General features: G+C 54.6%; 53 protein-coding genes and 1 tRNA gene (1 of these 54 running past the window's edge). 13 read left to right on the top strand and 41 right to left on the bottom strand.

Features of this window, described 5'->3' with window-relative positions; all coding sequences use genetic code 11:
• The 8 genes from fabD to LJE94_06110 all read right to left on the bottom strand — a co-directional run.
• Window positions 1–663, bottom strand: the 5' portion of a protein-coding gene (gene fabD, locus LJE94_06145; GenBank protein MCG6909691.1) for an ACP S-malonyltransferase. The gene continues 276 nt to the left of window position 1, outside the view; the window shows 663 of its 939 coding nt (coding positions 1–663); its start codon is at window positions 661–663; the stop codon falls past the left edge of the window.
• 227 nt (window positions 664–890) lie between these two features.
• The gene (hemA, locus tag LJE94_06140) at window positions 891–2,159 is read right to left on the bottom strand and encodes a glutamyl-tRNA reductase (protein ID MCG6909690.1); all 1,269 of its coding nucleotides are present in this window, start codon (window positions 2,157–2,159) and stop codon (window positions 891–893) included.
• A gap of 109 nt (window positions 2,160–2,268) precedes the next feature.
• Window positions 2,269–3,090, bottom strand: coding sequence for a c-type cytochrome biogenesis protein CcsB (gene ccsB / locus LJE94_06135; protein ID MCG6909689.1), 822 nt, complete (start codon window positions 3,088–3,090; stop codon window positions 2,269–2,271).
• Window positions 3,083–3,751, bottom strand: coding sequence for a bifunctional precorrin-2 dehydrogenase/sirohydrochlorin ferrochelatase (locus LJE94_06130; GenBank protein ID MCG6909688.1), 669 nt, complete (start codon window positions 3,749–3,751; stop codon window positions 3,083–3,085). Before LJE94_06130 ends, ccsB begins: the two co-directional genes overlap by 8 nt.
• The gene (locus tag LJE94_06125; GenBank protein ID MCG6909687.1) at window positions 3,748–4,755 is read right to left on the bottom strand and encodes a DHH family phosphoesterase; all 1,008 of its coding nucleotides are present in this window, start codon (window positions 4,753–4,755) and stop codon (window positions 3,748–3,750) included. The genes LJE94_06130 and LJE94_06125 overlap by 4 nt, the downstream gene beginning before the upstream one ends.
• A gap of 490 nt (window positions 4,756–5,245) precedes the next feature.
• A complete protein-coding gene (gene clpB / locus LJE94_06120; GenBank protein MCG6909686.1) occupies window positions 5,246–7,840 on the bottom strand; it encodes an ATP-dependent chaperone ClpB in 2,595 nt (864 codons plus the stop codon).
• Window positions 7,841–8,059: 219 nt separating this feature from the next.
• A complete protein-coding gene (locus tag LJE94_06115; protein MCG6909685.1) occupies window positions 8,060–8,590 on the bottom strand; it encodes a tRNA (cytidine(34)-2'-O)-methyltransferase in 531 nt (176 codons plus the stop codon).
• Window positions 8,591–8,664: 74 nt separating this feature from the next.
• Window positions 8,665–9,213, bottom strand: coding sequence for a hypothetical protein (locus LJE94_06110; GenBank protein MCG6909684.1), 549 nt, complete (start codon window positions 9,211–9,213; stop codon window positions 8,665–8,667).
• A 284-nt stretch (window positions 9,214–9,497) separates the two neighbouring features.
• Here LJE94_06110 and LJE94_06105 point away from each other — a divergent pair, with 284 nt between their 5' ends.
• A complete protein-coding gene (locus LJE94_06105; GenBank protein ID MCG6909683.1) occupies window positions 9,498–10,352 on the top strand; it encodes an amidohydrolase family protein in 855 nt (284 codons plus the stop codon).
• Between the two features lies 1 nt (window position 10,353).
• Here the strand turns inward: LJE94_06105 and LJE94_06100 are convergent, their stop codons facing one another.
• A complete protein-coding gene (locus LJE94_06100) occupies window positions 10,354–11,055 on the bottom strand; it encodes a YkgJ family cysteine cluster protein (protein ID MCG6909682.1) in 702 nt (233 codons plus the stop codon).
• Window positions 11,056–11,254: 199 nt separating this feature from the next.
• Between LJE94_06100 and LJE94_06095 the strand changes: the two genes are divergently transcribed.
• On the top strand, window positions 11,255–12,364 hold the full coding sequence (locus LJE94_06095) for a DUF362 domain-containing protein (GenBank protein MCG6909681.1): 1,110 nt from the start codon (window positions 11,255–11,257) through the stop codon (window positions 12,362–12,364).
• Window positions 12,365–12,774: 410 nt separating this feature from the next.
• Here the strand turns inward: LJE94_06095 and trxB are convergent, their stop codons facing one another.
• The 21 genes from trxB to infC form a co-directional block, all read right to left on the bottom strand.
• Complete coding sequence (gene trxB, locus LJE94_06090; protein ID MCG6909680.1) at window positions 12,775–13,725, bottom strand: thioredoxin-disulfide reductase; 951 nt, start codon at window positions 13,723–13,725, stop codon at window positions 12,775–12,777.
• A gap of 16 nt (window positions 13,726–13,741) precedes the next feature.
• Window positions 13,742–15,181, bottom strand: coding sequence for a 30S ribosomal protein S1 (locus LJE94_06085; GenBank protein MCG6909679.1), 1,440 nt, complete (start codon window positions 15,179–15,181; stop codon window positions 13,742–13,744).
• Between the two features lie 36 nt (window positions 15,182–15,217).
• Window positions 15,218–16,006, bottom strand: coding sequence for an MBL fold metallo-hydrolase (locus LJE94_06080; protein MCG6909678.1), 789 nt, complete (start codon window positions 16,004–16,006; stop codon window positions 15,218–15,220).
• Window positions 16,007–16,119: 113 nt separating this feature from the next.
• Complete coding sequence (gene dut / locus LJE94_06075; GenBank protein ID MCG6909677.1) at window positions 16,120–16,578, bottom strand: dUTP diphosphatase; 459 nt, start codon at window positions 16,576–16,578, stop codon at window positions 16,120–16,122.
• Window positions 16,575–17,858: an insulinase family protein gene (locus LJE94_06070; GenBank protein ID MCG6909676.1), complete on the bottom strand. Its 1,284-nt coding sequence runs from the start codon at window positions 17,856–17,858 to the stop codon at window positions 16,575–16,577. Before LJE94_06070 ends, dut begins: the two co-directional genes overlap by 4 nt.
• On the bottom strand, window positions 17,848–19,932 hold the full coding sequence (gene pnp, locus LJE94_06065) for a polyribonucleotide nucleotidyltransferase (GenBank protein ID MCG6909675.1): 2,085 nt from the start codon (window positions 19,930–19,932) through the stop codon (window positions 17,848–17,850). Before pnp ends, LJE94_06070 begins: the two co-directional genes overlap by 11 nt.
• Window positions 19,933–20,148: 216 nt before the next feature.
• The gene (rpsO, locus tag LJE94_06060) at window positions 20,149–20,418 is read right to left on the bottom strand and encodes a 30S ribosomal protein S15 (protein ID MCG6909674.1); all 270 of its coding nucleotides are present in this window, start codon (window positions 20,416–20,418) and stop codon (window positions 20,149–20,151) included.
• A gap of 81 nt (window positions 20,419–20,499) precedes the next feature.
• Window positions 20,500–21,423 carry a tRNA pseudouridine(55) synthase TruB gene (gene truB, locus LJE94_06055; protein ID MCG6909673.1) on the bottom strand — a complete coding sequence of 308 codons (924 nt, stop codon included), beginning with the start codon at window positions 21,421–21,423 and terminating at the stop codon, window positions 20,500–20,502.
• 94 nt (window positions 21,424–21,517) lie between these two features.
• Entirely contained in the window at window positions 21,518–22,489 is a 972-nt protein-coding gene (locus LJE94_06050) for a bifunctional oligoribonuclease/PAP phosphatase NrnA (protein MCG6909672.1), read from the bottom strand.
• A gap of 1 nt (window position 22,490) precedes the next feature.
• A complete protein-coding gene (gene rbfA / locus LJE94_06045; GenBank protein MCG6909671.1) occupies window positions 22,491–22,847 on the bottom strand; it encodes a 30S ribosome-binding factor RbfA in 357 nt (118 codons plus the stop codon).
• Window positions 22,844–23,131 carry a DUF503 domain-containing protein gene (locus tag LJE94_06040; protein ID MCG6909670.1) on the bottom strand — a complete coding sequence of 96 codons (288 nt, stop codon included), beginning with the start codon at window positions 23,129–23,131 and terminating at the stop codon, window positions 22,844–22,846. The genes rbfA and LJE94_06040 overlap by 4 nt, the downstream gene beginning before the upstream one ends.
• Window positions 23,131–25,821 (bottom strand): translation initiation factor IF-2, encoded by a 2,691-nt coding sequence (gene infB, locus LJE94_06035; protein MCG6909669.1) that lies wholly within the window; start codon window positions 25,819–25,821, stop codon window positions 23,131–23,133. Before infB ends, LJE94_06040 begins: the two co-directional genes overlap by 1 nt.
• Window positions 25,822–25,858: 37 nt before the next feature.
• A complete protein-coding gene (nusA, locus tag LJE94_06030) occupies window positions 25,859–27,259 on the bottom strand; it encodes a transcription termination factor NusA (GenBank protein MCG6909668.1) in 1,401 nt (466 codons plus the stop codon).
• On the bottom strand, window positions 27,259–27,780 hold the full coding sequence (locus LJE94_06025) for a ribosome maturation factor RimP (protein ID MCG6909667.1): 522 nt from the start codon (window positions 27,778–27,780) through the stop codon (window positions 27,259–27,261). The genes nusA and LJE94_06025 overlap by 1 nt, the downstream gene beginning before the upstream one ends.
• A 210-nt stretch (window positions 27,781–27,990) precedes the next feature.
• Window positions 27,991–28,066, bottom strand: a tRNA-Gly gene (locus LJE94_06020).
• An 88-nt stretch (window positions 28,067–28,154) separates the two neighbouring features.
• On the bottom strand, window positions 28,155–28,487 hold the full coding sequence (locus LJE94_06015; protein MCG6909666.1) for a MerR family transcriptional regulator: 333 nt from the start codon (window positions 28,485–28,487) through the stop codon (window positions 28,155–28,157).
• Window positions 28,488–28,703: 216 nt separating this feature from the next.
• Window positions 28,704–31,118, bottom strand: coding sequence for a phenylalanine--tRNA ligase subunit beta (gene pheT, locus LJE94_06010; protein ID MCG6909665.1), 2,415 nt, complete (start codon window positions 31,116–31,118; stop codon window positions 28,704–28,706).
• Window positions 31,119–31,190: 72 nt separating this feature from the next.
• A complete protein-coding gene (gene pheS, locus LJE94_06005) occupies window positions 31,191–32,195 on the bottom strand; it encodes a phenylalanine--tRNA ligase subunit alpha (GenBank protein ID MCG6909664.1) in 1,005 nt (334 codons plus the stop codon).
• 13 nt (window positions 32,196–32,208) lie between these two features.
• A complete protein-coding gene (rplT, locus tag LJE94_06000; protein ID MCG6909663.1) occupies window positions 32,209–32,562 on the bottom strand; it encodes a 50S ribosomal protein L20 in 354 nt (117 codons plus the stop codon).
• Between the two features lie 40 nt (window positions 32,563–32,602).
• Window positions 32,603–32,797, bottom strand: coding sequence for a 50S ribosomal protein L35 (rpmI, locus tag LJE94_05995; protein ID MCG6909662.1), 195 nt, complete (start codon window positions 32,795–32,797; stop codon window positions 32,603–32,605).
• 177 nt (window positions 32,798–32,974) lie between these two features.
• Complete coding sequence (infC, locus tag LJE94_05990) at window positions 32,975–33,451, bottom strand: translation initiation factor IF-3 (GenBank protein MCG6909661.1); 477 nt, start codon at window positions 33,449–33,451, stop codon at window positions 32,975–32,977.
• On the opposite strand from infC, the gene LJE94_05985 reads away from it, so the two are divergent.
• A complete protein-coding gene (locus LJE94_05985; GenBank protein MCG6909660.1) occupies window positions 33,359–33,559 on the top strand; it encodes a hypothetical protein in 201 nt (66 codons plus the stop codon). The genes infC and LJE94_05985 overlap by 93 nt on opposite strands.
• A gap of 116 nt (window positions 33,560–33,675) precedes the next feature.
• Here the strand turns inward: LJE94_05985 and LJE94_05980 are convergent, their stop codons facing one another.
• Together LJE94_05980 and LJE94_05975 are read right to left on the bottom strand one after the other, a co-directional pair.
• Window positions 33,676–34,176, bottom strand: coding sequence for a nucleoside deaminase (locus LJE94_05980; GenBank protein MCG6909659.1), 501 nt, complete (start codon window positions 34,174–34,176; stop codon window positions 33,676–33,678).
• A gap of 165 nt (window positions 34,177–34,341) precedes the next feature.
• The gene (locus LJE94_05975) at window positions 34,342–34,899 is read right to left on the bottom strand and encodes a type I restriction enzyme HsdR N-terminal domain-containing protein (protein MCG6909658.1); all 558 of its coding nucleotides are present in this window, start codon (window positions 34,897–34,899) and stop codon (window positions 34,342–34,344) included.
• 394 nt (window positions 34,900–35,293) lie between these two features.
• On the opposite strand from LJE94_05975, the gene LJE94_05970 reads away from it, so the two are divergent.
• From LJE94_05970 to LJE94_05960, 3 genes are read left to right on the top strand one after another with little or no spacing between them, the layout of a single operon-like run.
• Window positions 35,294–36,349, top strand: a complete 1,056-nt coding sequence (locus tag LJE94_05970; protein ID MCG6909657.1) for a deoxyguanosinetriphosphate triphosphohydrolase — start codon at window positions 35,294–35,296, stop codon at window positions 36,347–36,349.
• Complete coding sequence (locus tag LJE94_05965; protein ID MCG6909656.1) at window positions 36,350–36,949, top strand: hypothetical protein; 600 nt, start codon at window positions 36,350–36,352, stop codon at window positions 36,947–36,949.
• 44 nt (window positions 36,950–36,993) lie between these two features.
• Entirely contained in the window at window positions 36,994–37,776 is a 783-nt protein-coding gene (locus LJE94_05960; protein MCG6909655.1) for a YkgJ family cysteine cluster protein, read from the top strand.
• An 88-nt stretch (window positions 37,777–37,864) separates the two neighbouring features.
• Here the strand turns inward: LJE94_05960 and LJE94_05955 are convergent, their stop codons facing one another.
• Complete coding sequence (locus tag LJE94_05955; GenBank protein ID MCG6909654.1) at window positions 37,865–38,674, bottom strand: SDR family oxidoreductase; 810 nt, start codon at window positions 38,672–38,674, stop codon at window positions 37,865–37,867.
• A gap of 646 nt (window positions 38,675–39,320) precedes the next feature.
• Here LJE94_05955 and aprB point away from each other — a divergent pair.
• From aprB to qmoC, 5 genes are all read left to right on the top strand, one after another.
• A complete protein-coding gene (gene aprB, locus LJE94_05950; GenBank protein MCG6909653.1) occupies window positions 39,321–39,758 on the top strand; it encodes an adenylyl-sulfate reductase subunit beta in 438 nt (145 codons plus the stop codon).
• A gap of 72 nt (window positions 39,759–39,830) precedes the next feature.
• Window positions 39,831–41,810: an adenylyl-sulfate reductase subunit alpha gene (aprA, locus tag LJE94_05945; GenBank protein ID MCG6909652.1), complete on the top strand. Its 1,980-nt coding sequence runs from the start codon at window positions 39,831–39,833 to the stop codon at window positions 41,808–41,810.
• Between the two features lie 237 nt (window positions 41,811–42,047).
• Complete coding sequence (locus LJE94_05940; protein ID MCG6909651.1) at window positions 42,048–43,325, top strand: CoB--CoM heterodisulfide reductase iron-sulfur subunit A family protein; 1,278 nt, start codon at window positions 42,048–42,050, stop codon at window positions 43,323–43,325.
• 10 nt (window positions 43,326–43,335) lie between these two features.
• A complete protein-coding gene (locus LJE94_05935) occupies window positions 43,336–45,669 on the top strand; it encodes an FAD-dependent oxidoreductase (GenBank protein MCG6909650.1) in 2,334 nt (777 codons plus the stop codon).
• An 89-nt stretch (window positions 45,670–45,758) separates the two neighbouring features.
• The gene (gene qmoC, locus LJE94_05930; protein MCG6909649.1) at window positions 45,759–46,892 is read left to right on the top strand and encodes a quinone-interacting membrane-bound oxidoreductase complex subunit QmoC; all 1,134 of its coding nucleotides are present in this window, start codon (window positions 45,759–45,761) and stop codon (window positions 46,890–46,892) included.
• A 473-nt stretch (window positions 46,893–47,365) separates the two neighbouring features.
• On the opposite strand, the gene sat is transcribed toward qmoC, so the two are convergent.
• The 8 genes from sat to LJE94_05890 all read right to left on the bottom strand — a co-directional run bounded on the left by sat (window position 47,366) and on the right by LJE94_05890 (window position 55,163).
• Complete coding sequence (sat, locus tag LJE94_05925) at window positions 47,366–48,640, bottom strand: sulfate adenylyltransferase (GenBank protein ID MCG6909648.1); 1,275 nt, start codon at window positions 48,638–48,640, stop codon at window positions 47,366–47,368.
• Window positions 48,641–48,818: 178 nt separating this feature from the next.
• Window positions 48,819–49,967, bottom strand: coding sequence for an MBL fold metallo-hydrolase (locus LJE94_05920; protein MCG6909647.1), 1,149 nt, complete (start codon window positions 49,965–49,967; stop codon window positions 48,819–48,821).
• Window positions 49,968–50,266: 299 nt separating this feature from the next.
• A complete protein-coding gene (locus LJE94_05915) occupies window positions 50,267–51,523 on the bottom strand; it encodes an outer membrane protein transport protein (protein MCG6909646.1) in 1,257 nt (418 codons plus the stop codon).
• A gap of 18 nt (window positions 51,524–51,541) precedes the next feature.
• A complete protein-coding gene (locus tag LJE94_05910; protein ID MCG6909645.1) occupies window positions 51,542–52,801 on the bottom strand; it encodes a (Fe-S)-binding protein in 1,260 nt (419 codons plus the stop codon).
• 2 nt (window positions 52,802–52,803) lie between these two features.
• Window positions 52,804–53,514, bottom strand: coding sequence for a respiratory nitrate reductase subunit gamma (locus LJE94_05905; GenBank protein MCG6909644.1), 711 nt, complete (start codon window positions 53,512–53,514; stop codon window positions 52,804–52,806).
• Window positions 53,515–53,639: 125 nt separating this feature from the next.
• Entirely contained in the window at window positions 53,640–53,882 is a 243-nt protein-coding gene (locus LJE94_05900) for a sulfurtransferase TusA family protein (protein MCG6909643.1), read from the bottom strand.
• 128 nt (window positions 53,883–54,010) lie between these two features.
• Window positions 54,011–54,556, bottom strand: coding sequence for a DsrE/DsrF/DrsH-like family protein (locus tag LJE94_05895; protein MCG6909642.1), 546 nt, complete (start codon window positions 54,554–54,556; stop codon window positions 54,011–54,013).
• Between the two features lie 139 nt (window positions 54,557–54,695).
• Window positions 54,696–55,163, bottom strand: coding sequence for a MarR family winged helix-turn-helix transcriptional regulator (locus LJE94_05890; protein ID MCG6909641.1), 468 nt, complete (start codon window positions 55,161–55,163; stop codon window positions 54,696–54,698).
• Window positions 55,164–55,292: 129 nt separating this feature from the next.
• Between LJE94_05890 and LJE94_05885 the strand changes: the two genes are divergently transcribed.
• Both LJE94_05885 and LJE94_05880 read left to right on the top strand, forming a co-directional pair.
• Complete coding sequence (locus LJE94_05885; GenBank protein MCG6909640.1) at window positions 55,293–57,263, top strand: aldehyde ferredoxin oxidoreductase family protein; 1,971 nt, start codon at window positions 55,293–55,295, stop codon at window positions 57,261–57,263.
• Window positions 57,264–57,280: 17 nt separating this feature from the next.
• On the top strand, window positions 57,281–57,671 hold a 391-nt coding region (locus LJE94_05880; GenBank protein ID MCG6909639.1), incomplete at its 3' end, for a 4Fe-4S binding protein.

The raw sequence follows: 57,671 nt of genomic DNA, 5'->3' as shown, positions 1-57,671 counted from the left end.
GCTGTTGAAGGCAATGGCTTCCACGTGTTCACGGAAGTCTTCTTGCGCCCCTCTAATCAGCTCGCTGTGCCAGGCACCGCTGACGTTGAGGGGCACCGCGCGCGCACCCTGTGCGCTGGCGAGTTCCGCCGCTGCCTGCACGGATCGGGGCGTTCCGGTAATGACGATTTGCTGCAGCATATTGTGGTTGGCGATGGAAACGGTACCATGTTCCCGGGCGGCGGGCAGAATAGCTCGTACCTGATCGACATCCAGCCCGATGAGGGCCGCCATGGCGCCGTTATGGCGCTGCGCCTCGCGATGCATCAGTTCGCCCCGCTTCATGACCATCGAGAAGACGGATTCCTGTGAAACGATCCGGGCTGTATAAAGGGCGCTGTATTCACCCAGGCTGTGTCCGGCGGTTATATGGGGGTGGACACCGGCCTTGAGGAGGATATCCAAAACCGCCAGGTTCACCACCGTCAGGGCCGGTTGAAGGTTGATCGTGGCGGTCAGCCGGTCCATGGGACCCTGGAAACAGATTTTGGAAAGGTCGAGCCTTACCGTTTCCTCCGCCATGTCGAACAGTTCTCTTACCGAACTGTATTCGTTGTATAAATCAGCCCCCATACCGACTTTCTGAGACCCCTGTCCCGGGAAAAGAAATGCAATTTTTTTCATGGATCACCTTTTAAAAATGGAACAGTTGCCGTTTTTCGGATAATGCTTTATCATGAAAACACAAAAAAACGGCACTTGGATTTATGGCCTAAAAACATCAGACAGTTTCACGACCAGGACCATATCGTCCCTCGACTGACCGGCGTACCGGGTAAATGTTCTTACGTTTCCTAATATAATTAACAGCGGCGAAGCCGCGTTTCATAAAAGCGTGGGTCACGCTTTTATTATTCGTCCAGTTTGAAAAGGCGTCTCGCGAAATCGAGATAGGAGGCCTTGTTGATGTGCGGGCTGTCGCTTTTCAATAGCTGCGTGGGATGGTGCATGATTTTTTTGATCATGGCCTGGGTCATGCGCAGCATGGCGTCACGGTCCGCATCGGTCAGGTGGCCGAGCGATTGCAGCGTTTTTTCCAGCTCCGTTAGGGCGATGCTTTCCATTTTACCGCGCAGGGCGACAATGGTCGGAACGACGTCCAAATTTAAGTACCACTCGCGGAAGCGGATGACAGCTTCGTCGATGATACGCTCCGCCTTTCCGGCTTCCTTTTTGCGGTCTTCCAGATTTTCTTCGATGACGCCTTTAAGATCGTCGATATCGTATACATACGCATTGTCCAGCCGGTTAATTTCCGGATCGATATCGCGGGGAACCGCAATGTCTATGAAAAACAGGGGGCTGTTGCGCCGCTTTTTCATGGCCTCCTTGACCTGTTTTCTTCGGATGATGAAATCGGAGGACCCGGTCGAACTGATGATAATATCCACCGTGCGCAGCATTGCCGGTATTTCTTCGAAGCGCAGGGGCCGGCCGTTGAATTTCTTCGCCAGATGAACGCCCCGCTCGAAGGTGCGGTTGGCGACGAAAATATCGGTGGCCTTGTGCCGGATCAGATGGTCGACCGCCAGTTCTGCCATCTCTCCGGCGCCGACCAGCAGGACCTTTTTATCCTTCAGGCTGTCGAATATTTTGCGACCCAGTTCGATGGCGGCATAACTGATTGAGACGGCGTTGTCGCCGATGCCTGTTTCGCTGCGAACGCGTTTGGCCACAAAAAAGGTTCGGTGCAGCAGCCGGTTGAGGATGACGCCGGAGGTTTTGGATTGGGTCGCTGCCAGATAGGCGGATTTGATTTGACCCAAAATTTGAGGCTCCCCCAGGACCATGGAATCCAGACTCGATGCGACCCGGAAAACATGCCGTACGGCGTCTTCCCCCTCCAGGACATAGAGGGCATCATCGAACTGCCGGATGGGAAGCGCTTTGAAGCAAGAAAGGAACTGTTTGCTTTTCTGAACGGCTTCCTGTCGATTCTTGCTGATCAACAATATTTCCATGCGGTTGCAGGTGGAGATCAGCATAACTTCCTCGATAACCGGTATATCGGCAAGGCGGGCCAGGGCCACCTGTATTTCCCCTTCCGGAAATGCGATGCATTCCCTGAGTTCCACCGGGGCGGTGTTGTGATTCAATCCGATTAAGACGATATCTTGCATATTGGTTTTTTTGTGTTTTGTATGTTGTGTGTTGCAGGATATCCGCTGCCGACGGTGCTACCCGGCGGCATTTTCCAAACACCAAATACAAAAAACCAGACACCGAACCCTACATTTGTGTAAAAGGTCCGTGGTGTCCCTTGAGCAGAAAATTAACACCAAAAAAAGTGAACATGAGGACGATGAAACCGATGACGGCCATAAAAGCGGCTTTGCGTCCCCGCCAACCAAGACTGACACGACCGTGCAAAAGGGCGGCATACAGGAGCCAGGTGACGCCGGACCAGACTTCCTTGGGATCCCAGCTCCAGAACCGGCCCCAAACCGCTTTCGCGTAGATAAACCCACTGAACAGGCCGACGGTCAGCAAGGTGAATCCGATGACGATACAGGTATAGCCCGAGGCGTCGATCAATTCCAGTGACGGTAGCCGTTTGAAGAAAAAGCCGTGTCGTTTGTCTTTAATGGAGCGTTCCTGGATAAGGTAGATGATGCCGAGACCGCATGCCAGCGCAAACGCGGCGTCGCCCAGAAAAACGGTAATTATATGAAAAACAATCCAGTAACTGCCTAGAATGCTATCGGCCTGAGCCGGTTTCGTGGAAACAAAGGCGGACGCCGCCGTAATCAAAGCGCAGAGCGGAGCCGCATAGACGCCGAGGATCTTCAGGTTGTATTTGAGCTGGAACAGGATGAAAAGAGCGGCAACCGCCCAGCCGGCAATGGACAGGGTGGCACCGAGGCTTTTAACCGGGAGTTGGCCAATGGCCATGGACGCGTACACAATGGAAACCGTGTGCATCAGTAAACCGGCAAGCAACAGGTAGAAGCCTATCTTGTTCAGGCGCTCCTTCTGGCGAAACAGAAATGCCAGATAACCCGCGGTACTGAAAAAATAGAGAATGATCGTTAATAAAAGCCAGCTATTCATGGTCAATGCCCATCAGGTTGTCAACGGTAAAGCCATCTCCGAGGATATCTTGAAGAAGCCTGTCAATCGCTTCCTTTTTACCCTCCCGTAAATGATCGACAATGCCGCTTCGGATGATTTGATTGAAAACCGGTTTGTGTTCCTCGGGCGCATGCTTTTCTTTGAGCAACCGCGATCTAATGCCGTCCATGAGTTTCAAAAAGGTTGCATACTCCTCACCGAACTGCTTCTCTAGGTCCAGGCGCAGCTTTTTCGCAAAAGCCGGGCTCGCGCCGGACGTTGATATGGCGATGACGAGATCACCGCGTTTTACGGTGGCGGGAAGGATAAAGTTACAGACGTCCGGTCTGTCGGCAATGTTGCACATCAGGTTCCGGCTTTCGGCATCCCGGTTGATTTGTCGGTTCAATGGCTCCCGGTCGGTGGCGCCGAACACCATGAACATGCCCTCGAGATCGGAGGAGCGATAGGCTCTCTTTTTCAGGGTAAGGCGGCCCTGGCCGGCCATCGATTCCAGTTTGTCCGTTGCCGCCGGGCTGACCACCGTTACGTTGGCGCCGCTTTCCACCAGCGACAGGGCTTTGCGTGTTCCAACGGATCCGCCGCCGACCACCAGGCAGTTTCTGTCATGTATGTCCAAAAAAACGGGATAGTATTTCAACTGCTTTTCTCCGCGTCTGACGTTTTGACCCTTTTTTCAACACGGTTGATCATCCAGAGGATTAGTTTCTTGTCGTCCTTGTAGTCCACTCTCGGCTTCAACTCGGACAAGGGGATCTCCGCACGTGCCATGCTCTTGCGGCCACCGGCCGAGCCGAAGTCGCCGAACCCTGCTTCTGCAACTTTGCCGGCATTCTTCCTGATGCCGTCGTTGCGAAAGATGATGATCATCTTACGCTGGTGAAATCCGCAGACGATGCTCCACTTGATGGAATTGACGCGCAGGAAAAAATCGGCGATCAACACGCAGATGTCCGGATTGATCACCGGTCCAAGAGAAACATAGACCCGACTTTTTCGCATTCGCTTGATATCGACGGCTTTTTTATAATATTTCAGGTATTCGGGTTTGAGGTCGGACTGCTCGATCGTGCGAATAAGATGCTTGTTGGCATGCCTGAACAGGTATTGAAAGGCGCGCACATCTTCGAAGATGGTTTGCAGTTCGAAATTGCTCGTGTCGGTCTTGATGCCCAGGATAAGCGCCGTGGCCAGTTTTGTCGACGGCTTGATTTTTGCGGCCCGCAGGTAAGCGGTGAGAATGGTGGCGGTGGCACCATACTTGGGGCGAATATCTCGGAAGGTCGCTTGGCAATTGGTGTCGGGGTGGTGGTCGATGACCACATCAAATTGGTATTTTTGGAAATAATCATTGTGGCCGGGTTGGGAATCGACCAGAATCGTTTTGGTGTATCGGTCGCATTCCATGTCATCTTTGTAGACCAGCTTCACCCCCAGGCGTTCCACCAGGGCGATGTTGTCGGGTCTGTCGATGGTGTTGATGTTGCAGATGGTCACCGCCTGAACCCGACGCCACAACAGGCGTTTAACCGCCATGGCGCTGGCAATGGCGTCCGGATCCGCACTGATCAGGATCAGCACGCGATCTTCACCGGAGAATTGTTCGTAGAATCGATTCAGCTTTTCTTTAACGGTCAATTTCATGCAATCCGCCCCCGAGAAATTTTCAAAATCTTTTGGATGCAACTCTTTCCGGGTTCCAACTCCATGGCTTAGGCAGAATGGTTTTCGAGGTCGGGAAAATGAAAATTTCTAAATGATTATAGCGTTTGGAAAAACAACATTTCGTAATAAATGCTCCCGCGAGCGATTGAATGATGAAAACGATCTGCAAAATATACTTTACACCAAACGCTATTAACATGGCGATGAGCTAAAAGCGTTTAGCCGTATGAATCTGATAGACTATGACGTGTTTAGGAAGATTACAACCAATTTTCACGAAAAATCCCGAAAACACACAAGGAAGACGTCACGAAATATATGTGTTTCGCCTGTTACGTCTTGCATGTTTTCGGGACAGATAGCTTAAAGATTCCAGAATGTTGACCGAAGTCAACGCAGCCGGTGACTTGAATGTCTGTAATGCTGTTGAACCGGTATAAAGCGATATGTATCGTTTGATAGTATTCCTTTAATCAACCGCCGGTTGCCTGTAAAATTGGATGCTGCCGCCGTCTATTTCGGCCCGGACAGCCATTCCCTCGTGTACATTGCCTTCCAGGATTTCCATGGACAGCGGGTTTTCGATATATTTCTGAATGGCACGTTTCAGGGGGCGTGCACCGTATACCTCATCATAGCCCTTCTCGGCTAAAAAGGCCTCCACCCGATCCGACAATACCAGGTCGATGTGACGATCGGCCAGCCTTGCTACCAGCTCCCGCGTCTGGATGCGTACGATCTCCTTCAACAGATCCGGGGTCAGATGATGAAAAATGATGATTTCGTCGATACGGTTTAAAAACTCCGGTTTGAAGCTGGCGCGCAGGGCGCCCTTGACGGCGGCTTCCATCTTTTCAGCCCCTTCACGGGCATATTCCTGGATCAGCTGGCTGCCGACATTGGAGGTCATGATGATGATCGTGTTTTTAAAATCCACCGTGCGTCCGTGGCCGTCGGTCATACGCCCGTCGTCGAGGATCTGCAGCAGCACGTTGAAAACATCCGGATGTGCCTTTTCGATTTCGTCAAAAAGCACCACGGCATAGGGTTTCCGGCGAATGGCTTCGGTCAGGTAACCGCCTTCTTCATACCCCACGTACCCTGGAGGCGCTCCTATCAGACGGGAAACCGCGTGCTTTTCCATGTATTCCGACATGTCGATGCGCACAATGGCCTGCTCGCTGTCGAAGATGAACTCGGCCAACGCCTTGGCCAGCTCGGTTTTGCCCACACCGGTGGGACCCATGAAAATAAACGAGCCGATAGGCCGTTCCGGGTCCTGCAAGCCGGAACGTGCCCGACGGACCGCGTTGGACACGGCGGAAATCGCCTCGCTCTGGCCCACCAGGCGTTCTCCCAGGCGCGCCTCCATCTGGATCAGCTTTTCCTTTTCACCTTCCATCATTTTGCTGACCGGTATGCCCGTCCACCGCGACACCACTTCGGCAATTTCGTCTTCTTCCACTTCCTCCTTGAGCATCTTGCTGTTTTCCTGCAGCCGGGCGAGGTTGTCGTTGGCATCGTCCAACTGCTTCTGGAGGGCCGATGCCTGTCCATAACGGATCTCGGCAACCCTGGCCAGGTCGCCCTCCCGTTCAGCTTTCTGTGCTTCGATGCCGAGCTGCTCCTGTTTTTCCTTGATGCTGCGGATGGTCTGAATCAGGTCTTTTTCGTTTTTCCAGTGGGCCTTCATCTGGAGAATGTCTTCTTTCATCTCGGCCAGGAGTGCGTCCAATTTATGCAGGCGCGCTTTGGAAGCGGCGTCGGATTCTTTTTTCAGGGCTTCTTTTTCGATTTCCATCTGGGTGATTTTGCGCTGAACCTCATCGATTTCCACCGGCAGACTGTCGATTTCGATACGCAGCTTGGAGGCGCACTCGTCAATGAGGTCGATGGCCTTGTCCGGCAGAAAACGGTCTGAAATATAGCGGTGGGAAAGGACTGCGGCGGCGACGATCGCGGAATCCTGAATGCGCACACCGTGGTGGACTTCATATTTTTCCTTCAAGCCTCTGAGAATCGATATCGTGTCCTCCACCGTGGGCTCCAGCACCTTCACGGGTTGAAAGCGGCGCTCGAAGGCGGCATCTTTTTCAATATATTTGCGGTATTCGTTCAGGGTCGTAGCCCCGACGCAGCGCAGCGTTCCCCGGGCCAACGCCGGCTTGAGCATGTTGGAGGCGTCCATGGCGCCCTCGGCGGCGCCGGCTCCCACCAGGGTGTGCAGTTCGTCGATGAAAAGAATCACGTCGCCTTCGGCCTCTTCCACCTCTTTCAGAACGGCCTTGAGGCGGTCCTCGAACTCGCCCCGGTATTTTGCGCCGGCGATGAGGGCGCCCATGTCCAGGGCGGCGAGCCGTCTGTTCTTCAGGGTTTCAGACACGTCCCCAGCCACGATGCGCTGGGCCAGGCCTTCGACGATGGCGGTTTTGCCAACGCCGGGCTCACCGATCAGGACGGGATTGTTTTTCGTGCGGCGGGACAGCACCTGCACGATCCGTCGGATTTCGTCGTCGCGTCCGATGACCGGGTCGAGCTTGCCCCGCCGGGCCAGCTCGGTCAGGTCGCGGCTGAACTTTTCCAGGGCCTGGTATTTGTCTTCGGGATTTGGGTCGGTGATGCGCTGCGACCCGCGAATGTCCACCAGAACCTTGAGAATAGCATCCCTGGTGACGCCCTGGCGCTTGAGAACGTCCCTGGCCCGGCTGCCGCTCTCGTCAAGGACCGCCAGCAGAATATGTTCGATGCTGACATACTCGTCCTTCATGCGGGCCGCTTCGGACGACGCGCCTTCCAGCACATGCTTGGTGACTTGGGAAAGATAGACATCGCCCGCTCCGGAAATTTTAGGCAACCGGTCAACGGCCGCGAGCATGGCTCTGCGAACATCTTCCGGCGACACCCCGAGTTTACGCAGTACGGCACTGGTCGTGCTTTCATTGTCTTCCAGCATGGCGCAGACCAGGTGTTCGGGTTCGATCTGCTGGTTGCCCTGTTGCTGCGCCAGGGACTGGGCCTGCTGGATCAGCTCCTGAGATTTGATGGTAAATTTGTCGAAACGCAAAATTACTTCCTCCATTTATACATTATTAGTAATGTGACCTATTTTGTAACAAGAATATAAACACAGGTTTTCCTGTGTCAAATCGGAAAGCTACAAGGGGATGAGATTTTTTTATCACCGCAGATGAAGGCAAAACGCAACGCCTTTTTCAGCGGTTGCAGCGGCCACGCAGTTCCGGTTTACCGCCCGCCTGAAACCTGCCGGGGCAGGCACTGCCGGTCACGTCGCAGACAACAAACCACCATCGCCGCCTACATTATGGGTAGCTGTGGTCGCCCGTGTGCCTTTCAGGGATTCGTACAAAGCGATGCCCACGGCGGTGGAAAGGTTGAGCGAACGGATGTCGCCGGTCATGGGGATGTAGAAATCGGCCTGGGAAAAGCGTGTCAGAATGTCCAAAGGCAATCCCCTGGTTTCAGATCCGAAAACAAGAAACAGGCGCTCCAACGGCGGTAGGTCCCAGTAGGGGCGGGACCCTTTTTTTGTGAAGAGGCAAATCTCCTCCGGACCCGGCGTGACGGCTTCCATGAACGCATCGAACGCAGGCCAGGTGTGGAGATCGACATGCTTCCAGTAGTCCAGGCCGGCCCGTTTCACCTGCTTGTTGTCCAGAGAAAAGCCAAGCGGTTCGATCAGGTGGAGGGTGGCCCCGGCTCCCAGGCAGGTGCGGCCGATGTTGCCGGTGTTCCAATGGATCTCCGGTGATACCAGGACAATATGCCTTTCATAAAAATAATTTTCGGACATCATACCATTGAAGTGATCGACCCTTTTTTATAGGAAACTTTAATGCATGGTGTGTATTTTGGGCATTGAAAATTATTTTAAAAATTTCTGGGCTTGCAGACGATTTCGCGGATGCGGAGGTCGAACAGGCCCGTTTGGTGGGCCGGCTTGAGAATCAGGGCCGCATCGGCGCCCCGGCCGGTACCGCCAATGGCGACGATGTCGTTTCCGGTCAGGGCCCCGGCATCGGCGGCCATGATGGAGACTTCCACGGCCACCTTGGTGCCCTGGCCAAAAAGGCGCAGGGTGTCGGCGACGATCAGAATCGGATAGGGGCCTGAAAATTTGTTGAAAAAGGATCTTTCCACACCGGAAAGGGCATGGGTGGCGGACACCACCTTGACGCCTTTTTGTTTCAAATCCTCCCGCACGGCTGGGTCCATGACGGGTGTGAAGGGTTTTCTGAAGCCGCAGTGGTAGGTGACGGCAACGATGGAGAACCCTTTGAAAATCTCGAGGGCTTTATAGGCGGTGTCCCCTTTTGACGTGGCCAGAACCACCTCGTTGAGACCCAGTTCCCTGGCGCGGGCGCAGGCCTGCGACAGCGTCTGTTCGGTATTTTCTTTGCCGGGATTGTCAAAATACATAATACCTCCATTGGAAACAATATATCATACGTTTTCATGTAACTGATTATAACGAATTGGCCGACAGGTCAACAATAGACACTGCGTCAGACATTAGCATACGAACCGGGCACGGAAAATCATCGATACTGTTTGCATTGTTAAGAGTGACGGTTTATATCCCCTACGGTGAGCGCTTCCAATTTTAAGAATGATTAAAACAAACAGTTTTTCAACGGATTCTATCTGGTTGATTTAAACGGTGCCGGTGCAACGAAAAGAACGAACCGGCGGGGGTTTTTAGAATGCATGCGAAAAAGGTTGTCGTCGATTTTCATACCCATTTGTTTCCAAAACATATCAGGGAAAGCCGGGAACGTTATTTTTCCGGGGAGCCTGCCTTTGAACTGCTGTATGCATCACCCAAGTCCCGCATGGTCGGCGCGGACGACATCGTCGCCACCATGGACGAGCAGGGGGTGGACGTATCGGTCGTGTTCGGCTTTCCCTGGCAGAACACGGAGATCGCGAAACAGCACAACGACTACATCATCGCGGCCGCGGCCAAGTACCCCGAACGGCTCAAGGGATTCTGCTGCCTGGACCCGTGCGACGGCACAGCCGTTTCCGAGGTGGAGCGCTGCCTGGACAACGGCCTGTGTGGCGTGGGTGAACTGGCATTTTATCGTTCGGGAATCGAGTGTGTCATGGTAGACAGCATGACGCCGGTGATGGAACTTTGCCTGGAGCGGGATGTGCCGGTATTGATCCACACCAATGAACCCGTGGGGCATCAGTACCCCGGCAAGACCGAAAATACGCTTTTGCAGATCTATGACCTGATCAGGCGTTTTCCGGAAAACAAGATCGTGCTGGCCCACTGGGGCGGAGGGATTTTTTTCTACAGCGTCCTCAAGAAAGAGGTCAAGGAGGTGCTGCACAATGTTTACTACGACACGGCGGCATCGCCTTTTCTTTACGACCCGCGTATTTACCGCCTGGCCATCGAGATGGCCGGCCTCGATAAAATCCTGCTGGGAACGGACTATCCCCTGATCAAACCGAAGCGCTATTTCCAGGAGTTGGAAGCTGCCGGGCTGAGCCGTGAGGAGATAGAGCAAATCGGCGGGGGAAATGCCATGAGGCTGTTCGACGGCTGAGCTAGGCGGTCGCTTTGCGCAGTTTTTCCAATATCCGTTCCACGCGTTGCCCGTGCTCAGGCGGCACCATCAGCACCGGGATGGGGCGGTTGGGTGCAAGGCCGTTCACGTCAAGGACCTTCATTGTGTGCCGGTAGGTTTCGAGGTTTTCCGGACGAAAAAAGTACAAAAGGATATCGATAAGATTGCCGGTGCCGCCGTACGGGTCCATGTGTTCGATCGTCTGCATAAACAGGTTGTTTACCGTCAGAATGAAATCGTCCATGTCGGCGTAACCGGTCTGTCGGCAGTTTGTGCGGGATACCATGCAGCGGCACCCGAAGGGCCGCAAGGCATACATGGAGCAGAGGTCGCCGGCCAATAAAAGGCACTTGCCCCATGACGGGTCCGGCGTTTCATCCGGTATCGGCTTTCCATCCCGACACCGTTTGGCGATGGTGTTGATGGACAGACGCGGTTGAAACCGCGGCGATCCGCCGGCGGTTTTCATATGGTCCACCAAACGCTTCCTTTCCCGGATGTTCATGCGGGAGACAATGCGGTACCCTTCAAGGGTCGTCAGCGTCATGTTGGCGGTGCAGCACGTGGCGCACGCAGATCGACAGGCCAGGTCATACGAGGCAATGAATTTATCGAAAATGGCGTAAATCCGGTCGAGTGCCGCCAGGCGGCGTTCAAGTTCACGGGATGGTTGATGGGGCATGCGGCATGCTTTATCAGGGGTCGGTTTGGATGGCAAAAGGTTTTTAAAGATTAAGGTGTTGGAATCATCATCTATCCGGCTGGGCACTGTGAAAGCCATGCGGCATATTAATGATATGCCGCCTTGAAAATCTCAGGGACGGCCTATTTAGCGGGTTTCATTCGGAACATAATCATGACAACCGGTATGGGAGGACAATATGCCGAGCGACGTCTTTTTTATCAATTTCAGGGCATCCATGAAGGAGCCCTTCTTTGAAAAACTGGAAAAACTGGTGAGCAGCGCCGGCCTGGCGGATGTACTGAGCAAGAGGGATTTGACTGCCGTGAAGATACATTTCGGCGAAATGGGCAACAGCGCTTTCGTGCGTCCCCTGTATGTGCGTGAAATCGTAAAAGCAATCAAAAAAACCGGGGCAACGGCGTTCTTGACGGATGCCAATACGCTGTATGCCGGGGCCCGGGGCAATTCCGTCGAACACATCGAAACCGCCATGAAAAACGGATTTGCCTACACCGTCGTGGGCGCCCCCATCATTATCGCCGATGGGCTGCGGGGGCGGAGCCAGACCGGCGTGGAGATCGCAGGCAAGCACTTTGATACGGTCTATATCGGTTCGGATATCGTCAATGCCGATGCACTGGTGTCCATTGCGCATTTCAAGGGGCATGAATTGAGCGGTTTCGGCGGCACCCTGAAAAATGTCGGCATGGGGTCGGCATCGCGCCACGGAAAGCTGGAGCAGCACTCCGGCATCGCCCCCAAGGTCAAGCACAAGCGGTGCATCGGGTGCAAGGCGTGTGTCAACCACTGTTCCCAGGGGGCCATTTCCATCAATGCGGAAAACAAGGCGGTAATCGATGAAGACGCCTGCATCGGCTGTGGCGAGTGCATTCTTATGTGCGCGCAGGAGGCTATCCAGGTGCGCTGGAGCAAATCCATCCCGGATTTCATGGAAAAAATGGTCGAATACGTGCAAGGTGTGCTGCACAATAAGCAGGGCAAGGCCCTGTTTGTGAATTTTATCACGGACGTTTCGCCAGCCTGTGACTGCCTGCCCGTGAGCGATGCACCGATCGTTAGAAACATCGGCATTCTGGCTTCACGGGATCCGGTGGCCATCGATCAGGCGTCCGTCGACCTGGTCAATGCCGAGCCGGCTCTGGCGGGATCCTGTTTAAAAGAGGGGCGGGAAGCCGGCGGGGATAAGTTCAACGCCCTCTACCCGAAGGTCGATTGGACACTTCAGCTGGAATACGCCCGGCAGCTGAATTTGGGCAGCAGGGATTACCGGCTAGTGGAAATATAGTCCGCGATTGCCGTGGCAAGGTGACAATTTCGGGCTGTCGACGTGACAATATTTGTCACTTTCGCGAACGTTGTATCTGAGGAGATCTTTTCTAACAACATGATAAAAAAGGATATGTTTATAAAGTTGTTGAATGTGGCATGAAACTTGTAAGGCAGTAATTCATAAAAGCCATCGGTTTCAATCAGGAAAAAGGAGAACCGGGCGACGCTTCCCCATCGATTTCACGGGCGATACCGGCAAAAGGAGGGGGGGCGGCATGTAGAGCGGCTTCTCGGGTGTGCGTGCATCTTTACTTTCGGGCATCTGCAAATAAAAAGAAGAGATGGCGCCGAAGCAAATAACGGCACTTTAAGAGAAGCCTTCTCGGATCGAAAAGCAGGGCAACGCGGGGCGTTGCCCTGCTTTTTTTACAACGTGCATTCGTCCAGTGATTTTTTGGCTTCCACATAGTGCGCCGCGGCCAGGGCCGCCGTACAGCCGTCCGCAGCGGCGGTGATGATCTGGCGGGCATATTTTTCCATGAGATCACCGATGGCAAAGATGCCGGGAATGCTGGTCTCACACTTTTCATCCGTCGCCACATACCCGTCTGCGGTCATTTTCACCCCGGCGGGAACCAGCTGATTGTTGGGTTCGAATCCGATGAAAATGAAGACACCGTCCACGGACAGATCCCTTTTATTGCCATCCACGGTATCCTGCAGCACCACGTGGTCGACCCCATCGACGCCCGCCTTGATTTCCGTGGGGACGGTGTTCCAGAGCATCTCGATCTTACAATCGTCGAAGATGCGCTGCTGCAGGATCATACCGGCCCGAAGCGCATCCCGCCGGTGGGCGATATATACCTTTTTGGCCAGTTTCGACAGGTAAAGGGCTTCTTCCGCGGCGGTGTCGCCGCCCCCGACAACGAGCACCGTCTTGTCTCTGAAGAAGAAGCCGTCACAGACGGCACAGTAGGAAACGCCTTTGCCGTAGTACTCGTCTTCCCCCGGGATTTGCAGCTTTCTGGGGTTGCCGCCCATGGCCATAATAATGCTGCAGGTATGGAATTGATCCCCATTGGCAAGCTTGACCGTGTGAAAATCCGCTCCCGGGATGATTTCCGTCACCTCCTGGGACATGATGTCAATGTCGTACGACTGGGCGTGCTGGCTGAATTTCACGGAAAGTTCGGCGCCGCCGATGTGTTCGAATCCCAGGTAATTTTCGACTTCGTCGGAATTGACGATCTGACCGCCGGGAACGCCCTTTTCAATCAAAAGCGTGTCGAGTGCCGCCCGCTTGGCATATATTCCTGCTGACAGGCCCCCGGGGCCGCCACCGATGATAATGGTATCAAGGTTATTTTCAGACATGTTGAGACCTCATTATTCATTTGTTTTTAAGGGCTTGTTTCAGTTTTTCAGCCAGATCGCCCAAGGCGGGGGCTTCGTCGTCGTTAAACTGCTGCCAGTTTTCTTCCGCCGGCCCATCCCCCGGGGTCAGGCTGATTTTGCGCTCCATCGGGTTGATGCTTGCAATGACGACGGAGAGGCGTTGGCCTTCTTTCAGTTTTTCGATGCCGCCTTCCATGCCGGAGGCGGCAAGTTTCGATTTCGGCAAAAGACCGGTAATGCCGGGCTTCAGACGAATGAAGCAGCCGAATGACTCTTTCTTTTCCAATGTGCCCTCGATTTTCTGCCCTACTCGAAAATCGTCGCCCACACTGCTCCAGGGATCTCCCTCGATCTCCTTGATACTTAATGATATCCGGCGGTTTTCAAGATCGATCCCTTTGATAAGCACGGATACGGTTTCACCGGCACGCACCACATCTTCGGGTTTATGAACCCTTTGGGTATAGCTCATTTCGCTGATGTGAACCAATCCTTCGACCCCCGGTTCGAGTTCTACGAAGGCACCGAACTTCATACAGCGGGAGACCGTGCCCTGGACGATATCGCCCTCATGATAGGTGTCCTCCACGGCGTCCCAGGGGTCCCCCTGAACTTGTTTGATGGATAGCTCAAGCTTTTTGATGCCGGCTTTTTTACCTTCCTTGATACCGATCACCCGGACACGCACGACGTCGTTTACCGCCAGAACATCCTGCAGATTTTCGACGCGGGACCAACGCACTTCGGAAATATGCACCATGCCCTCAACGCCAGGCGTCAGCTCCACAAAGGCGCCGTAGGGCATGATTTTCGTGACGGTGCCTTCATAGATATCGCCTGTGTGGAGCGTTTCATAAAAAGCCTGCCGTTCTTTTTCCTGGGCTTCAGCCAGCAGCGCTCGACGCGATACGACAATGTTTTTGGCGTTCTCTTCCAGCCGTGTTATCAGAAACGAGTAGGTGTTGCCGACATATGGCTCGGGGTCTTCGACGAACTTAACGTCGATCTGGCTGATAGGGCAAAAGGCGCGGCGTTTCAATATTTCCACATGGAAGCCGCCCTTGCACGGGGCAGTGACCTTGCCCTCCACAGGAACGGCCCCGTCATGCGCGTCTTTCAGCATGTGGTAGCCGCCGATGCCCGAGAGCGCTCTCGACAGGCGTATTTCATCTTCACTTATGGAAACGACGTAGAGTTCGAGGGGGTCGCCCACCTCATAGGGAAAAGCATCGTTTTCATCCAGCAGCTCCTTTTTCTCCGCCGCACCGTCGACTTTGGTTCCGGTGTCGATAAAAATCGTGTCTTTGCCGATGGAGATAATCTTCCCGGTGATTTTATCGCCCACCTGAAGGTCATCCTGCATGCCTTCGCTGTAGGATTCCAGCAGGTCGGCAAAACTGGGTTCCTGCTCATCGTTTATCGGTTCGTCGTTCATTGATTGTACTCCTTCACATATGGATGTCGTTGACCCCTATTCCAGGGACAGAAGCTCTCCGCAAAAGTCCTGTACGGCCACGTGCAGGCGGGCGTTGCAGCCTTTGAGCGCAGGGCCGACTTCCCGCAGCACTTTGTCCGGTGTGTTGTTGGTTTCACTCAGGTGCGCCAGGATCACGTGCTGCAGACTATCGTGTTTCAATTCATAAAGCAATTCTCCGGACGCCTGGTTGGAGAGGTGGCCGGTGCGGCTCTTGATGCGCTGTTTCAGCGGCCAGGGGTAAGGCCCGCTCATCAGCATTTCAGGGTCGTGGTTGGCCTCCAGAATCAGCAGATCGCAACCTTTGAGATGTTGTTTCACCATGTTGGTGGCAATGCCGAGATCCGTGGCAATGCCGATTTTGCGTCCGTTCCGTTCAATGGTGAATCCCGCCGGGTCCTCGGCGTCGTGAGCAATGGAGAAGGGATATACGTCGAGGGTGTTGACGCAGAAGGGTTGCCCACACCGGAAGGGGCGGATATCGTCTATTTTCCCAATCGTTGCCGCGGCGCCCCTTTTTGTTTTTTCCGATATATAAACGGGCAGATGAAAACGCCGTGAAAGAATACCGGCCCCCCGGGTATGATCGGCGTGCTCGTGTGAAATGATCAGGGCATCGATATCGCGTGGGTCCAGCCCGTGGGATCGAAGCCTGCGCTCGATTTCGACGCCGGAAAGGCCCGCATCCACCAGGAGGGAGGTGGCGCCGTCGGAGATGTATATGGCATTGCCCTTGCTGCCGCTGGCCAGCATGCAGATGGATAATCTGTTGTTAATTTTGGGCATCTCCCTCATGATACATTTTAAGATGATGGCTCTCTCATGTTGTTGGAGACAAGGGTTTCAAACACAGGTCATAGCTGATAGTTCATGGCCCGCTGTCAGCTGTAACCTGCGACCTAATTTCCTGTTGACCCGAATCCGCCGGTGCTGCGTTCGGTGGCTTCCAGCTGTTCGACCACCCGCAACTGAATCTGCTGCACCCGATGGACAACCATCTGGGCAATCCGGGCGCCGCGGCGGATCGTATAGGGGGCAGCCCCGAGATTGATCAGGGGTATTTTGACTTCTCCCCGGTAGTCGGCGTCGATGGTGCCCGGGGAATTGATAAGGGTGATGCCGTGCTTCATGGCCAGTCCGCTTCTGGGTCGCATCTGGGCTTCAAATCCGTCTCCCAGGGCCATGGCGAACCCCGTGGGTACCAGTTTGATGTTACCGGGCTCCAGCACCCAATTCTCCGGATTGGCGGCACATACATCCATGCCTGCAGATTGGGGCGTCATGTACCTGGGCAGCGGGATGTCGGCATCGCTTTCCGGCCGCAACCTGAGTATTTGAATGACGGGCGGTGTGTTCATGAAGGCATATAGTCTTTCAGCAAGTCTTCACAGGCGCTGCGGTCGGTAACCTGGCCCAGCATGGTTAGTGAAAGGGTGTTATCCTCGAGGAGTGTGTTCGCCAGCTCCAGAATGTGATCGGCGGTTACGGCCTCGATTTGTTTGATGACCGTTTTCAACGGAACGTTGCGCCGGAAGTGAAGCTCGTTCTGGGCCAGCCGCACCATCTGGTTTTCACCGTTTTCCGAAGCCAGATAAAGGTTTCCCTTGATGAACTCCTTGGCTCCGGTAAGCTCATTTTCCGAAACTTTTTCGCGTTTCAGGCGGTAGAGCTGTTCCAGAAGCAGCCTGCATGTCTCCAGGGCGTTGGACGGTTCGACGGCGGCATACGCACCGAACATGCCGGTGTCGACATGGGAGGATACAAAGGAGTAGACGGTGTAGGCCAGCCCTCTTTGCTCCCGGATTTCCTGGAACAGCCGCGAGCTCATGTTTCCGCCTAGAATGGTGTTCATCAGCGACAAGGCATAACGGCCGGGGTCGGCCGTGGGCAGGCCGCGCGTTCCGAGGCAGATGTGAACCTGTTCGAGGTCCCGTTGCTTGAGAACGAGGCCGGCTCTTACCTCCGGCGGAACGCGATCCGGAAAACCCTTTCCGGGCGCGATATTTTCGAAGGCGGGGCCGATCAGGTCGAGCAAACGATCGTGTTCCAGGTTGCCGGCCGCAGATATGAGAATGCGATTGGGCTGATAGAGTTTTTTAAAAAAGGTTTTCAGCCTTTCGGCGTTAAAGGCGAGGATGTTTTGGCGGTTCCCGAGAATGGACCGGCCCAGGGGATGCTCGCCCCAGAAATTTTCTCCGGAAAGGATGTGAATGTATTCATCGGGGCTGTCTTCGACCATCCCCACTTCTTGAAGAATTACCGGTTGCTCGCGCCGGATATCCTCCTGGTCGAACCGGGAGTTTAAAAAAATATCCGAAAGGATTTCCGCCATGGTGTCCAGGTGCGTGTTGATGACCTTGGCATGGTAGCACGTGTTTTCCATGGTGGTGAAGGCATTGGTCTGACCGCCGATGGCATCGAACTCCTTGGCGATCTGAAACGCCGAGCGTTTGTCGGTCCCTTTGAAGATAAGGTGTTCGATGAGATGGGACAGGCCGTTTTCGTCCGGCGTCTCGTCGCGAGCCCCCACATCCACCCAGACACCCATGGTGACCGAGCGGATATGAGGCATGTTTTTGCTCAGGACGTTGATCCCGTTGCTCAATGTGGTTTTGCGGAAATCAGGATCAGCTTTCATCTTCGGAAACAGCTTTGTGGCTGAGGCGGATTTTACCGTCTCTTCCGATCTCGAGGACCTTCACCTTTAGCATATCGCCTTCCTTGACCACATCAGTGACTTTATTGACGCGATGGTTGGCCAGCTGGGAGATATGTACAAGACCATCGGTCCCCGGCATGATTTGGACAAACGCACCGAAATCGGTGGTTTTTACGACCTTGCCCTCGTAGGTTGCGCCCACCTCGGGCTCTCGTGTGATTTCCAGAACCGCCTGCTCGGCGGCCGCACCGTCTTCGGCGGAGGTGGCGGCAATTTTGACAATACCGGCATCATCGATCTCGATCCTGGTATTGGTTTCACTCTGGATGGAACGGATGATTTTTCCGCCCGGGCCGATCACCTCCCTGATTTTATCGGGGTTGATTTTGATGGTGATTATCTTGGGCGCAAAGGGCGAAATCGCATTTCTGGGTTCGTCCAGCGCTTCCAGCATTTTGCCCAGGATGTGCATTCGGCCTAAGCGCGCCTGTTCCAGGGCTTTCTCCATGATCTCCTTGGAAAGTTCGTGGATCTTGATGTCCATCTGCAGGGCGGTGATGCCCTCGCTGGTGCCGGTGACTTTAAAATCCATGTCGCCCGTGTGGTCTTCATCCCCGAGGATGTCCGACAGGATGATCGTCTGGTCACCCTCTTTCACCAGCCCCATGGCGATTCCGGATACCGGCGCCTTGATGGGGACCCCTCCGTCCATCAGCGCCAGGGTTCCGGCACAAACGGTTCCCATGGATGAGGATCCGTTGGATTCGAGCACTTCGGACACCAGACGGATGGTGTAATCGAAGTCTTCCTTTTCCGGCAGGACCTTTTCCAGGGCCCGTGTGGAAAGGCCTCCATGCCCGATATCCCGGCGGCTGGGGCTGCCGACGCGCTTTACCTCGCCCACGGAAAACGGCGGGAAGTTGTAGTGCAGCATGAAAGGCCGGAACTCTTCTCCGCTGAGGGTCTCGACCCGCTGTTCGTCGGGACCGGACCCGAGGGTGAGAACACTCAGCACCTGTGTTTCGCCGCGGGTGAACAGGGCACTGCCGTGCGGGCGGGCCAGCAGGCCGACTTCACAGGTGATCGGCCGTATTTCGTCGAACTTGCGGTTGTCTATTCTGCGGCCTTCCTTCAGGATGAGGTTTCGGCTGATTGTTTTTTGAAGATCACCCAGGATTTCAAATACTTCGCTTGCACGATCGGCATATTCTTCCCCGAGGCTTTCGAAGATGCTGTTCTTTACTTGACGGATGGCGCTGTAACGCTCCATTTTATCCGGAATGGTGATGGCGTCCCGCAAACGGCTTTCTGCGTCTGCCGTCAGCCTGTCGACCAGCGCTTCATCTTTTTCCGGTGGCATGAATTCGCGTTTGGGTTTGCCGACCGACTCTCTCAGCTTTTCCTGTATCTCGACAATGGGTTTCAGCGCCTCGTGCCCGAAAAATATGGCGTCGAGCATCTCTTGCTCACTGACGACGTCGCTGCCGCCCTCCACCATGACGACCCCGGTTTTGGAACCGGAAACGATGATGTTGATGTCCGCTTTTTCCCATTCGGCAATGACCGGGTTGACTTTCAGTTCACCGTCGATGCGGCCCACGCGAACGCTGGCAATGGGGCCGGCAAAGGGAACGTCCGAGAGGACAAGGGCCGCCGAAGCCCCGACCATCGAGATGACATCCGGGTCATTTTCCTGGTCCATGGAGAGAACCGTTGCGATGACCTGGGTTTCGAAGTTGTATTTTTTGGGAAACAGCGGGCGAATCGGCCGGTCTATCAGGCGGGCGGTCAGGGTTTCCTTCTCGCTGGGCCTGCCGATTTCGCGGCGAAAATAGTTTCCCGGAATGCGGCCGGCCGCATAAATTTTTTCCTGATATTCCACCGATAGCGGCAGAAAACCGACATTCCGTTCATCATGGGATGAAACAGCACTTACCAATACCGTTGTGTCTCCGTAGGTTACGACAACGGAACCAGATGCCTGCTTGGCGACCTTTCCGGTCTGTATGCTCAATTCCTTGCCACCGACATCTGTTTTCAATGTGATTTCCATAAAATTTTTCCTAATGTACGCTGGTTGTTCCGCAGCCGTTTCGGCTAACGAGTCCCACCGGTTTGGGGACATCGTGCGGAATTATTTATTTTAACAACGCACTCGACGGTAAGTGACGTCATCGATCGGCTCATCAGTGGTTCAATAATGGTGAGCGATACGTCGAAGCGGCACCGATCAGGTGCCCGTGCGAGCGCATATGATAGTGCAAGGCGTCTATCGCCTGAGCCCTAAGGTTTTGATGATGGTGCGGTAGCGCTGGACGTCGTTGTTTTTTACGTAGTTCAGCAGTCTGCGACGTCGTCCGACCATCATCAGAAGCCCTCTGCGGGAGTGATGATCCTTTTTGTGGATTTTCAGATGTTCGGTCAGGTAGGTAATCCTGTGGGTGAGAAGCCCGATCTGAACCTCCGGTGAACCCGTGTCGCTCTCATGGGTTTTATATTTTTCAATGAGCGCTTTTTTGTCTTCTGCTGTAAAAACCACTTTCTTTTGCCTCCTGTGTTTTTGTTTTGAGCTGATTCCCTTATTTTTCGTATGAAAGTTTCTGTGCTTATCATTTGCATGTTATGATTGAAAAACACAACAATAATCATAACTTTTACGTTCATTTTTTTGTTGCACCACAGCCATCAGCAGGCCCATTTTATCGACGATCTTGAGATACCCGCCGCCGGGCAGTGGATCTTCTACGGCGACATCCTCGCCGCGCAGGCGAATGCCATGGGCAACTTTTCCGGTCAAGCGATCGTCGGCGACCACCTGGGGCATGCCCTGCAGGGCGTCCGCCATACCTGTCAGGTACGAGGATACGCCACCCTGCCGGGCCAACGTCTCGAACGTGTCCAGGGAAAGAGCGTCTTCGACGGCGAACCCTGAACTGAGGGTTCTTCTCAGCGCCGCCAGGTGTCCCCCGCACCCGATCATACCGCCCATGTCGGCGCAGAGTGTCCGAATGTACGTACCGGCCGAGCAGTGCACCGCCAACCGGATGTACGGCAGATCGATTTCAAGGATACGGATCCTCGAAACATGAACGCTGCGTGCCGGTTTCTGAACGGGCGTTCCTTTCCTGGCAAGCCTGTACAGGGGAACCCCCTTGTGCTTCAAGGCCGAATAAGCCGGCGGGATCTGGTCGATCCATCCGGTGAAGCGCCGGATGGTGTCAGCCAAAAGATCCTCCGATATATCGGCAACTTCCCTTTCGAAAATAACGGCACCGGTGGCGTCTTGCGTATCCGTTTCGATGCCCAGCCGCAGGGTCGCCTCGTATGCCTTGTTGCCCTCCAGAAAAAAACGCGCCAGCCTGGTCGCGCGGTTGATGCAGCAGATCAGCACGCCCGTAGCAAAAGGATCGAGCGTACCCGTGTGCCCCACCTTCCTGGCTCCCAAAGCTTTTTTTACGCGGGCCACTACCCTGGCGGAAGACATCTTTTCGGGCTTGTCGATGGCGACAATGCCATCACCGCGGTATGTGCCATCTCCCGGCATAAGCTTCCGAAATGAATCGTGAGTGTCGTGCTGTTTCAACCGCGTCCCGGTCCGCACCGCCGCAGCCGGCAGTGGGGATACAAATTCAGGGGGGTCAAATGGTTTCAGACAATTGAACAATCTTATTTTTCACGTCCGTAAGCGTTGCCTTGATACCGAAACCGGCAGCGTTCGGATGTCCGCCGCCGCCGAACCCGGAAGCAATGGCGGCAACATCCACCGAGCCATCGGAACGCAGGCTGACGTGAAACTGTTTCTCCCCCCCGGCACCATTGCCGCCGTTGCTCCGTTCCTGGATCAGGGCAGCCATTTTGACATCCTCGATCCGCCGGGCGTAATTGATGAGGCCGTCCGCATCCTCCGGATGGGTTCCGGTTTCGTTCAGCATCTGTTGCGTGAGCATCATCATGGACACATTACCGTTGCGCGTGATTTCGATGGATTCAAGGGCCAGGTTCAACAACTTGATCCTGCCCAGCGAATAGGTTCCGTATACATGTTGCGCCACTTTGTACGGTTGCACACCCAATTTAACCATTTCGTCGCAAATGGCAAAGGCGGCATGGTTTGTATTGGAAAAGCGAAATGAGCCGGTATCCGTTATAATACCGGTATAGATCGATGTCGCCATCGATTGGTCGATCTCGATTCCCATGGCTTTCACCAGGCGGTAGACAATCTCCGCCGTGGCACACGCGTTGGGGTCGATTATCTGCCGGGTTCCAAACCCGTCGTTGGTGACATGGTGGTCAATATTGACGACCGCCGGAATGTCGGACACCGTGGCGGCAGCCCTGCCGACCCGGTCCAGATTGCCGCAGTCCAGAACGACCGCCGTGTCAAAGCGGCATTTCTGCGGATAACGGCGGGTAATCAATGCGACCCCCGGCAGAAACCGGTACACCGCCGGAATGGCGCTTTCGTTGAAAAGGACAGCCTTGATCCCGTAGGACTTCAAGGCCAACCCCATGGCAACGAGTGAACCGATGGCATCGCCATCCGGATTGATATGGCTGGTGACCAGTACGTTACGGCTTTCTTTCAGCTGCGTGATGATTTTGTCCATGCTATTTTACGGCTTGCTTCTTGGCTGTTTGCAGGAGCTTGTCGATATTTGCTCCATAGTCGAACGATTCGTCATAGTAAAATTGCAGCGCCGGCATGTACCTCAGACCCAGCTTGTCTGCAAGGTGACGCTTTACGTATCCGAGAGCGCTTTTAAAGCCCTCCGCCGTGGCCTGGCTTTGCGTCTTACCACCGTGAGACGTGAAATATATCTTGGCAATTCTCAAGTCCCGCGACATCTTCACGCCCGTGATGATCGTGCCCTCGAGGCGCGGATCGCTGACATTTTTTTGCAAGAGATTCGACAACTCTCGTTGTATCAGCCCGCCGACCCTGTCGGAACGGGAAAAAGGTTTCATAAGGTAATAATCTCCAGTTCGCTGTCAACGAATTCGGCCAATCCAAGATCATCGATCATATTCAGCAGCTTGTCGGCCTTGGCGTTGATATGCCTCCGGTCGGTGCCCACTAGAGCGAATCCGACCTCCGCCCTGTCGTAGATGTCATTGGCGCCCACCTCGGCGACCGACGCATTGAAACGGTTGCGAATGCGGCCGATGATGGCCCTGACAACGCTGCGTTTGACTTTCAGGGACCGGCAGTCATGAATACGAAATTTTATGACGCCAATGCCGATCACCATCAGTCGAGTTCCGGCCTGATTTCCTCGGTGAAGTAGCACTCGATGGTGTCGCCGAGCTTGATGTCGTTAAAGTTTTCAATACCGATGCCGCACTCATAGCCGCTTTGGACTTCCTTGACGTCGTCCTTGAAGCGTCTCAGGGAACCGATCTTGCCGTCATATATCACCACGCCTTCCCTAACCAGGCGCACTTTCTGTCCGCGCTCAAATTTGCCGTCGGTGACATAGCAACCGGCAATGGCGCCCACCTTCGGAATGTGAAAAATGTCGCGAACCTCGGCCCACCCCAGTGTCCGGTCTTCGAAAATCGACGACATCATTCCCAGGATGGCGTTCTGGATCTCCTTGATGACATCGTAAATGACATTGTGGTAACGGATATCCACATGCTCTTCTTCGGCCAGATCCTGAATCTTTGCCGTGGGTCTGATGTTGAAGCCCACGATGATCGAGTCGGATACGGTTGCCAGGGAGATGTCCGATTCGGTGATGGCTCCAGTGGCCGCGTGCACGATGTTGATTTTGACCTCTTCATTGCTCAGCTTGGACAAGGAGTCCCGCAGGGCTTCAATCGAACCGTGAACGTCGGCCTTTAGAATTATGTTGAGGTCCTTGACCTCACCTTCCTGCAGCTTTTCAAAGAGTCCCTCCAGACTCAGGCGGCCGGTTTTGGCAAGGTCCAGGGAGCGCTGCTTCTGCATGCGGTGAAGGCTGACCTGCTTGGCGTCTTTCTCGTCGGCAAGCGAGATCATTTCGTCTCCCGCCTGGGGCACCCCGGAAAGACCGATAATTTCCACCGGAATGGATGGCCCGGCCGATTTAACCTGGAGGCCCCTGTCATTCAGCAACGCACGGACTTTGCCGTGGTGGATGCCGCATACAACCGGGTCGCCGGCATGCAGCGTGCCCTCTTGAACGAGTACCGTCGCCACCGGCCCGCGTCCGGCATCCAACTTGGCTTCAACCACATGGCCCCGGGCCAGCTTGTCGGGATTGGCCTTCAGTTCGAGCATTTCCGCCTGCAGCAGAACCATTTCAAGCAGGGTGTCAATACCGGTGTTTTGTTTGGCGGAAACGGTGACGAAAATGGTGTCACCCCCCCAGTCTTCGGGGACCAGCCCGTTTTCAGCCAATTCACGTTGCACGCGCTCCGGTTCCGCGTTGGCTTTGTCGATTTTGTTCACCGCGACAATAATGGGCACCCCGGCGGCCTTGGAGTGGTTGATCGCTTCCACGGTTTGTGGCATGACGCCGTCGTCGGCGGCCACAACGAGAATAACGATATCGGTTACCCGTGCTCCCCTGGAACGCATGGCTGAAAAGGCTTCATGGCCGGGGGTGTCGAGAAATACGATGTGCCCCTTCGATGTTGAAACGTTGTATGCGCCGATGTGCTGGGTAATTCCGCCGGCCTCCAGTTCGGTCACCCGGGTTTTGCGGATGACATCGAGAAGGGACGTTTTGCCGTGGTCGACATGCCCCATGATGGTGACAACTGGCGGCCGTTCAGCGAGATTTTCAGGATCATCGGTTTCGGTCTTGAGAATAATCTCCTCTTCGAACGAGGCTTTTTCCAGTTCATAACCGAATTCTGCGGATACGAGCACGGCCGTGTCGAAGTCGATGGTCTGGTTAACGGTGGCCATGACGCCCAGGGACATGAGCTTGGCGATCATTTCGTTGGCCTTGATGCCCATGCGTTTGGCCAGTTCCGCCAGAACGATGGTATCGTCGATTTTAATTCTTCGTTTAATGGCCTTGGGGGTCGTGATCTGTGTCTGGAGGCCCTTTTCCAGTTTTGTCTTGCCGCCCTTGCGGCCTTTGCGCCCCCGCTTGCCGCGGCTCGAGTAAAGGTCTTTGCCCTCGACGACCTCCTTCTTCATGAAAGAGATTTTCTTTTTGAAAAATTTCTTGTCACCGTCGGCCGCGGTCGCGGCCGCAACGGCAGCCTTGCGGCCCTTCTTTTTCTTGGCCCTGGTCGGGGTTTCCCTGTTATCCGGCCTTTGAGGGGGCGGGGGCGTTCCGTCCGGAACTGCGGAGGCTTTTTCCGGGGGAGGCGGTACCGGTTTTGTGGGCAGCTTGATGATTTTTGCCGGCGTTTCTTTTTTGCGCAGCTTGGCCGCCTTTTTCTTCGGTTCCTTCGGTTGGGAAGGCGTTTCGACGGCGGGTTCGTCCCCCGGTGCCGTGGGCGCTTCCTCCGATGGTTCCTCGGGCGCTTCCGCCTGGACCTCTTTTTTCGTTTCTTGTTCAGCTTCGGGAGCGGCCGCCTCTTCTTCCGGTTTTTCGGGCGCAGCGGCGGTTTCGTCTGTCGCAGCGGCCGCTTCGGTCGCTTCGGTTTCCATGGCCGCTTCCTGGACTTCCCCTTCAGCGGCGGTATCTTCGGCTACAGGCTCCGCTTTTTCGGGAGATTCGGCCTCGGCTTCCTTTGGGGGCTCCGGTTCGGCAGCAGACGGTTCCTCGACCACCTTCTTGACTTTGCGCCTGCGGATCACCGAGGGCCGAATACGCTTTTCCACAAGTTCAGGCTGCTTTTTTCCGTGGATTTTGGCCTTGATGCCCTCCACTTCGGATTCCTCAAAAGAGCTCATGTGGCTTTTGGCGGGAATGCCCAACTCCTCCAGTTTTTCGAGAAGCTGTTTGTTGGTCATGTTCAGGTCCCGGGCAAGTTCATATATTCTGATCTTTCCCATCCATCCCCCTTAAAACGGTATAGAAAGTAGCTTTGAGTTAGTCATCCTTGGTTTCGGAATTCTCTTCCGCCAGTTCATCTTCGGATTCATGGATTCCGGTCACCGGTTCATCCGATCGCATGTCATCGGGGTCCGATGATTCATTCGAGTCCGGCCCATCCGCTTGCGCGTCCACCGGCTCGGCTTCATCCGCCGCCGCGGCACTCTCCAGGTGTAGGGTGGCGGCCTCGATCAGCTGCAGCGCCTTTTCGTTGCCGATGCCGCGAATGGTGGCGAGATCTTCAACACTGGCGCGGCTGAGTTCCTCCGCCGAGAAAAAGCCTTTTTCATATAGCGCGTCCGCCATGCTGATCCCGACGCCGGGAAGTTCGATCAGGGAGTCATAACCACTTTTCATGGCTTCGCTGTAGCGGGATTCACTGTTGACGTCGAGATGCCAGCCGGTCAATTTAGAAGCCAGCCTGACGTTTTGCCCCCGCTTTCCAATGGCGACGGAAAGAAATTCATCCGGTACGATAACCTCCATGGAGCGGTTTTCTTCGTCGATGATAACTCTCGAAATCTCGGCGGGTGCCAGCGCGTTGCACACAAACCTGGCCGCGTCCGCGTGCCATGGTATGATATCGATTTTTTCACCGCGCAGCTCCTGAACGACGTTTTGAACCCGGCTCCCTTTCATGCCCACACAGGCACCTACCGGGTCGATGTCGGAATCGTTGGACGATACGGCAAATTTTGCCCTGCTACCGGGTTCCCGGGCAGCCCCCATGATATCGACAATGCCTTCACTTATTTCCGGAACCTCCGTTTTGAACAAGTGCACAAGGAAATCCGGATGTGTGCGTGAAAGCAGTATCTGCGGCCCCCTCGTTTCGAGGAGGACATCCAGGATCAGCGCCCGGATGCGGTCGCCGCGACGGTAGGACTCCCTGGGGACCTGCTCTCTGACGGGAACGATGCCTTCGGTATGGCCGAGGTTGACGATAATGTCGCCCCGTTCGATCCGCTGGACGATGCCGTTGATGATTTCACCCTTGCGGTCGATAAAATTGGCATATACGGCATCCCTTTCGGCATCCTTCATTTTCTGGATGATGACCTGCTTCGCCGATTGCGCGGCTATCCGACCAAACGTCATGGCATCCATTTTCGTGCCCAAACTGTCGCCGATTTCACATTCCGGATCCAGCTCGCGACCCTCTTCCAGATTTATTTCAAGGTCGGGCTCGACAACCTCGGCAACGACCTCCTTGAACTGGAAGACTTCGATCTCTCCGGTTTCTTCAACATATTGAGCCTCGATGTCAACCTTGCTGCCGTACTTTTTCCTGGCAGCGGATCGTAATGCTTCTTCCAGTGCTTTGATAAGAATGCCACGATCAATGCCTTTGTCACGGCTGATCTGTTCAACAACGCGTTTTATGTCTGTAATCAACATCAGCTTTCTCCATTGTAATTGATAAGCCGCGCTCTGCTAATCGTATCGAATTGAATAGCGACGGTTTTACCATTGGTCATGATCTTGATCATGTCGTTTTCGACGCCTGCAAGGGTGCCTTTGAAATTTTTCCGGCCGTCAATGGGCTGCAATGTCTGAATTTTGGCGGCCTGGCCCTCGAAGCGTTGAAAGTCTTCCAGTTTCCCAACGGGGCGATCGTTCCCCGGAGAAGAGACTTCCAGATTGTAAGGATCATCGCTTTCAAGGCTGACATCCAGAATATCGCTGAGCTGGCGGCTTATATCGACACAGTCATCCAGGGTTACGCCACCCGGTTTGTCAATATACAGGCGCAGGATCCTTCCTGCCGGTTCCGCCTGGTATTCTGCGAAAACAAGCTCCATCCCTTCCGCGTGGCACAACGGTTCCGCCAGGGCTCTGGCTTTTGCCAGAAAGCGTTCCGTTTTCGCCGCGGGGAAGGGGACCGTTTTGCGGTCCTGTTTTTTCCTTCTTTTTTTCACTCGTTTACTGCAACTATCGCCAAGAGATTTCTTTTAAAAAAATAAAAAAACGGGCGAAAGCCCGTTTCTCTCATCTATGGCAACTCTTTAATGTAGACAGCAGATCTTCGTCAGTTCATGCAAACAACCATACGATAAAAAATTCAACGGCGCCCATAGATAAAAGCGCTTTCCCACCTGCCTTTCGATTCCCTGAAAGACGGGCTTTGGTGGAGCGGGCAACGAGATTCGAACTCGCGACACCAAGCTTGGGAAGCTTGTACTCTACCAACTGAGCTATGCCCGCTTGCCAGAAAGAGATATTTAAAACATAAATGGCGAACTGTCAACAGGTTTTCACTATTCTCGCGATAAATGATGAAAACGGGTTCGCATCAGTCGAGAAGCCGGCGGATGGAGGAGAGTTCCCGCAGAATGTCGTCAAAGGTCGGGGCCTGGGGGTGTTGCCGTGCGCGCCGGTTTTTCAAATAGTTTTTTGCCCCGGGAATGGTGTATTTTTTTTCGTACAGAAGGTGTTTGATTTCAAGGATGAGCTCGACGTCTTTTTTCCTGTAAAGGCGTTGCCCCGCAGAGGTTCGCTTGGGTTTGATGCGATGAAACTCGGATTCCCAGAACCTGAGCACGTGCGTCGGCAGCTCTAAGAGTGCCGCGACCTCTCCAATTTTGAAATAAAATTTGTCTGGAATGACGATGGGTGCGTTTTTCATTTTACCGCGCCTTCACACAGAAAGATCTTTGGATCTATCAACCCCAAAAAGGTATGGCACACCCCCCGACAAAGGGCAATCCTTACCAGCCCCGAAGCTCGAAGAAGTTAGGCCCTTCTATTCTCTGGACTGCAAGCAGTTGATTATATACGTATAATAATCCCCAAGTCAACAAGAGTCGCGCAACGGCGTATGATAATAATTGGGTAACCATTATTATTCGGGAAGCCCGGCGTCGAATTTTTGAATAACCTTGAAGGTGATCTCTTTGTGGAGCCGGTTGACCCGCTCGTCTTCCAGGGTTTCTGCATGGGATCTGTAGGTGATCCTGAAAGAGATGCTTTTTTTCCCTTCGGCAATGGGGTCCCCGGTGAACACATCGAAAACCAGCACATTTTCAACAAGGGTTTCATCCATTTCGCGGACGCATTCCAGGATGTTGCCGGCCTCGATATCCCGATCGATGATAATGGTGGCATCGCGGGATATTGCCGGGAATCGCGGGATGTCACGTGCCTGGATGAATGCGGGAATGGCTTCATAAAGCCGGGTCAGATCGAGTTCGAAAATATATGCGTTCTGTTTCAAATCGAAGACCTGCATTACGTCGGGCTGCAATTCCCCCACCAGGCCAACGTCCGCGTCTTCGTGCAAAATCCGGGCGGTGTGTCCGGGGCGCGTGTAGCGACACCGATCGTCCGGCATGGCGGTGTAGGCGATGTTGTCGACATTCAGGGCGTTCAGCAATCCTTCGACGATTCCCTTCATATCATAAAAATCAAACGGTTTTTCCGTCGCATTCCAGTGGGGCGGGCTCACCGGCCCCGACAGAATGGCGCCGAGCATCTCGGTTTCATCAGGCAGTGCGGCGGTTGCTTTCCGGATAAAGATTTTACCCACTTCGAAAAGCTTGATCCGCTTTATCTGACGGCTGATATTGCGGTGCATAGACCTGATCATGCCGGGTATGATGGAGGTGCGCATAACCGTCTGGTCTTCGGTCAGCGGGTTCAGGATTTCTACGAAATTTCGTCGGGAGTCTTCACGCGTCAGGTTCAGGCTGTCGCACATCCGGCTGTCCATGAAGCTGTAATTGATGGCCTCGGAGAAGCCGAAACCCGTCATGATGCGCTTGATGCGGTCCCTTTCCGTCAGGGCTTTCGACGGCCGGCGCGTCTCCGCAGGCACCAGTGGATGTGTGGCGGGGATGTTGTTGTAGCCGGTTAGCCGGGCAACCTCTTCGATGAGGTCGACGGTACGGGTGATGTCGACGCGAAAGGTCGGGGCGGTCACCGTGAGGTCCTTGCCGGGTCCGTTTTCAACCTTGAATTCGATCGATTTCAACTGGCGTTTGATCGCTTCACGATCGAGGTCGGTCCCCAAAAGACGGTTCGTTTCCGCTAGGGTCAGTACGATCGGTGCCGGTTGGGGGATAACCGCTTTGGCGTCGATAGCCCCGTCGACCAGGGTGGCGCCGGCCAGCTCCATCATCAGCTTTGCCGCCCGGTCCAGGGCCACCGGCGTCGTTTCCGGGTCGATGCCGCGTTCGAAGCGGTGGGATGCATCCGTGTTCAATCCCAGCGTCTTGGCTGTTTTACGGATGCTCGTCGGGTTGAAATAGGCACTCTCGATGAGGACCCTCGTGGTGGTGCTTTCGATTTCAGAGTTCAGGCCCCCCATGATGCCTGCCAGTCCCACCGGTTTTTCACCGTCGCATATCAACAGCATGCCTGCGGACAATTCGCGTTCCTTGCCATCGAGGGTGGTGAATTTTTCACCGGCCTCCGCCTTGCGCACGACGATGCGGTTTTCCGCCAGGCGGTCGAAATCGAAGGCATGCAGCGGTTGTCCGTACTCCATCAGGACGAAGTTGGTGATGTCGACGATATTGTTAATCGGCCGGAGGCCGACGGAAATCAGTCTGTTTTGCAGCCATTGGGGTGACGGGCCCACAATGATATTTTCCAGCAGGCGAGCCGTGTAGCGGGGGCAGTCGTCCGGCGCTTCAACCGTAACGGAGGTGTGGCGGTCGATCTCGTGCCCGGCATCGGCCAGCGTTACGGGTTCGACGCTGATTTTGCGGCCCTGAATGGCGGCGACCTCCCTGGCCGTGCCGATAATGCTGAGGCAATCGGGACGGTTGGGTGTGAGGTCGATTTCCAGCACCGGATCCGATAGGTTGAGGGCCACGGCCAGGTTCTCTCCCACGGGGAGGTCTTCATTCAGCACCATGAGGCCGGACGCATCCTCGCCAAGTGCGAGCTCGGTTTCGCTGCAAAGCATGCCTTCCGAGGCCTCACCCCGGATGATTCCCTGTTTCAGGACGGTGCCGTCGGGCAGCTGGGTTCCGGGCAGGGCTAAAGGGGCCAGCATGCCGTCGACCACATTGGGGGCTCCGCAGACGACCCTGCGGGTTTCGTTTTTCAGAGCAACGTCGCATACCTTGAGCCGATCCGCATTGGGATGGTCTTTGACGGCGGTGATGCGGCCGACAAACACGTTGTCGAGATAGGCGTACCGGTCGGCCACGCCCTCCACCTCCAACCCCACCATGGTCAGGTCGTGGGTCAACTCCTCCAGCGTCATGTCAACCGACACGAATGCCTTCAGCCAACTGAGACTCACTTTCATCTATACATTACCCCTTACCGGCTTAAGTGGCTCACGCGTCCTGCAGTGCGGCGGTATCTGTTTAACCCGGTGTTAAAATTGATTTAAGAAGCGGATGTCGTTTTCGAAAAATTTTCTGATGTCGTCGATGCCGAATTTCAGCATGGCAACGCGCTCCACACCCATGCCGAAGGCAAATCCGCTGTAAAGGTCGGGGTCGTAGCCCACATTTTCATATAGAGCGGGATGGACCATTCCCGAGCCGAGAATTTCAATCCATCCGGTGTGGGAGCAGACCCGGCACCCTTTGCCCCGGCACATGACGCAGAGGATGTCCACTTCGGCACTGGGCTCCGTAAAAGGAAAGAAGCTGGGACGGAATCGGAGGCTTGTTTGGTCATCGAACATCTGATGGACGAAGGCTGTCAGAATGCCTTTGAGGTCCCCGAAGGAGATGCCGCGATCCACGAGAAGCCCTTCGACCTGGTGAAACATGGGCGTGTGGGTCAGGTCGGAGTCGCAGCGGAACACCTTGCCGGGAACCACCACCCGTACGGGCGGCTGTGTTTTTTCCATGATGCGGATCTGCATGGGTGACGTGTGCGTCCTGAGAACGACATCCTCAGACACGAAAAAGGTGTCCTGCATATCTCTGGCCGGATGATCTTTGGGGAAGTTGAGCGCTTCGAAGTTGTAGTAGTCCGTCTCGACTTCCGGACCTTCTGCGATATCGAATCCCAGGCTGTTGAAGATGCTGCAGATTTGCTGGGATATCTGGGTGACCGGATGCAATGCACCGGCAAGCGAAGGGCTTCCCGGGAGCGATACGTCCAAACGGTCGACGCTGTCCGCCATCGCCGTTTCGATCCGTTTGCGCGCTTTTTCGATGGCTTGCTCCAGGGCCCCTTTGACCCGGTTGGCCTTTTTTCCGGCGGCGGGCCTTTCTTCCTTGGGGAGGCTGGCGATGTTTTTCAAAAAGCCGGTAATCACGCCTTTGCGGCCCAGGTACTGCACACCGAGGGTATTGACGGCTTCCACGGTTGCAGCCGCACCCAATTCGTCGAGGGCCCTTTTTTCGGTTTGATCTAAGCTATCCACGGTGAATCCGTTGTCAGGCGTTTTGAGCAGCAAGCTGGGCTATTTTCGCGAAGCCGGCCGGGTCCGAAACCGCCAGTTCGGCCAGAACCTTGCGGTCGAGTTCAATTTCGGCCCTTTTCAGGCCATGAATGAATTTGCTGTAAGAGATGTCGTTCATACGCGCCGCAGCATTGATCCGCGTGATCCACAGCCGCCTGAAATCGCGCTTTCTGGCCCGGCGGTCACGGTATGCATACATGAGCGCCTTGTCCACGGCGTCAGCCGCCGTCCTGAAAAGCTTGCTGCGACCGCCGCGAAACCCCTTGGCCAGCTTCAGCACTTTTTTACGGCGATGTCTCGCCTTGAATCCTCTTTTAACCCGCATGATATATTCCTCCTGAAAACGTTATTCGTTATACGACGGTTGGTTAGTTGGGCAGCAGCAGCCGCACTTCCTTCATGTCGGACTTCTTGACCAACTGCCCCTGCCTCAGGGCGCGTTTGCGTTTGGTGGTCTTTTTGGTCAGGATGTGGTTGGCATGTGATTTCGAGAAGGCGTATTTGCCCGATCCAGTTTTGCGGAACCGCTTGGCTGCAGCCCGATTGGTTTTAATTTTCGGCATGTTCAGTTCACTCCTTTTTAAAAAAATAGATGGCGTGAGCATCGCTACCGTGTGTCAGCCCACGCCAGAATTATTGTCATCAATGAGGTTGCAGACCGCTCGTTGAGCGCCGCAGCGCCTACCAGGTGCCTATCGCTTCAGTGGGGTGGTTCGTATAATAGATAATGTAAACAGGTTTTATTTGGGAGCCAGCACCATGGTCATGATTCTGCCCTCGAACTTGGGAGCCTGTTCCACGCTGGCAAATTCTTCGGCACTTTCGGCAATAAGCTGAAGCAGTTCCCGTCCCCTGTTGGACAAGGTTATTTCCCGTCCCCTGAAAATTACGGTGACCTTGACCTTGTCCTTTTTGTCGATGAACCGCTTGATATGGTTCAACTTGGTGTTCAGGTCGTGTTCTCCGGTTTTCGGGCGTATTTTGATCTCTTTCACCTGAAAAGTGCTTTGCTTCTTCTTCGCCTCCTGCTGTTTTTTTGTCTGCTCGTACTTGTACCGTCCGTAGTCCATGATTTTACAGACGGGGGGATTCGCGTTGGGCGAAACCTCCACGAGATCCAAACCGTGATCGCCGGCGATGGCAAGCGCTTTATACGTTGGAATAACGCCGATCTGTTCACCGTCGGGGTCGATGACCCTGACTTCCTTCGCTCTGATGTTCTTGTTGATATTGGTTCTGTCAGAACGTTGCGGCCTGTTTGTTCGTCTTGGGAAAACTATACTTTCACCTCCCTAACCGGGCTGACCGGAAATGGCGCGTATTGATGATCCAACTCCAGATGTTTCTGCATTCATTGAAAAAACAACCAACAATTTTTCGATAGTCGCTTATACAACAACCTTAGGAAATGCAAGAAAAAAATGCAATAAAAATAATTTCTCTACTGGGCCAGGGTGTATTCGGCCAGCAGGCTGCCCCGCCAATAGGTGTTATCTGTATTCGAGAAAAACGTTTTGAAAAGGTCGAGGCTTTCATTTCTCAATATATTGGAAACAATAGAAATATTTTTGTTGCTGTAAATCCGGGGCATGGCGTCCAGCGGACAGCGGGTACCGCCTCCCATCACATCTTCATAGGCATAGACAATCCGTTCGATGCCGTTGATCAGAATAGCGCCGAAACACATGAGGCACGGCTCCATGGTGCTGTAAATGGTCATTGTGCATGGATCCGGCGCACCCTTCAGGCCATCGACCTGCCGCAGAGCCACGATTTCCGCGTGGTCCAGTTCATTGGCCGATGGGCCGGCGGTTCCGCTGCGGGAGCCTTTGGCAATGATGCGGCCGTCGCTGACCACCACGCAGCCGACAGGAAATTCACCGGATAATAATGCTTTTTCAGCCTCTTTCAAGGCCGCTTGCATGAAAAATTCGTGCTGCATACGCCCTTCATTCCCGGCCGGCGCTACCGGCATTGGATGCAAAGGAACTGTTTAGAATGAAAACCTATATGGCAAATTTAGAAAGATCATTTCCGCCGGCACGCCAATTAATGGCGTATATACAAAATAACCGGTTGACGGCCAACCATCTTTTTCGATTGCCCGTCAACCGGTTATTTTGCAGATCGTGTCGTCACAGGGGCAACTGCCGTCCACCTCGAAGGCGTAAGCGATTCGGGATTCCTTTTCGGCCCTTGCAGGGTGGACCGGGGTGAAATGCACCCCTTCCACGCGTTGCAGCAGCGCGGCTCTGTCGGGGATGCCATCGAACCCCCGGGCCGTTATTTTACCGGTGTGGCCGTCGAGCACATCGGTCTCCACACCATTGGTCACGACCACAACGGGGATCTGATAGGCAACCAGCAGGCGGGAAGCCGCCAGGGCCGGACGGTGGCGCGTCACCAGCGACCCCGGTCCGTATTTGATCAGCATGCAGCATGTTTCGTCGAGATATATGCCGAAATCGACCGGAATAACGGCGCATTTTTCCCCGGCCTTTATTTTCAACGGCAGCCGCGGCTTGATCTCTCTCCGGGAGAACCCCTTCTCATTCACCAGCAGGGCGGCGATTTTCTGCCGATACCGTTCATCGTGGGTGTCCTGAAGGGTTTCACCGGTGATGGTGTCGCTGAGTTCACCCAGTATCAAATGGTGTCCCTTCATCTTCGGCGCTCCTGTCGGTTTAAAACGCGGTCACGCTCCGGTTAGGGATACCCGGCTGCGGTATTGGGTGCGTTTCTTTTTGCTTTTTGCCGCTCAAGGCTTTATGACTCTTCATCAGACGCATGGAAAAATGCCTTTTCGCGGCTGTTTTTGATTTTGATCATGCGTAGCGTTTGAAACGCTTGACCTAAGCTGATGTATTTATGTTAATGTTTCCAGGTGCCGTTGTAAACCTCAAGGGGACACAAACAACATGGTAATTATTAATTGATGGTTTGTTTTTAATTTCAGTATGGTGAAGCACCACGTCGACCCGCCGGAATGACGGGATTTTCGCTTGCCTTCGAAAAACGGTGTGGGGCTTTTGCCGGAGATGCATGCCATGCCAGACGGAATGTCCATTCGGGAAAATTTTGAAAAGCGGGAAAAAAATTTTATGTCCCCTTTCGGGTGCCAGAGCGCCAATTCAAGGGGGCGGGAATCGACCGAGGCCGCCTGCCCCATCAGGACCGCCTTCCAGGTGGACCGGGACCGCATCGTCTATTCCAATGCGTTCAGGCGGCTGAAACACAAAACCCAGGTCTTTCTGCGGCCTTTGGGGGACGAGTACCGGACCCGGTTGACCCATACGCTGGAGGTTGCGCAGATAGCCAGGACCATCGCCCGCGCCATGTTTTTGAACGAAGACCTGGCCGAGGCGATTGCCCTGGGGCATGACATCGGGCACACGCCTTTCGGGCACGGCGGCGAAACGGTGCTGAAGGAAATATTTTCACCCGGCTATTCTCACCACTCCCAGAGCCTGAGGGTAGTCGAGGTGTTGGAAAACGACGGCAACGGCCTCAACCTCACCTGGGAGGTTCGCGACGGGATTTTAAAACACTCCAAAGGGTATGGAAAAATTATCCCCGACGACCCGGAGGAGCTGCCCGGCACCATCGAAGGCCGGGTGGTCCGGGTTGCCGACATTATGGCTTATCTCAACCATGATCTGGACGATGCCATCCGCAGCGGGGTGGTGGCCGCTGCGCAGGTACCCGAGGCGTGTGTGCGAATTCTGGGAGGCACGCACTGGGAGCGGGCCGCCACCATGATCAACGATCTTGTTTTTTCGAGCAGGGTCGAGGGCAACGAACTGGTGCTCGGCATGAGCGACGAAGTGTTCGGCGCCATGACGATTCTGCGGCAGTTTCTGTACGAGAACGTGTACCGATCGCCGCTCGTGCACAATGAATTTATCAAGGCCAAGAAAATTCTTTCGGAACTGTACGCCTACTTTCTCGACCATGACGACATGCTGGAAAGCGAGCTCGCCGCGATGGAAATGGGCGGCATCTACCGCAATGGGGGCACCCGCGAAAGAGTCGTTTGCGATTTCATTGCCAGCATGACCGACCGCTATGCCATGGCACTTTACGAACGTCTGTTTTTTCCCATGCCGCAGGTTTGAATGCGTGCCGCCATCGACAGAATAAGAGAGGACCCCGACAGACTGTCGACCTGGTTAGACCGGCTGTTTTTGGTTTTCAAGGCCATGGATGCAGGCTATGCGGAGGCAGCCGAACGCTGCGGTTTCGTGTGCCGGGGGTGTGAAGAAAACTGCTGCAGGACGCGTTTTCACCATCACACCTTTCTCGAGTACCTGTCGATCTACAGGGGGGTTATGGAACTGACGGCCCGGGAAAAGGAAGTCGTGAAAAAAAAGGCCGGCGAAAACCGCAGGAAATATGCGGCGGCGGACGCCGCGGGCAGCCCGGTGACGGTGTGGTGCCCCCTGAATGGGGATGGGCGTTGCGTTGTTTATGCGTACCGTCCCATGATTTGCCGCCTGCATGGTATACCGCACGAACTGCACCATCCCGGGGGAAAAATCGTGCGGGGGGCCGGCTGTGCTTCCTTTGAGGTGCAGAGGCAATGCGGTGTCGAATTTTCCCTGGACCGCACGCCATTTTACAAGGCGATGGCCCATCTGGAGAAGGCGTTTCGGGTGACCGCCGGCGTAAATGGCGGTTTGAAGCTGACGATTGCCGAAATGATCGGGACGTTCTAATGACCCATGCTGGGAAGGGGTGAAACGTCAGTTTGACAATTATTATGAAATCAATTACCACCGACGATCTCGAAAGTCTGCCCGGGCGATTCATCAAAGCGGGAGACACATTTAAATTCCGCTGCCATCCTGATATCTCCTGTTTCAATCGATGCTGCCGAAACCTCAATCTGTTTCTCTATCCCTACGATGTGCTGCGGTTGAAAACCGCCCTGGGAGTGACCTCGGACGCGTTTATCGACCGCTACGTGGATGTGGTGCTGCGGGAGGGGAGTTTTTTTCCGGACATCTTGTTGAGGATGGCGGACAATGCGGAAAAAACCTGCCCCTGGCTGTCGGAAGCGGGGTGTCGGGTCTACGCGGATCGTCCGGACTCATGCCGCACGTTTCCGGTGGAACAGGGGTTGTATCGGGGGGCGGATCCTGGAGAGAGCCGGCTGGTCTGCTTTTTCCGTCCGCCCGATTTCTGCATGGGGCAGCACGAGGATCGGTCCTGGACCGCCGCGACATGGGCTGCCGACCAGGAAGCCGAACGGTACAACAAGATGACCCTCGAGTGGTCACGGATCAAGGCCCTTTTTCAGCGGGACCCCTGGGGGCGCGAAGGCCCCGAAGGGGCCAGGGCCAAAATGGCTTTCATGGCGACGTACAACATCGACCGTTTCCGCGAGTTCGTGTGGGGAAGCAGCTTCCTCAAACGCTACAGGGTCAAGACCGCCCTTTTGAAAAGGATAAAATCCGATGACCTGGAGTTGCTGAAATTCGGTTTTGACTGGGTCAAACTGTTTGTGTGGGGGATTACGTCGAAGAAGATCCGACCGCGGTGACGATCGTTCGGTGGTTGTCTGCTTTTCCACGGCGTGTCGCAGGGTAACCATCTGCCACCCGCTACCAGCCACAAGCCATAAGCCGGCATCAGAGGATGCCCTCCGGCATGGGCAGAATCTTCTCCCCTCCAAGAACGTATCCGCCGTCGAGACGCAATACGGTTCCGGTCATGTACGGGGCGCCGTTGATTAGAAAATCGACCGCTTTGACGATATCGGAAATCCTACCGGTGCGGCCAAGCAGGGTGTGCTCCACCAACGCGGCCTTCTGCTTTTCAGACAGCAGCCCCCAGCCGCGGGTGCCTTCCGCATGCCTGGTCTCGAAAAGGCCCAGCATGATTTCATTGACGCGGACATCGGGGGCGCCCAGTCGCGCCCAGGTTTCCGTCAGCATCGAGATGCCGCGGTTGGCGGCCGCGTAGCCGTCGTTGAACACCAGGCTGGCCGGTCCGCTTCTTCCCACGATGCCCGCGATGGATGAGATGTTGATCACGGCGCCTTCGCCGGATGCCCTGAGGTGCGGGAGGGCGGCTGAAAACAGCCACTGCTTGGCGCGCAGGGTGGTCGCCTGTTCGAGATCCCACTGGTCCTCGGTGTACGCTCCGTGCACGATGGGCCACCCGCCGCGTTCGATGTTGTTGATGAGAATGTCTATGCGCCCAAAACGCTCGAGGACCCGCTCGATGACGCTGGGTATGCCATCGGTCTCCCGCAGGTCGGCCCGGATGATCAGGTGATCGGCGTTGGTTTCCCGAAAGGCCGCCTGCATCTTTGCAAGGCTTTCTTCCCAATCGTAATAGGTCAGAGCGACGTCCATGCCCTGGCGGGCGAGGGCAAGCCCGACGCCCATTCCAATGCCCTTGACGGCTCCGAGCACCAGCGCGACTTTACGGCTCACAGGGTTCCACCTAACAACCGTTCGACATATCCGTGCCCGAGGCGCAGCAGGGAGACGTTTTGATGGCGGTCAAACCGGAAGGCTTGGTCGAGATCCAAGGGTGTGAATTCGTTTTCCATGACCCCTGTTGAAGCCGGATTGCCGGCGAAAGTCAACAGAAAGATGGGCGGTTGAGAGAAACGATCCTGCGAAGGGAACATTTCGACCGGCGACTACAATATATGGTGAAAAATACAAAAAAAAATCAACATATTGAGCCTGTCAGGACCGGGAGGCCTCAAAACGGGATATTTGAAATTTCAAGGCCCAAAAGTTCTTGACAAGCCCAATGCTGAATGATATTGATTCTATCTTGGATTGCTTATATCCTGCTGATTTTTAAAGAAAAACTAGTTTTTTTCAAAAATCGGCGAATGATTTTCGTCACCGTTGAAAACGGCGTTCAAATCTATAATATTTCAGTGCAAACAGATCGGAAAATATTATAGCCAAACTAGGAGGGAAGATAAAAAATTGGCCAAAATATCACGATTTTGGACTAGAAGGGAGGTGTGACGGCTAAGAGTTGTTTCCATATTTGAGGAAAAAGTTAACGTAAATTGAATAGTGAGATTTTTTACAAAAAAAAACTCAGGAGGTATTGTAAATGCCAAGTTTTGTAATTCAGGAAAAATGTGACGGCTGCAAGGGCGGGGACAAAACGGCTTGTATGTACATTTGTCCCAACGACCTGATGGTTCTCGAGCCCAACGAAATGAAAGCTTACAACCAGGAGCCGGATCAGTGCTGGGAATGTTTTTCATGTGTGAAAATTTGCCCCACCCAGGCTATCGAAGTTCGCGGGTACTCGGATTTCGTACCGCTGGGAAGCAGCGTAATGCCAATGCTCGGTACCGAAGACGTTATGTGGACCTGCAAGTTCAGAAACGGGACCATCAAACGCTTCAAGTTCCCCATCCGGACAACTGCTGAAGGTGCTGCCAACGAATATGCCGACCTCAAAGGTCAGGACATCGAGAGCGGCCTGCTGTCAACGGAAGAGGCGGACGGTTACACCATCCCGACACCTCAGGCGACCGTCTAGTCGGGGTTTTTTTCGGAACATTCAGTAAATCAGAATCAACACAGATAGATAACCGTTTAAGGAGGATAGAATATGGCATTACCGAATAAACCCAAAGGCGAACTCAAGGCCGTTAGGGATCCTGAAGTCGAAGAACGTGAAGTTGACGTTTTGATCGTCGGCGGCGGCATGGCTGCCTGCGGATCTGCATTTGAGGTAAAGAAATGGCTCGGCGACGACCAGACTGTTCTGCTGTGCGACAAGGCCGCCATGGAAAGAAGTGGCGCCGTGGCTCAGGGTCTGTCCGCCATCAACACCTATATCGGCGACAACACCCCCGATGACTATGTCCGTATGGTCCGCAACGACCTGATGGGCATCGTCCGCGAAGACCTGATTTTCGATCTGGGTTGCCACGTGGACGATTCCGTTCACCTGTTCGAGGAGTGGGGACTTCCGGTTTGGAAGAAAGACGACGAGGGGAAAAACCTGGACGGCAAGAAAGGCCAGAAGATGGGTACGCTGAAATCAGGCGCCACCCCGGTACGCACCGGTAAATGGCAGATCATGATCAACGGCGAATCCTATAAAAGAATCGTGGCTGAAGCTGCCAAGAAAGCCATCGGCGAAGACAACGTCATCGAGCGTTGCTTCATCGTCGAGCTGCTGCTGGACGCCAACAAAGAAAACACGATTGCCGGCGCCGTCGGTTTCTCCGTTCGTGAAAACAAGGTCTACATCATCAAGTGTAAGTCCATGATGGTTGCCTGCGGCGGTGCGGTAAACATTTACCAGCCCCGTTCCGTCGGCGAAGGCAAGGGCCGTGCCTGGTATCCCGTATGGAATGCCGGTTCAACCTACACCATGTGCATGAAGGTCGGTGCCGAACTCTCCATGATGGAAAACCGCTTCACCCCGGCCCGTTTTAAAGACGGTTACGGTCCTGTGGGCGCATGGTTCCTGCTCTTCAAGGCCAAAACCCTCAACGGTCTGGGCGAAGCCTTTGCCGGCAGCGACGCCGCCAAAGCCGAGCTGGAAAAATACGCTCCCTACGGGACGGCCGCCATCACCCCGACCTGTCTGCGTAACCACCTGATGCTGTTCGAGATGAAAGAGGGCCGCGGTCCGATCCTCATGGACACGGTTAGCGCTCTGGCAGCGCTTGGTGAAACCATGGACAAGAAAGAGCTCAAGCATCTCGAGTCGGAAGCCTGGGAAGACTTCCTTGACATGACTTGCGGCCAGGCCAACCTGTGGTGTGCGACCGACACCGAGCCTGAAAAGAAAAACTCCGAAGTCATGCCCACCGAACCGTATCTGCTCGGGTCTCACTCCGGATGCTGCGGCCTCTGGACCTCCGGTCCGGACCTTGACTGGATACCGGATGCTTACAAGATCAAGGCCGACAACGGCAAGGTTTACAACCGCATGACCACGGTCAACGGCCTCTTCACCGCCGGTGACGGCGTGGGCTGCTCCGGCCACAAGTTCTCCTCCGGATCACATGCCGAGGGCCGCATGGCCATCAAGCAGGCTGTCCGTTTTGCCAAGGACCATGCTGATTTCACTCCCGCTCTGGCCAGGTCCAACGAGGAACTGGTCGATCTGGTTTACAAACCGGTCAGGACCTACCTGGACAACTGCGCTTACACCACCATGGAAGACGTCAACCCGGCCTACGTGAAACCGGCCGGCATGGCGCTGCGCCTCATGAAGGCAACCAACGAGTACGGCGGTGGAACGGCCACCTACTACATGACCACCAGCAAGAACCTGGAGATCGTCATGGAGCTGCTGCAGGTCATGCGCGAAGACTGCGAAAAGCTGGCGGCCGGCGACCTGCATGAGCTTATGCGATGCTGGGAGATCGAGCACCGCATCTGGACGGTCGAGGCTCACCTGCGCCACATCCAGTTCCGTAAAGAAACCCGCTACCCCGGTTTCTACTATCAGGCCGACTATCCCGGCCAGGATGACGAGAACTGGTTCGCCTTCGTCAACTCCAAATATGATCCGAAAGCAGGGGAATGGGATGTCTTCAAGAGAGACTACATTCAGATCATTCCGGATTAATCAACAGTCGACGATGTTCTAGTCGATGCAATATACCTCCAGGTGTCGCAAGACGCCTGGAGGTTTTTATTAACATGGCATCCATACTTTCCGGGCTATATCCAACAGGTCTGGAGCGTGAAGCTCTCGGTTGGAGTATGCCGCATATTCCAGGCAAGTGCTGCACGTTTCAGAAGGGTACCGCTTAATATATTGTTGTTATTAAATAAACTAAGCTTTTAAACACGGAGGGATAGTATGACAGAAGACAAAGCAGCCCCTGCTAGTGGAGGCATTTTGGTGGTAGGCGGCGGGATCAGCGGCTTGACCACAGCCCTGGAAGCTGCCGAAGTGGGGCACGAAGTGTTCCTGGTCGAAAAAAATCCTTACCTCGGTGGAAGAGTGTCGCAGTTGAATCAGTATTTTCCGAAACTCTGCCCCCCGACCTGTGGTCTGGAAATCAACTTCAGGAGAATCAAGGACAATCCGCGGATCAAGGTGTTTACCTTGGCGCAGGTGACCAAGGTGAGCGGCACCCCCGGCAGCTACGACGTTTCCATCGAACTGTCACCCAGGTATGTCAACGAGAACTGTACCTGCTGCGGCGAGTGCGCGGCTGCCTGTGAAACCGAGATCGAGAGCGATTTCGATTTCGGCATGAAAAAGGTCAAAGGCGCGTACCTGCCCTTTGAAATGGCTTTTCCGTCACGCTATGTCATTTCTCCCCAGATCATCGGTACCGACGATGCCCAGAAATGCAAAGAAGCCTGTAAGTATGACGCCGTCGATCTGGCCATGGAAACGAAGACCATCGATCTGCAGGTCGGTGCGGTGGTGTGGGCGACGGGATGGGAACCCTACGACGCCACTAAAATCGACACCCTGGGATTCGGCCAGTATCCCAATATCATCACCAATATGATGATGGAGCGGCTGGCTGCGCCCAATGGCCCCACCAGGGGGAAAATCCTGCGCCCGTCGGACGACAAGGAGCCGGAAAGCGTCGCTTTTGTACAGTGTGCCGGTTCGCGTGACGAGAACCATCTGCCCTACTGCTCCTACATCTGCTGCATGGCATCCATGAAACAGGCCACGTACGTCCGTGAAAGATATCCCGAGGCCAAAATCTACATCTTCTACATCGACCTGAGGGCGCCGGGCTACCGCTACGAAAAGTTTTACGACAACCTCAAAAAAGACGAAAACATCTTTTTTGTCAAAGGCAAGGTTGCCGAGGTGAGCGAAGACCCCGAATCGAAAAATATCACGGTCGTAGCTGAAAACGCCGTTACCGGTGAAAAGATACATCAGACCGTCGATATGGCGGTCCTGGCGACCGGTATGCAGCCCACGGCGGCCAACACGAAACTGCCGGCCGATCTTACGTACAACGAGGACGGCTTTATCATCAATGATTTCGCCAAAGGCGGTATGTTTGCAGCAGGATGCGCCAACAAGCCGGCTGACGTCGTGTCGTCCAATCAGAATGCAACCGGTATGGCCCTGAAAGCGATTCAAACTCTGGTGAGGAGGTAGGAGGTAATCCATGGATAAAAAATATGGTGTATATATTTGCGAAGGCTGTGGCATCGGGGATGCGCTCGACATGAAGGATCTGTGCGCCGCTCCTGAAGAAGAAGGCCTGCCTGTCAAAACACATCCCTTTCTCTGCGGCAAGGAAGGTGTGGAACTGATCAAAAAAGACGTTGCCGACGGGACCAACACGCTGGTGATTGCGGCATGTTCGCGGCGGGTCAATTACGACGTCTTCAAGTTTGACGGATGCATCGTCGACCGTGTGAACCTGCGCGAACAGGTGGTGTGGTCGCACCCGCGTTCTGAATATCCAGCCCTGACCGAGGAGCAGAAAGGGGATGGCGAGCATTACGACCGTCTCCTGATGCTGGCCGAAGACTATATCAAGATGGGCATGGCCAGGGTGGGGAAGATCGCTCTGCCCGAACCGCACATCGTGGAGTCCCTCAGCAAAAAAATCCTGGTCATCGGTGGCGGGGTTACCGGTATGTCGGCAGCTCTGGATGCCGCCCAAACCGGCTATGATGTGACCATTGTCGAGAAAGAGGCGGGCCTGGGCGGCAACGCTATCAACTGGCGCAAGCAGCTGCCCACGGAAGTTCCCTACGAAGATCTGATACCGCCTGTGGTCGATTCCCTGATCAAGAAGGTGGATGCAGAGGATAAAATCACGGTCAAAACCGAAACGGTTGTTGCGAGGATTGCCGGCGAACCGGGTGAATTCGTGGTCACCTTCAAAAAGCCCGGTGAAAAGATCCCCTTCGACGTGCCCTATCCGCTGCCGGAAGAGATGAAGCTGGACGCGGACGGCAAAGAACTGGATGTGGAAAAACAGCATGAAGCCTACCTCGAGTACAACAAGGGCAGAAACGACATCCTGTCCCTCGACCCGGACGGCGAGTTGTTCGGCGCCGTTGTGCTGGCTGCCGGGTGGCGACCTTACGAGCCCAAAGCCGGCGAGTATTCCCACCTGGGATACGGGGAATTGCCGGACGTCGTGACCAATGCGCAGTTCGAGGCGATAGCCCAAAAAGGCGCCATTCAAAGACCTTCGGACGGCAAGGAAGCCCAGTCCGTGGTGTTCATTCAAAGTCCGGGCAACGGCAGCGACAGCGATTTCGACTACGCTGGTTCGGTAACCAGTCTGGTCGCCCTGAAACAGGCCAAGTACGTACGGGAGGATTTTGCGGACGGCAAGGCTTACGTCTTCTACCAGCACATGCGTACGCCGGGACTCAATGAAAACTTCTACAAAAGCATCCAGCAGGATCCGGGAATCTTTCTGACCAAGGGCGAGGTGGTATCGGTAACGAAGAACGGCAACGGCCTGATCGTGGAGGCGGACAACACCCTCTTGGGCGACAAGATCAGGGTCAAGGCCGACATGGTGGTTTTGGGTACCGGCATGGTCCCGGTAACCAAGGACGACCCGGTCATCAACCTGGCCTACCGGCAGGGCCCCGGTTTCCGCGACAACGCGCTTTTCAATGATTACGCGGATTCCAACTTCATTTGCTTTCCCTATGAAACCCAGCGCACCGGCGTCTATGCGGCCGGCGGGATTCGCAGGGCCCTGTCCGTGGAGGAGTCCATCGAGGACGCCTCCGGTGCGGCCCTCAAAGCGATCCAGTGCATCGAGTCGGTCAACCGCGGCGTGTCCGTACACCCGCGCTCCGGCGACATGACTTTTCCGGACTTTTTCTTTCAACGCTGCACCCAGTGCAAACGCTGCACGGAAGAGTGTCCTTTCGGCGCCCTGGACGACGACGCAAAGGGGACTCCCAAACCCAATCCCACGCGTTGCCGTCGCTGCGGCACCTGCATGGGCGCCTGTCCCGAACGCATTATCGGGTTCGCGGACTACAGCATCGACAGCATCGGTTCCATGGTGAAGGCCATCGGCGTTCCCTCGGAAGACGATTACGACGATCCCCCCCTGCGCATCCTCGGTCTGGTGTGTGAAAACGACGCCTACCCGGCCCTGGACATCGCCGGCCTGAACCGTATGACCTATTCGGCCGACGTGCGTTTCATCCCGGTGCGCTGCCTGGGATCGGTCAACGTCATCTGGATCAAGGATGCCCTGTCGCAGGGGATGGACGGTGTTTTCCTCATGGGCTGCAAGCATGGCGACGACTACCAGTGCCATTTTGTCAAGGGTAGCGAGCTGGCCGACATACGCATGAAGAAAATCGGCGACGCCCTGCAGAGCCTGGCTCTGGAAAACGAACGGGTGACCCAGTTCCAGGTGGCCATTGACGATTATGACAAGATTCCGCAGATGGTGAACGAATTCGTGGAGATGGTCGAAGATCTCGGACCGAACCCCTTCAAGGGATTCTAAGCCCGTTTTGGACACATGCAACGGTAAGGCAACTTTAAAGAAAAAATCGGAAAACGGTTTTTGTGTCAATTTATATAGGAGGTATTCAGATGGCGGATGCATATGTTGTGGAGCCGGATATTGGCTTTATTAACGAAGTGAAAGGGCTTGGCGGGGGAGATCTGAAAAAGTGTTTTCAGTGTGCCACCTGTTCGGTGGCCTGCCCGATCGCCCCCGACAACAAGCCTTTCCCGAGAAAAGAGATGATTGCCGCCTCATGGGGCTTGAAGGACAAACTGGTGGGCAACGGCGATGTCTGGCTGTGCCATAATTGCGGCGACTGCTCCACCCTGTGCCCCCGTGGCGCCAAACCCGGCGACGTGCTGGCGGCTATCAGGGCCTACGCGGTTACCGAGTACGGACCGGTCAAGGCCATCGGCAAGCTGATCAACGACCCCAAGAAGCTGCCCATCGTTCTGGGCATTCCGGCGGTTCTTTTTCTGGTGGTGGGCCTCATCACGGGTCTGCTGGACTTTACGCCCGAAGGTGACAAAATCGCGCATGCCCATTTCTTCTCCACCTGGCTGGTGGACATCATGATGATTCCGGCGGCGATCTGGACGGTGGCCACTTTTGCCATCGGCCTGAAACGGTTCTTGAACGATATGCACCAGAACGCCCTGGCGGACGGCAAGACCGACATCAAGAAAATCGATCCCATGGGCATGATCCAGGGGCTGATACGCATTATCCTGCCGATCCTGAAGCATGACAAATTCAACGAATGCGGGGAGAACAAGGATCGGGCCACGGCCCACATGATGGTGCTGTTCGGCTTCATCGGCCTTTTCATCGTCACCAGCATCTTCTTCGTGGTCCTGTATGTGTTTCAGATCCACGGCCCCTATTCACAGCTCAACCCGGTTAAGTGGCTGGGGAACATTGCCGGCGTTTCGTTGGTCATCGGCAGTGTGCTGATGATCAAGCAGCGGCTGGCCAAAAAAGATCAGGTTTCAGCCTACAAAGACTGGTGGCTGGTTATATGGGCCCTGTCGCTGGGGGTCACCGGGCTTCTTTCCGAAATGACCCGCCTGGCGGGCATGGCCGGCGTCACCTACTTCTTGTACTATGTCCACCTGATGTTCGTGTGGAGCTTGTTTTTCTTCATTGCCTATTCAAAACTGGCCCACCTGGTCTACCGGACGGCAGCCATGGCGTATAACGAGTACATCGGCAGGAAATAAAATTGCACGGGCAATGTCATTTCCGGCGGTAGCGGCTTCGCCGAAGTAGTGATGGTAAAACCACAAACAGGGTTCGGCAACCTTGCCGACCCCTGTTTGTGGTTTAAAATTACTTGTGGTTAAAATGCGGTTTTGAAAAAACAATTTTCATAGAGATTTTTTTAGCGGTAGCAAAAGCGTATGGCGCTATCCGCAACCCGAGAGTCGCCGAGCGTTATCCCGCGTCAAGAGGGTTATCGCATATTTCACTGAGACTGAGGGCGTTGAGGCCGGCAATCCTGAAGACCTGATGATGACGTACAAACCGGAGTCGCATGATACGTTGCCCAGCATGGTTGTGGCGATGGATCAGGAAATTGCACAGGCAACGTTGGAGCAATAACAGAAAAAGGGTGTGACGTTTCGTCACACCCTTTTTGTTTTTTAAGCGGCGAAGCCGCGTTCCATAATTCCGCCCCGTGGCGAAATTATTTTTAGTCGCCGGTAGCGGCCTTGTGGGTCTTGATTTCGACCTTTTCGGTGAGGCCTTCATAGTAGTCACGCAGGATGGCGACAACTTCGTCGCGGCCGAAGTGATCCGGCAGATCTCCACCTTCGGAAAGCATCTTCCTCAGCATGGTGCCGGAAAGCAGAACGCGGTCTTCCTTTGCATGCGGGCAGGTTCTCAGGGAGGCCATGCCGTCGCATTTGTAGCAGTAGAACGTCCAGTCGATCTTCAGCGGCTGGCAGAGCAGCGCCTTGCCCTCGCCCTCGGGGGTCGGAATCTTGTCGAAGATGGTCTGGGCTTCGAACATGCCGTAGAAGTCACCCACGCCGGCGTGGTCACGGCCGATGATCATCTTGGAGCATCCGTAGTTTTGACGGAAGGTGGCGTGCAGCAGGCCTTCACGCGGACCGGCGTAGCGCATATCCAGGGGATATCCGCCCTGGATCACGTTTTGCTCCACAAAGTAGTTCTTCACCAGTGTATCGATGCATTTTACGCGGACCTCGGCGGGGATGTCGCCTGGTTTCAAGTTACCCACCAGAGAGTGGATGTAGACGCCGTCACACACCTCGACGGCAATTTTGCACAGGTATTCGTGGGAGCGGTGCATGGGGTTTCTCAGCTGCAGGGCGGCAACTTCGCTCCAGCCCCTTTCTTCGAACATCTTGCGGGATTCTGCCGGGCGGGCATAGACACCGGCGTATTTGGTGGGGTATTCGGCTTCGCTGAGCACCTTGACGGGGCCGGCCAGATTGAACGCTTTCTGGTTCATGACCATCTGGACGCCGGGGTGATCGTCTTTGGCGATTTTCCAGAATTCCTCGGGGGTCGGGGTACCTTCGCCCATATAGACTTTTTCGCACTCAAAGGTTTTGTCGGCCTCGGTCATCTCGAACTTTTCGGTGACCTGCATGGTGGCCATGATCTCGTCGCCTTCGGGATCGTACAGGGCGATTTCATCGCCTTCACTGATAGCGTCGGCATCTTCCTTGCTCGCGTCGAGGGTAACCGGGATCGGCCAGAAGGTACCGTCGGCCATCAGAAAATTTTCGCAGACACCCTTCCAGTCTGCCTTGGTCATGAATCCGGTCAGCGGGCTGAATCCGCCGATACCCATCATGATGAGGTCGCCTTTGGCCCGCGCTGAAATCTCGACCTTTTTCAGGCCCTCAGCCTTCTTCTTTTCCGCATCTAGTTCCGCGCCTTCGAGAAGGCAGCAGGTTAAACCCTTTCCGCCATGAGGTGGAATCAAATTTGCCATTTGCTTTTTTCTCCTTTCCAAGTGGTTTTATTGAATTTGTCTGCTCTGCAGACTTTCGATCGACCCAGATATAAAAGACGATACATATAAAGTAAAAAAGTATTTGTCAACAACAAAGGCGCAATGGAGCCGGGGCAGCGCCCCGGTTTCATTACGCCTCACGCTGGTTTTGAAAATGTTATTTGTTGGCCATCTTGCTGGCGGCGCACTCGTTTTTTCCCAGGTCCATGATATCGGCATTTTCATCATCTACCGTTACCAGACCCGCGTTGATTTCACGAATTTTGGCATATTCGTCGGGCTGCTTGCGCATGTTGGCCTCGATAAAGCCGTAAAAGGTGTCTGCGTCGGCAATGTTGTAGATGTCAGCGTTGATTTCTTTGATTTGTTCGAGCGACCTCGTGAAAACAAGGTCCTGATTGGCTTCCTTCCAGTCCATGTAGTGGCCTGGAAGCATCAGTGTCGCACGGTCCCACTGAAGGATTTTCTGCTGCAGGGTGTCGAACAGCATCTGGGACCACTCCTTGGCCATGCCCCCCAGGTCCGGGCGCCCGATGGAGTAGATGAAGACCGTGTCGCCGGTTATCATGTAGCGGTCATCGATCAGATAGCAGGTGCTGCCCGGGGTGTGGCCGGGTGTGTGGATCGACTTGACTTCCGGCCCCCCGTTGCCGAACCTGAAAACGGTTCCGTCTCCGGCGGGCGTGTAAGCGAACGTGGCCGGGTGAAAATCCTCGTCGGGCGCGACGATCTCGACGCCCAGGGATTTGTTCAGCCCCATGCTGCCGGAAATGTAATCGGCCTGGCGGTGGGTTTCGAAGGTTTTTGTGATGTTACAGCCCTTTTCGGCGGCAAATTCGGTGTAGGCCGCAATATTTTTGGCCGGGTCAAACACCATCATCTCCTCGCCGCAGACGAGGCCGTAGCTGCAGGAGGCCTTGCCCGGTCGCCGGAACTGATGCAGCTCATAATCGGCGCCGCCGGCGACGCGTACGGGAGCGAGCAGGTTTCCCCAGGCTTTGATGCCGACCAGCATGTGGGCCACATCGTCGAAACCGTGATTGACCAGGATTTCGGCAACGTATTTGGATGAGCCTTCCTTGGCGCAGACAATCCGCACCTTTTTACCGCGGGGCACTTTGGCAACGCTTTCCTCTTCGTGTTCGATGAACTCCATGTACGGTACGTTCACCATGTCGAAGGGATAGGGACCCTCCACCTTGAACCGGCCGAACTCTTCGTCATTACGAACATCCACGAGCAGAAAGTCTTCCTTGGCGATAAGCCATGAAAATAACTCCTGCGCTGTAAACGATTGCACTTCCATGGGTGAAGCCTCCTTTTTAGTACCAATTTGACCAAATCCCATCATGTTTGTGAAAGCAGTTGGTTTCAGGTACATCTGGACCGGATAAAAAAATCCCAAATTCTAAACAAATACCAAACTCAACTGTTCACAGGTTCAAAACTTAATGAAACTGCAGGAGTTAGTCAATTAAAAAGACGGCCGGGGAATGCGGCCAGCACATTCCCCGGTTCATTCCTTGCTTGCTTTCGAATCAATAATCGGTTGGTAAATTAAACCTCAATCCAGGTTGAAATGACTCAATACGATTGAGCCCAGCGTTAAAAGAACCATGTCAGGCCCAGGGTAACGGTATCCTCCTTGAGTGAAGACTCGAAGCTGAAGGCGTCACCCGCGGAGGATTCCTTGGTGGTATTCTCGAGGGCATGCACGTAGGCCAGATTGAGCGCTATAGTGGTGCTGAACTTGTATCCCGCCCCCAGGGTGATGTGATGTTCGACCACGGCCGGGAATCCGAGAATGCGCAGGGCTTCGTAGTTGACGTTGCCGACGTCGTGACCTTGTACGTCGGTGCTGCCCATGGGATTGAAACCGTCGTGCTCTTTGACGGGGTTTTTGGCGTAGTTGTAGCCCGCCCGTAAAGAGAAGGCGTCCGTGAGTTTGTACTGGGCGCCCAGGGCGAAGACCCACTGGTCTTCCCAATCGAAATCTTTGTAGCCGTTGGCGTTCGACCAGTTGATCCAGCGCGTGTTCACTTCGACCAGCCAGGAGGATCCGGGCTCCAGGGCGACGCCCAGGGCGACGACCTGGGGGGATTGCAGTTCGAGATCGTCTAGGGTGGCATCAGCGGTCAGATTGCCGGAGGCGTCGTAATCGTCAAGATAGGCGACCTTGTTGTGGGTGACGCCTTGGTGGTAGGTGTATGACGCACCCAGGTTGATGATTCCCAGCTTGTACAACCCGCCCAGCTGAAAGCCCATACTGTAGCCGTGATCGGCACCGTAACCGAGGTCCAGGTTCTGATAGCTGACAATCGCGTTGGCACCCACGCTGAAATTCGGGTTGATCAGGTAGGCCAGGTTGGGTGCGAAGTTCATCACTTCCAGTTTGGTGTAGATGTTGCCGGGCAGAGGCAGATCGGATTCCTTGTAGCTTACCCCCATGCCCGAGACACCGTAAGCGCCGACACCGAAGCGCCACTTCGGTGAGAGGGGCGTGGAGATGCCGATGGCGGGAACGACCGAAGGATCCATCTCGCTGGTATCGCTGCCTTTCACCTGCGTATAGGGTTGGCTCGGATTCCCCGTCGGAACCGTAACCTTGGCTTTTCCGTCGACGCTGGGGCTGAAATAGGTGCCGGCAAAGTCGGCTTCCGCACCCGGGCAGAACGGCCCGAAGCAGATGGCTGCAGGGTTGGCAAAAATAGCGCCGATGGCGTCCTGGGGAGCGGCGACACCGACCCCTCCCATGGACCTGGACATGGGGCCGACCCCAATGAGGTTGCTGCCGTTGGTGGCCATTGCCGGCGGCACCAGACACAGGGCTAAGATAATGGTTAAAATAAAACGTTTTTGCATCAAATTCCTCCTAAATTATTATTGTTCTTGAACGAGGGCATCGGCGACCATGGACGATAGAAATCTGACCTCCACGCCCAGCTTGTAGTGATCGTTGAGATTGTCCAGTTGGGTATGGCAGTTTTCACAGGCGGTGGTCAGGATGCCGGCTCCGGTTTTCTGCACCTGTTCGGCTTTGACCTTCGACGATTTCATCCTGAAGTCGATGGTTTCATCCCCCAGGGCCACAAGCCCGCCGCCCCCGCCGCAGCACCAGTTATATTTCGGTTCGGGTGACATTTCACGGAAATCATCCGTGAGGTGTTGCAGAATGAAGCGGGGTTCGTCGATCACGCCGCCGTTGCGGGCGATCTGACAGGGATCGTGATAGGTAACCGCTTCTTTGAACCGCGATTTGTCAAGCTTGATCCTGTTTTCACGAAGGTAGCGGGCATGCACCTCCGTAATGGATGTGACTTTGAACGGCTGGGGCCCGGAGAGCTGTTTCATTACCCGGAAGGCGGTGCCGCATTCGCAGATACAGACCTCTTTCACCTTGAGGCGCAGCGCCTCATTGATGATGCGGTCGAGAATCAGTTTCGTTTTGGTGGGGTCTCCCACGAAGGCCCCGAAATTGACAGCCTCAAAAAAGCTCAAGGTCCAGTTTTCGCCGGCGGCATTGAAAACGGCCGCCGCCGGTATGATGGAGTGAGCCCCTGCCAGGGCCACATAGAGCAGGTCGGCGCCTTCCACATCCACGGGAATGGCGGTTTCGCCCGCCTCGATTTTCCATTTTTTGACGACTTCATTTTCCAGGTTTTTAACGCCCTTTAAAAAGCCCTCCTTGAAAAATTCGAGGGATTTGCCTTTTTCCACGGACGTGTCGGCCAGCATCGTCAGAATTTCGGGCTCTGCGCTGGCACCGATGAGCAGCAGCTTGGCGATGGACATCAGCATTTGGGTATCGATGCCGAAGGGACAGTAGACCATGCAGCGCCGGCAACCGGTGCAGGAGTAAGCCGCTTCGAAGAGGGGTTCTATGGCCCTGTCGCTCAGCTCGCTGGCTTCACCCACCGAAGGCCAGATCTTGCCCCGTGTTTTGAAGTATTTTTTATAGAGCCTTCTGATGATTTCACCGCGATAGGCGGCGATATGCTTGACCTGGCCCGTCGACGCGTAAACATGACAGGCTTCGACGCAGACACCGCAGCGGGTGCAGGTTTCCAGGTAAAGCCGCATGGCTTGGTTGAGTTTACTTTTGAAAAGTTTTAGAAGTTCATTTCGGGTATCCTGGTCCATGGCTAACCTCTTCTCAATTTGTTGATGGGAATCGAAAGGAACGAATGCATGCTTTGGCTGAAGGGAAAGAAAATAAGGAACAGGTTGGCTATGAAAACGTGCAGCACCAGCATGAAAGAGTGGCCTGAAAAAATGATCCCATCGGGAAGTTCCGGCCTGAGGGCCAGCAGGCTTGACAAATAAACGCGGTAATCGTCGACGGTCATCTCCTCGTAGAAATAGATCCGCCGGGCCCAATCCATTTCACTGCCGAAGATGACAATAAGAAACAGCAGGATGAGCAGATAGTAGTCTTCGGGCACCGAGAGCTCTTTGACCGGCGAAATAAATCTTCGAAAGAGAAAATAGAGCAGGCAGACGGCCAAAATGAGCCCCAGGTATCCCTTTCCCAGAAACGGTTCATGGGGTATGATCTGGAAAACGCTCACGTCCCAGATCAGTTCCAGGTGGCCGATGAACAGCAGGATCAGACCGATGTGAAAGACGATCAGAAATACCCATAATAGGGGTTTGTGCCTGCGCACGGTGGGGAAAAGAAAAATATCGCTGAGCAGCGTCAGAAACTTTCCTTTCGGAGTCGGATAGATCTGCAGCGTCGTGGGATGCGCGGGCGCGGTGAAAATTTTAATTAATCTGGCTGCTGTACCGACAACGAATACGGCAGCGGCAACATATACCATGGGGACCAGAATGAAATAATACAGGGATTGCAAAACAACCTCCGTTTACTTTTGAATTCACCCGGGCTTCGTGACGGGGCGGTGTGCACCCCTCCCAGGGATGCGACGCCTACCGTAACGCATGGGTTCCGGGTGAATTCAAATGTTGATGGTGCCGTTTAGGATTTTCTCTGGATATAGAATTTAATGGTGTCACCGTCTTGATCGGTTTTAAGGATTTCGTTTCCGCTGGTGCGCGCCCAGGCTGGAAAATCGGTGAGAGAACCGGGATCGGTCGTGACAGCCTCGAGCACCTGGCCCACCTCGATTTCCTTAATGCCTTTGCTGACCTTGACCACCGGCATGGGGCATGCCAGGCCGCTCAGGTCCATTTGCTTTTCTACACTGATGTCGTCGCTCATGATAATTCCTCCTTTTTGATGCGGTTGCAAAACTTTTTTTCAAACCCTGAACCGATTAAATCGGCCCCGGTGTGTTGGCTGCGAATTTCAGGCCGGCGGTCGTGTTAACGACGGTCAGCCCCCCCCGGCTAGATGAACAGCTGCACTTTACTGTCCTGTGCCTCCGCAAGGAAGGTGGCCACTCCGGCGAATTCAAGGCCCTCATAGTCGATCATCTCCTCACGTTTGAACCCCATGAGGTCCATGGACATTTCGCACACGTAAATTTTAACGCCCAGTTCCTGGGCAAGCGCGATCATTTCCGGTAAGGAGGCCACGTTTTTTTTCTTCATCAGGGATTTCATCATGGCAGTACCCATGCCGCCCATGTTCATTTTGGACAGTTTGACTTTTTCGGCGCCTTTGGGCAGCATATTTCCGAACATGGTTCCCATCATGTCTTTTCCGCCCACGTTTTTGTTGCCGGCACGCAGTATCGGCGTTCCCCAGAAGGTGAAAAACATGACCGCATCCATGCCCATGGCGGTGGCGCCGGTGGCGATAATGAATGCAGCCAGGGCCTTGTCCAGATCGCCGCTGAAAACGATCATGGACAGTTTGTTGGCAGTGGCTTTGGCGCTCATAGCATCCAGCTGTGCTTTAAGATTTGCGACTTGTTCTTCGACTGTTGACATAATGCCTCCTTAGATAACCGCTACTATGAACTATAATATGGATATAAAATTAAGTGGTTGTGCAAATTAATATGATGATATGAGCTCTATGTGAACCATTTGCGCGAGATTGTCGCGATGGTAACCTGTTGATTTTGTTCTATACCATCAATTCCTTGATCGATTCCATGGATGCCTTCAGCAGCTCGAGGTTGGTCATCATGGTATTGCGTTGCTCCGGTTCCATCTGTCTGAGAACTTCTTCGTGCGTGTCATTTAAGAACTTTTTGATTTCATTTAGTTTTTTATGACCTGCGGCGGTCAGGCACAACAGCGTGGTTCTGGAGTCCACCGGATCGGTGACGCGTTGGATCAGCCCTTTTTTGTTCAGACCGGAAATCAATTTCGAAATGCGGCTCTTGACCAGATTCAGTTTGCCGGCCAGGCCTTTGGGCGTTAAATACTTTTCGTCCCCGAACAGAAGCAGGCAGCGCATTTCGGCCTCCGGCAGGCTGAATCGCTCACTCTGGTAGCGCATGCGGTCCTGGCAGCATTGATACAGTTTGGTAATCAAATTCTGAAACTGGTCAAGCTGGCGTTCCGGTATGTTTCCGCCTAGAAGGTTCATGGTACGAACAATAATTGAAATACGGCGGTTGTCAAGTTTTTTTTTCTTCTGCAGGGGACGGTCTTGGGTTTGACAACGGGATTGGCCATATTGTAGCTTGAACCCAGGTTCAGATTAGGTTGAGGCCAAATGAAGACAGCCAACAACGGGTGTATGGGTAAAATTCTCTGGGTGGACCTGGACAGGGGCCTTCTCGAGGAGAGAGAAATTGCCGTATCGCTTTACCGAAAGTATCTTTCCGGTTCGGGTATGGCTGTTCGCATCCTGTACGATGCGATCCCGAAGGCTGCCGATCCGTTAGGGCCGGAAAACGTACTCTGTTTCGTTTCCGGACTCCTGACGGGCACGGGCAGCCTGTTCACCGGGCGGTGGATGGCGGCGGGGAAATCTCCCCTGACCGGGACATGGGGAGATGCCAACTGCGGCGGCAACTTTTCACCGGCCATCAAACGGTGCGGGTACGACGGCATTTTCTTTTCGGGAATAAGCCGTCATCCGGTTTACCTTTGCATCCACGGTGAAAAAGCCGAACTCCGCGATGCAAAAGCGTTGTGGGGAAAGGACACCAAGGAAACCGAACGGTTCCTGAAAGCGAAAGCCGGGTGCAACAACCCGCGCATTGCCTGCATCGGTCCGGCCGGGGAGAACCTGTCCCTGATTTCCGGCATTGCCAACGACGGCGGCAGAATGGCCGCCCGTTCCGGGCTGGGTGCCGTCATGGGGTCCAAGCGTCTGAAAGCCGTCGTCCTGGATGGCGTTCAGCGGATTTCATCCAACAACAAGGCCGAAATCAAACGCCTGAGCAAGGCGTGCAATGACAGCATTCAATTCATGCCGCCCTTTCCTCCGGCAAATGTGCTTTCCTACCTGGGTGCTTTTTTACGGGCACTGCCCGCTCAACCCTCCGCGGAAGCCCTTTATTTCAACACGGTTTACAAACGCATGCTCCAGAAGTGGGGCACGGCCAGCCTCAACCAGATTCTGATTGAACTCGGCGATACGCCCATAAAGAACTGGAAGGGCAGCAACGAGGATTTTCCCCGGGAACACTCGGCAAAGCTGAACCCCGATGTGTTTTCCGACTGCGTCGTCGTGAGGTATCATTGCTACTCATGCCCACTGGGGTGCGGCGGCCTCTGCCTGCGGTCGGGGATTCAGGGAGAGACCCACAAGCCCGAATATGAAACCGTTATGGCCCTGGGCGGATTGTGTATGAACGACGATTCGGAAAGCATTTTCCGCCTGAACGAGAAGCTCAACCGGGCGGGCATGGACACCATTTCCGCCGGTGGGACCGTGGCCTTTGCCATCGAGTGTTTTGAAAAGGGGATCCTGACCACCGGGGATACCGACGGGCTTGCTCTTACCTGGGGCAACCGTGCGGCCATCGAAGCGCTGGTCGACAAGATGATTGCCCGGGACGGCATCGGTGATCTTTTGGCCGATGGCGTCAAAATGGCTTCGCAAAAGATCGGCAGGGGGTCCGGGACGTTCGCCATTCACGCGGGCGGCCAGGAGTTGGCCATGCATGACGGCCGTTTCGATCCCGGGTTTGCACTGCACAACAGCGTGGAGGCAACCCCGGGAAGGCACACCATCGGATCGCAGCTCTACTACGAGCTTTTCAGGTTGTGGGAGCAGGTATCCCGCCTTCCCGAACCGGACCTGATCTACCTCAAGCGGAGCAAATACGTTCCGGACAGGGAAAAAGCGGTGGCGGCGGCAGCGTGCAGCAAATACATGAATATCATCAACGGTTCGGGCGCCTGCATGTATGGCGCCCTTTTCGGGCTCGAAACCTTCCCCCTGTTCAAATGGCTGGAGGCCGCCACCGGCTGGGGGTATTCACCGGATGATTACATGGTGACCGGTGCACGTATTCAGACGCTGAAGCAGATGTTCAATCTCAAACAGGGGATCGAGCCGGGGAAAATAAAAATGACGGATCGGGCGTTGGGACGCCCCCCCCTTTCGGCCGGCGCCAACAAGGGTAGAGCCGTGCCGGTGGAGCGGATGATCCGTGACTATTGGGACGCTTTGGAGTGGGACCCGGAAACCGGCCATCCCACCGAAGCCCTTATAAAGCGCCTGGAACTGTAGCATCGCGGGACGATATTTTGCCAAATACCAACATGCCGTTCAAGATAACCGAAAAGTGCATCGGTTGCAGTGTCTGCAAGAAAATATGCCCGGTGGATGCCATTCTGGGTGAAAAGGGAAAGGATCACAAGATCGATGCGGAACGCTGCATTGCCTGCGGCGCCTGCGGAAGAATTTGCCCGCAGTCGGCGGTGCTGGATGAAAACGGGTCGGTCATCGAGCGCATCCGCATCAGGAAAAATTGGCCCAAACCCCTCATTGACGAATTTCGCTGCATGTCCTGCAACATGTGCATGGATGCCTGTCCCACGGCATGCCTGCAGTTGAGGTATACCTTGGAAACCGACAATAAAAAGGCCGTTCCCGTTCTTGCCCGCAGAAAAGAGTGCATCGCCTGCCGATTCTGCG

The organism is Deltaproteobacteria bacterium (genome assembly GCA_022340465.1).
In the GTDB taxonomy this organism is placed as follows: Bacteria; Desulfobacterota; Desulfobacteria; order Desulfobacterales; family B30-G6; genus JAJDNW01.
Note: the sequence above shows the minus strand (reverse complement) of the source record. Positions and strands in the feature narration are given on the sequence as shown.

Bases quoted from the DNA above. Each gene is read 5' to 3' on its own strand.
- hemA (MCG6909690.1), bottom strand. From the start codon at position 2,159: ATGCAAGATATCGTCTTAATCGGATTGAATCACAACACCGCCCCGGTG.
- ccsB (MCG6909689.1), bottom strand. From the start codon at position 3,090: ATGAATAGCTGGCTTTTATTAACGATCATTCTCTATTTTTTCAGTACC.
- LJE94_06125 (MCG6909687.1), bottom strand. From the start codon at position 4,755: ATGAAATTGACCGTTAAAGAAAAGCTGAATCGATTCTACGAACAATTC.
- LJE94_06115 (MCG6909685.1), bottom strand. From the start codon at position 8,590: ATGATGTCCGAAAATTATTTTTATGAAAGGCATATTGTCCTGGTATCA.
- LJE94_06110 (MCG6909684.1), bottom strand. From the start codon at position 9,213: ATGTATTTTGACAATCCCGGCAAAGAAAATACCGAACAGACGCTGTCG.
- LJE94_06105 (MCG6909683.1), top strand. From the start codon at position 9,498: ATGCATGCGAAAAAGGTTGTCGTCGATTTTCATACCCATTTGTTTCCA.
- LJE94_06100 (MCG6909682.1), bottom strand. From the start codon at position 11,055: ATGCCCCATCAACCATCCCGTGAACTTGAACGCCGCCTGGCGGCACTC.
- LJE94_06095 (MCG6909681.1), top strand. From the start codon at position 11,255: ATGCCGAGCGACGTCTTTTTTATCAATTTCAGGGCATCCATGAAGGAG.
- trxB (MCG6909680.1), bottom strand. From the start codon at position 13,725: ATGTCTGAAAATAACCTTGATACCATTATCATCGGTGGCGGCCCCGGG.
- LJE94_06085 (MCG6909679.1), bottom strand. From the start codon at position 15,181: ATGAACGACGAACCGATAAACGATGAGCAGGAACCCAGTTTTGCCGAC.
- LJE94_06080 (MCG6909678.1), bottom strand. From the start codon at position 16,006: ATGCCCAAAATTAACAACAGATTATCCATCTGCATGCTGGCCAGCGGC.
- dut (MCG6909677.1), bottom strand. From the start codon at position 16,578: ATGAACACACCGCCCGTCATTCAAATACTCAGGTTGCGGCCGGAAAGC.
- LJE94_06070 (MCG6909676.1), bottom strand. From the start codon at position 17,858: ATGAAAGCTGATCCTGATTTCCGCAAAACCACATTGAGCAACGGGATC.
- pnp (MCG6909675.1), bottom strand. From the start codon at position 19,932: ATGGAAATCACATTGAAAACAGATGTCGGTGGCAAGGAATTGAGCATA.
- truB (MCG6909673.1), bottom strand. From the start codon at position 21,423: ATGCCGGGAGATGGCACATACCGCGGTGATGGCATTGTCGCCATCGAC.
- LJE94_06050 (MCG6909672.1), bottom strand. From the start codon at position 22,489: ATGGACAAAATCATCACGCAGCTGAAAGAAAGCCGTAACGTACTGGTC.
- rbfA (MCG6909671.1), bottom strand. From the start codon at position 22,847: ATGAAACCTTTTTCCCGTTCCGACAGGGTCGGCGGGCTGATACAACGA.
- LJE94_06040 (MCG6909670.1), bottom strand. From the start codon at position 23,131: ATGGTGATCGGCATTGGCGTCATAAAATTTCGTATTCATGACTGCCGG.
- infB (MCG6909669.1), bottom strand. From the start codon at position 25,821: ATGGGAAAGATCAGAATATATGAACTTGCCCGGGACCTGAACATGACC.
- nusA (MCG6909668.1), bottom strand. From the start codon at position 27,259: ATGTTGATTACAGACATAAAACGCGTTGTTGAACAGATCAGCCGTGAC.
- LJE94_06015 (MCG6909666.1), bottom strand. From the start codon at position 28,487: ATGAAAAACGCACCCATCGTCATTCCAGACAAATTTTATTTCAAAATT.
- pheT (MCG6909665.1), bottom strand. From the start codon at position 31,118: ATGAAAGTGAGTCTCAGTTGGCTGAAGGCATTCGTGTCGGTTGACATG.
- rpmI (MCG6909662.1), bottom strand. From the start codon at position 32,797: ATGCCGAAAATTAAAACCAATCGGGCTGCAGCCAAGCGGTTCCGCAAA.
- LJE94_05980 (MCG6909659.1), bottom strand. From the start codon at position 34,176: ATGCAGCACGAATTTTTCATGCAAGCGGCCTTGAAAGAGGCTGAAAAA.
- LJE94_05975 (MCG6909658.1), bottom strand. From the start codon at position 34,899: ATGAAGGGACACCATTTGATACTGGGTGAACTCAGCGACACCATCACC.
- LJE94_05970 (MCG6909657.1), top strand. From the start codon at position 35,294: ATGTCCATTCGGGAAAATTTTGAAAAGCGGGAAAAAAATTTTATGTCC.
- LJE94_05965 (MCG6909656.1), top strand. From the start codon at position 36,350: ATGCGTGCCGCCATCGACAGAATAAGAGAGGACCCCGACAGACTGTCG.
- LJE94_05960 (MCG6909655.1), top strand. From the start codon at position 36,994: ATGAAATCAATTACCACCGACGATCTCGAAAGTCTGCCCGGGCGATTC.
- aprB (MCG6909653.1), top strand. From the start codon at position 39,321: ATGCCAAGTTTTGTAATTCAGGAAAAATGTGACGGCTGCAAGGGCGGG.
- aprA (MCG6909652.1), top strand. From the start codon at position 39,831: ATGGCATTACCGAATAAACCCAAAGGCGAACTCAAGGCCGTTAGGGAT.
- LJE94_05940 (MCG6909651.1), top strand. From the start codon at position 42,048: ATGACAGAAGACAAAGCAGCCCCTGCTAGTGGAGGCATTTTGGTGGTA.
- LJE94_05935 (MCG6909650.1), top strand. From the start codon at position 43,336: ATGGATAAAAAATATGGTGTATATATTTGCGAAGGCTGTGGCATCGGG.
- qmoC (MCG6909649.1), top strand. From the start codon at position 45,759: ATGGCGGATGCATATGTTGTGGAGCCGGATATTGGCTTTATTAACGAA.
- sat (MCG6909648.1), bottom strand. From the start codon at position 48,640: ATGGCAAATTTGATTCCACCTCATGGCGGAAAGGGTTTAACCTGCTGC.
- LJE94_05920 (MCG6909647.1), bottom strand. From the start codon at position 49,967: ATGGAAGTGCAATCGTTTACAGCGCAGGAGTTATTTTCATGGCTTATC.
- LJE94_05915 (MCG6909646.1), bottom strand. From the start codon at position 51,523: ATGCAAAAACGTTTTATTTTAACCATTATCTTAGCCCTGTGTCTGGTG.
- LJE94_05910 (MCG6909645.1), bottom strand. From the start codon at position 52,801: ATGGACCAGGATACCCGAAATGAACTTCTAAAACTTTTCAAAAGTAAA.
- LJE94_05900 (MCG6909643.1), bottom strand. From the start codon at position 53,882: ATGAGCGACGACATCAGTGTAGAAAAGCAAATGGACCTGAGCGGCCTG.
- LJE94_05895 (MCG6909642.1), bottom strand. From the start codon at position 54,556: ATGTCAACAGTCGAAGAACAAGTCGCAAATCTTAAAGCACAGCTGGAT.
- LJE94_05890 (MCG6909641.1), bottom strand. From the start codon at position 55,163: ATGAACCTTCTAGGCGGAAACATACCGGAACGCCAGCTTGACCAGTTT.
- LJE94_05885 (MCG6909640.1), top strand. From the start codon at position 55,293: ATGAAGACAGCCAACAACGGGTGTATGGGTAAAATTCTCTGGGTGGAC.